Genomic DNA, 52,493 nt, shown 5'->3' with positions numbered 1-52,493 from the left:
GCTGCAAGCGGCGGACTTGGGAATTCCGCCGGAGCACGACCCGGCGCACCCGCGCTGCACGCACCCGCACCTACGCGAGCGGCTACCGGCGGCCCGCGCGCCTACGCCGCCGAACTGCGCTCGACGCTGGCGGCGGTGGGGTTGTAGGCGGTGACAGGGGCGCCGCAGGGGGATGTTGGGTTTCGCCGTTGGCTCTACCCAACCTATCGCTGGGAATAGGCTGCTTGGTAACCACCGCTAAGGAACCCTGGGACGGTTACTTTGGCGGTTATTAAGGTCGGTGCTTAAAACTGGTTTCAGAAGGGAAAGCAAGCGCTGCTTGGCTTCTCGGTGTATTTGCAAGAAGTCATGTTGGATGACGCTGCTTTCTAAGACGCTAAGCGTCTTTCTTTATAGGGTTTTTACGCCCGTTGCCCTCCGTCGGAATAGAGATTTAACGCCTTCCGTCTCTAGCCTGTACCCGAGTCTTAATCAACTCGGGGAGCCATCATGCTCGATCTCGTTTACTTGCTTTTGGCCGGTGGTTTCTTCGCCACGGGCTACTGGTTCATCGGCTTTGCTGACCGGCTCCGGGGAGGTGGTGCATGATCATCGAACTGATAGCCGGCGGCGTTATCGTTGTCGGTCTGGTGGCGTACCTCGTCTACGTCCTCTTCAATCCATCGACGTTTTAGGAGAGGGCAGCCATGTCGACTTCCGATTTTCTCCAAATCGCCCTCTTCATCGGCGTGCTGCTGGCACTTACGCCGTTTGTGGGTGGTTATATGGCGCGCGTCTACAGTGGCGAGCGCACCTTTCTCACACCTTTGATGAGTCCGCTGGAGCGGGGTATCTACCGCCTTTGCGGTGTTGATCCGCAAGCTCAGCAGCGCTGGACCGGCTACGCGGTGGCCATGCTGGCGTTTAACGCTTGCGGCTTCCTGTTGCTGTTTCTCATCCTGCGATTGCAGGGTTATCTGCCGTTCAATCCGGAGGGAATTCCCGGGATGTCGGCGGATCTTGCATTCAATACCGCGGTGAGTTTTACCACCAACACCAATTGGCAGGCCTATAGCGGCGAGTCAGGTTTGAGCTATCTGAGCCAGATGATGGGGCTCACCACCCAGAACTTTGTCTCCGCGGCGACCGGCATGGCAGTGCTGGTGGCGCTGATCCGCGGGCTGGTGCGGCGCGACGGTACTGTCGGCAGCTTTCCGGTCGATTTGGTGCGCACGCTGCTGTACATCCTGTTGCCGCTCTCGCTGCTGGCGGCGATCGTGCTGGTTGCCGAGGGCGTACCGCAAAACCTTTCGGCTTATGTGCCCGCCACCACAGTGGAGGGTGCGCAGCAGACGATCGCTCAGGGGCCGGCCGCTTCGCAGATCGCGATCAAGCAGCTGGGCACCAACGGCGGCGGCTTCTTTGGCGTCAACTCAGCACATCCGTTGGAGAACCCGACGCCAATCTCGAACTTTCTGGAGATGGTCTTCATCCTCCTGATTCCGATGGCGCTCGTGTACACCTTCGGCAAGATGGTTAAGGACCGCCGTCAGGGATTGGCTATCTTCGCCGCGATGGGTGTGCTGTATCTGGCCGGTCTGTTCACTGTGTACTTCGCAGAACAGAACGTGCACCCGGAGCTTGCCGCCGCCGGTATCGAGACCAGCGCCGGCAACATGGAGGGCAAGGAGACCCGCTTCGGGGTGGTCAACTCTGTTTTGTGGGCGCAGTCGACCACGGCGGCTTCCAACGGCTCGGTCAACAGCATGCACGACAGCTTCACGCCGCTTGGCGGCATGATTCCAATGTTCAACATGATGTTGGGTGAGGTGGTGTTCGGCGGTGTCGGTGCGGGCCTCTACGGCATGTTGATCTTCGTGGTGCTGACGGTGTTTATCGCTGGCTTGATGGTCGGGCGTACGCCGGAGTATCTGGGCAAGAAGATTGAGGCCAAGGAAGTGACACTGGCGTTGATTGCCATCTTCACGCTGCCGCTCGGCATCGTGGCCTTCAGTGCGGTCGGTTCGGTGCTGCCCGTCGCTGCGGCGTCGATTCAGGAGGTCGGCCCGCATGGCCTGTCAGAGATTCTCTACGCCTACAGTTCGGCCACCGGTAACAACGGTTCGGCTTTCGCCGGCTTCGGCGCCGACACGCCTTACCACAACACCATGCTTGGTATCGCCATGCTGGTCGGACGGTTCTTTATGATCCTGCCGGTGCTCGCGATTGCCGGCAGCTTGGCTGCCAAGCAGCCGGTCGCCGCTTCTGCCGGCACTTTCCCGACTCACGGCCCGCTGTTCGTCACCCTACTGGTCGCCGTCGTGTTGATTGTCGGCGGTTTGACCTTTTTCCCGGCGCTTGCATTGGGGCCCATTGCCGAACACTTGGCGATGATCCAAGGCATGCAGTTCTGAGGGTATGAGCATGAGTAAGCATCGAACTGAAGACACTCGGCTGCTCGACAAGCAGCTACTGCAACAGGCGTTGGTCATGAGCGTGAAAAAGCTCGATCCGCGCGTGATGTTCCGTAACCCGATTATGTTTGTGGTCGAAGTTACCGCCGTCTTTGCGACCGTCCTCTTTCTCGCCGGACTCGGTAGAGAGGGAAGTGCGGTGGCGGGACAGATCTGCCTGTGGCTATGGTTCACCGTGTTGTTTGCCAACTTCGCCGAGTCGCTGGCGGAGGGGCGAGGTAAGGCGCGGGCTGACAGTCTGCGGCAGACCAAGTCCAGCACGCAGGCGAAGAAGCTGTCGCGGCTCGGCGCGCGCGGCTACGAGCTCGTGCCGAGCGAGACGCTGCGCAAGGGAGACCTCGTGTTGGTGGAAGCCGGCGATACGATTCCGGCGGACGGCGAGGTGGTCGACGGTATCGCCTCGGTGAATGAAGCCGCCATCACTGGCGAGTCGGCGCCGGTGATCCGAGAGAGTGGTGGTGACCGCTCCGGGGTGACCGGCGGCACCGTGGTGGTTTCGGATGCAATTCGGGTGCGGGTCACCGCTAACCCCGGCGATAGTTTCCTCGACCGTATGATCGGCCTGGTCGAAGGCGCGAGTCGGCAGAAGACGCCGAATGAGATTGCGCTCACCATCCTACTGGTCGGGTTGACCATCATCTTTCTGGTCGTAGTCGCCGCGCTGCCGCTGTACGCGGCCTACTCCGGTGCCGTCCTTCCGACGGTCTTTCTGGTAGCACTCCTTATCACGCTGATTCCGACCACTATCGGCGGGCTGCTGTCGGCGATTGGTATTGCCGGTATGGATCGACTGGTGAAGGCGAACGTGGTCGCCAAGTCGGGCCGCGCGGTGGAGGCGGCCGGGGATGTCGATACCTTGCTGCTCGATAAGACCGGCACCATCACCTACGGCAATCGCATGGCCCACGCCTTCGTTCCGGTGGGTGGGGCGAGCGAACAGGAGTTAGCCGAGGCAGCGTTGCTGTCTTCGCTGAGCGATGACACGCCGGAAGGCAAGTCGATCGTCACCCTGGCGCGCAAGCGCTACAAGCTGAGTATCAACGAGGGGGCGATCGCTGAGTTTGTGCCTTTCAGTGCTCAGACGCGGATGAGCGGGGTCGACTTGGAGAACGGTGTCGAGATCCGCAAGGGTGCGGTCGACTCGATGCTGCGTTATGCAGGAGGCCGAGAGGCCGCAGTGAGCGGTGGGGAAAGCTTGATGGTTGCCCCGGTCGAGCTTAAGCCGGTGGTGGAGCGTATCAGCAAATCCGGTGGTACGCCGCTTGTGGTCGCCCGTGATGGCCATCTGCTCGGCGTGGTGCATCTTAAGGATATCGTCAAGCCCCATATCCGCGAGCGCTTTGAGCAACTGCGGGCGATGGGTATTCGCACGGTGATGGTTACCGGCGACAACCCGCAAACCGCCGCCGCCATCGCCGCTGAGGCGGGGGTGGATGACTTCCTCGCCGAGGCGACGCCCGAGCGCAAACTAGAGCTGATTCGTGAGGAGCAGGCTAAGGGTCGGCTCGTCGCCATGTGCGGCGACGGCTCCAACGATGCTCCGGCACTCGCACAGGCGGACGTCGGCGTGTGCATGAATGACGGCACGGCGGCGGCGAAGGAGGCGGGCAATCTGATCGACCTCGACTCGGACCCAACCAAGTTGATCGAGGTTGTGATGATCGGTAAGCAGCTGCTCATCAGCCGCGGTGCACTGACTACCTTTTCAATCGCCAACGATGTGGCTAAGTACTTCGCTATCATTCCGGCGCTGTTCATGGCGGCTTACCCGCAGCTTGCGGCGCTGAACGTGATGAACCTGACCTCGCCCGAGAGTGCGATTCTTGCGGCGGTGATCTTCAACGCGCTGATCATCATTGCCCTGGTGCCGCTGGCGCTGCGCGGTGTGAAGTATCGGGCGGCGAGTGCTGGTGCGCTTCTGCGTAACAACTTGCTGGTCTACGGTCTGGGCGGTCTGATCCTCCCGTTCGTCGGTATCAAGCTGATCGATCTTGTTATTACCGGCCTTGGGCTGGTTTAGGAGCGCATCATGATTCAGCAACAAATCTTCAGCGCCCTGCGGTTGATCGTCGTCGCTACCTTGTTGTTCGGGTTGGCGTATCCACTGGGGTTTACCCTCTTCGCGCAGACGATGTTTCCGCACCAGGCCGGTGGCAGCCTGATTGAACGCGACGGCCAGGTGGTCGGTTCTCGTCTGGTGGGGCAGGTGTTCACCCAGGTCGAATACTTCCACCCGCGGCCGTCGCTCGCGGGCGATGGCTATGATGCCGCCGATTCCGACGCTTCTAATCTCGGCCAGACGAGTGCCGAGTTGTTGCAGTTAATGAGTATTCGTGCGGAGGCTTTCCGGGCGAGCAGCGGCGATGGACCGGTGCCCATAGAGCTGGTAACCGCCTCTGGCAGCGGCCTTGATCCGCATATCTCGCCAGCTGCGGCCGCGCGACAGGTAGCGCGAGTAGCGGCGGCACGTGGCCTAGCGGAGCATGAGGTCGAGGCCTTAGTGATACGGTTCACTGAGGGGCGAACTTTCGGCATACTCGGCGAGCCCCGCGTCAACGTGTTGGAACTCAACCTTGCATTGGATTCGCTGGCTGCCGATGAGTCCTGAGAGAGGCAAGTGATTTTTCAGCGTTTCCCTAGACCGAGCACGGTTAACGCCGCGCTCGGTTTTCCCGTTTTTGAGGTTTGCGATGAACGACGACGGCAAACGCCCTTCGCCCGACGCCTTGTTGGCAGAAGCTAGCCGCGACGAACGCGGCAGGTTGAAGATCTTCCTCGGCGCGGCGCCCGGAGTAGGCAAAACCTACGCCATGCTGAACGCGGCGCGCCAGCGCTTGGCCGAAGGCGTGGATGTCGTCGCCGGTGTGGTCGAGACGCACGGTCGCTTGGAAACGCAGGCGCTAACGCGCGACTTACCGTTTGTGCCGCCGCGCAGGGCGAGTTACCGCGGGCGACAGTTCGACGAACTTGATCTGGATGGGGTGCTTACGCGGCGCCCTGCGCTGGTGCTGGTCGACGAGCTAGCGCATACCAATATCCCCGGCAGTCGTCATCAGAAGCGCTGGCAGGACGTCGAGGAGATTCTTGCGGCCGGTATTGATGTCTACAGTACGCTCAACGTGCAGCACTTGGAGAGCCTGAACGACATCGTCGAGCGCATTTCCTACGTCAAGGTCCGTGAGACGGTACCTGACGCTGTGCTTGAGCGTGCCGATGATCTAGAGCTGATCGACCTGCCGCCCGAGGAGCTAATCCAGCGGCTCAACCAAGGCAAGGTCTATGTGCCCGAGCATGCGCAGCGCGCCATTCAGCATTTCTTTAGCCGGGGCAACTTGATGGCGTTGCGGGAGCTGGCCATGCGTGCGGCCGCCGAGCGGGTCGGTGCCGATATCCTGAGCTACATGCAGGCGCGTGCCATTGAGGGGCCTTGGCCGACTCGCGATCGGATTCTTGTTTGCGTCAGTCACGCGGCCGGCACCGAACGGTTGGTGCGTCTGGCCAAACGTCTGGCGGACCAGCGACAGGTACCTTGGATCGCCGTGCACGTCGATTCTGCCCGCGAGGCACTCGACGAAGAAGCGAAGGGAAGGGTGCATGAGGCGCTGGCGCTGGCCGAAGAACTCGGCAGCGCAACGGCGAGCGTGAGCGGCTACGATGTCGCTGCCGAGATTCTAGCCTATGCACGGAGTCACAATGTCTCGCAGATCGTGGTCGGTCGTGGCGGTGCCGGAATAGGGTGGCGGCGCTGGCTGCGAACCTCGCTCGGATCGCGCTTGCTACGGCAAGGAGAGGACTTCATCGTCACAGTCGCCGGCCGTGCTGAGCCGGAAGCCGTTTCCAGACCCAGAACGGCCGAGCGCAACGCCCTGTTCTCGCTGCGGCCTTATGTCGAGGCGACCGGCGTGGTAGCCTTGGGTGCCGGTGTGGCTTACCTGATGAGTCTGTTCCTCGAGACTCCGCACCTGACGATGGCCTTTCTGGCCGCAGTGTTGGTGGTAGCTTTGCGCCAGGGCTTAGGGGCAGCTTTGTACGCGAGCTTTGTCGGGTTCTTAGCCTTCAACTTTTTCTTTACCGACCCGCGGGGTACGCTCGATGTCTATCATCGAGAGGATGTCGTTACCCTGGTGTTTTTCCTGTTGGTTGCGGTTATCAGCGGTAACGTCGCGGTGCGGGTACGTACCCAGGTCGAATCCATTCGCGCCAGTGCTCGCCTCAATGCCTTGCTGTCCGACTTCAGCCGGCGTATCGCCCGCGCGGTGGGTTTGGACGATTTGGTCTGGTCGGTGTGTGAGTATGTCAGCGAGAGTTTGAACTGTCGTGCAGCCGTGCTACTGACGGACGAGCACGGCGCGGTGCACCTGGCTGCTGGCGATGCCGGCCGCGAAGGCCTACTCGACATGGACCGTGCCGCCGCGGAATGGGCCATCGAGCACAACGAGCCTTCAGGGCATGGTACCGGAACTCTGCCGGCGTGCCGATGGTATTTCATCCCGCTACGCGCTTCCGGCAAACCCAGCGGTGTGCTGGGCGTGCGCCGTGAAGAGCGCCGTTTTGCGCTTAGCGTCGAGCAACGGCGGCTGCTTTTTTCGATGCGCGACCAGGCGAGTGTGGCGTTGGAGCGTATGCGCCTGGCAGAAGAGATTGAGCGGGCGCAATTGGTGTCGGAAACGGAAAAGCTGCGGCAGGCACTGCTTTCTTCGGTATCGCACGATCTGCGCACTCCGCTGGTGTCGATCATGGGATCGACCAGCACCTTGCTCGAGATGCAGAACAGCTTGCCAGTTGATCAGCAGCGAGAGCTTCTTACGACGGTCCTGGAGGAAGCGGAACGTTTGAACCGCTTTGTCCAGAATTTACTCGATATGACCCGACTGGGCTACGGCGCTATTGTGCCTAACATGCAGTGGTCTGACCTTCGCGATAGCGTTGCCGATGCGATGCGCCGCCTGCGTAGGGAGCTTACCGACCACGCTGTCGAACTCGACTTTCCGCAAGCTTTCCCCTGGCAGTTTTTCGATCCGTTGTTAGTGGAGCAGGTTATGGTCAATCTGCTAGACAACGCTGCCAAATACTCGCCGGCCGGCGCACCGATTACCGTGCGCGCTCGGTTGATCGGCGACGACGTCAGGATCCAGGTGATCGACCGCGGTCCGGGTATTCCGCGCGGCGAGCGGGAGACGGTGTTCAGTATGTTCCACCGGGTTCGACAAGGCGATCGGCGGACGTCCGGCGCGGGACTAGGACTCGCCATCTGCCGGGGCTTTATCGAAGCCATGGGTGGGCAGATCGTGGTCAAGTCCGGAGAAAATGGCATGGGTACCATGATCGAGTTCACCCTGCCGGCGACGCGGCAGCCGCAGTTGCCTCAGGAGGATGCATGAACGACTACGCTGCCACTATCCTTATTATCGACGACGAGCCGCAAATCAGACGCTTTCTCAAGATAGGCCTTGGCGGTCAGGGATACGCCGTGCTTGAGGCGGGGTCCGGCAAGGAGGGGTTGGCCTTATGCGCGGCAAAGACTCCGGACCTTGTGATTCTCGATCTGGGACTGCCCGATATGGATGGCCAACAGGTGCTGGAAGAGCTGCGGGTCTGGAGCCAGGTGCCGGTAATCGTTCTGTCGGTACGCTCGTCGGAAGCGGAGAAAATCGCCTCACTCGATCGCGGAGCCGACGACTACGTCACTAAACCTTTCGGAGCCGGGGAGCTCAATGCGCGTATCCGAGCGGCCTTGAGGCATCGGCCGCAGGGTGAACCGCCATTACAGCAGTTCGAGATGCGGGGGTTAAGTATCGATTTACCCAAGCGGCGCGTGGTGCTCGACGGCGAAGCCATTAAGCTTTCTAAGAAAGAGTTTGATCTGTTAGTCCTGCTGGCGCGGTATGCCGGACGTGTGCTTACCCATCGGCAGATCTTGCGCGAGATTTGGGGTGCCCACCATGAGGAGGACACGCAGTATTTGCGGGTTTACATCGGTCAATTGCGCCAAAAACTGGGCGATGATCCGACCGTTCCTCGGTTCATCCTCAACGAGCCAGGCGTGGGGTATCGGTTTCTCGATGAGGACGAAGACGCCTAACCTGGTTCTTATAAGTTCCTTACGGAATTCGCTCCATTTACGAATCGCTTCCTTATCGTGTTTGCGACGAAACTGCGGCGAAGCACTGCCGGTGCTTTACTGCAGCAACAGCACGAGGAAGTCGATCATGAAATATAGCTGGATCATAGCTGCCGCGGGACTGATGCCGCTGACCGCAGTTTCGCAGCCTTTCTCTACTAACATTGGCTACACTACCGACTATATTTATCGCGGGATCAGTCAAACGTCGGAGGAGCCGGCCGTTCAAGGCGGGTTCGACTTCAAGCACGGTACCGGGTGGTATCTTGGGACCTGGGCCTCAAGCCTGAACTTTCAGGACGACAGTGGCGCGCACGTCGAATTCGATGTGTATGGCGGCTACCGTATCGCTGCCGGAGGTGCCGGCTACGATTTTGGGATTCTTTACTACAGTTATCCGGGCGCTGCCAGCAGTCTCGATTACGATTTCATCGAGGCCTACGCACATACTAGCTACGGCTGGCAGTACGTCGATTGGACTGCGGGACTGCATATCTCGCCCGATTTTTTCGGCGGAGTCGGCCCTGGTGTATATGGTTTTTTAAGCGCTGTATTGCCGCTGGGTGAGCGCATGAATCTAGCCGCCGATATTGGTAGGCAACTGTTGGATGATGCCCTCGACTACACACATTGGAGTTTAGGTGCCGGCCTAGACGTACAGGGGTTCTCGCTCGATCTTACCTACCACAATACGGATTTGGCGGGAGAACCTTTGGCCGATGCGCGCCTGGTTATGACCGCGCGACGTTCCTTCTAACAGCTTACTAGGGAATTGTTCAGTACCTTGGGCAGGGATGCCCAACATGGGTGCGCAACCGGAATAAGGGTTTAAACCGACAGCGCTCGGGGTTTCGTATTCACAATCACGAATAGAATTTTTATACGCTCGAATTGGATACTAAGCGGTCCGCAATAGAACGGTCCGCCACACATGACTCATTGCTGCCTTCTCACACCTATATCTATCTACTATTCGTGGAGTGAGCTGTGTTAAGGCCGATCCTGCGAATCCTGGGCATCTTGCTCGCGTTTTTCAGCGTAACGATGATTCCTCCGCTGATTGTTTCCGTGCTTGTCGGGGACGGGGCACATATGCCCTTTTTGTTTCCGGCTTGCTCATCCTGGCTACCGGATTGCTGCTTTGGTTCCCACGCCGGCGCTCTACGGAAGAGCTGCGCACCCGCGATGGTTTTCTGATAGTCACACTATTTTGGCTGATGATCTCGGCAGCCGGAAGCCTTCCGCTGATGTTCGGTACGGACCCGTATATATCCTTTACCGATGCGATGTTCGAAAGTATGTCCGGGCTAACCACGACCGGGGCTTCCATTCTCGACGATATTGATGGATTACCGCTCTCGATTCGTTATTACCGCCAGCAGCTGAATTGGCTTGGGGGATGGGAATCGTCGTGCTGGCGGTCGCGATCCTGCCTACCCTGGGCGTGGGAGGCATGCAGCTTTATCGGGCCGAGATGCCGGGTCCGACCAAAGAAGCTCGCCTTACGCCCCGTATCGGTGAGACGGCAAAGGCGCTTTGGTACATCTACGTGGGGCTTACTCTGGCTTGTGCCATTGCCTACTGGGTTGCCGGGTTATCGGTGTTTGATGCAATTGCCCATAGTTTCTCCACCATATCTACGGGCGGGTTCTCGCCCTACGGAGACAGCCTGGGCCATTTTGACAATCCCGCAGCCGAGATGGTCGGTGCCTTGTTCATGTACTTGGCAGCGGTAAATTTCTCGTTGCACTTTTTTGCATGGCGTCGGCGTAGTGCGACTCACTATTTTTCGGACCCTGAGTTTCGCTTCTACGCTTTCCTATTGGCGGGGGCCATCATGGTCGTTGTCGTGGGCCTGGTGCTGACCTCGACGCTGCCGACGCTTCAAGCCATTCGCTACGCTATTTTCCAAGTAGTCACCTTCTCCACGAACACGGGGCTTGCGACCACAGATTACTACAATTGGCCGGGCGGCTTCCTGGTGATGCTGCTGTACTTGAGTATCATCGGCGGCTGCGCCGGCTCGACCGCTGGCGGTATAAAGACGCTTCGGGCGGTGCTACTCATAAAGCAGGGCGGGCGAGAGGTGCTTCGCCTAATTCACCCGCAGGGCGTTATTCCGCTCAGATTTGGCAGCCAAGTTGTTAGTAACAACGTTTCGACTGCCATCTGGGGGTTTTTTGCCGTATACATGGCGGTGTTTGCTCTTTCGATGCTCGCTTTGATGGCGGTCGGGCTGGATCAGGTAACGGCTTTTTCGGCGGTGATTGCCACCATTAACAACCTTGGCATCGGCATCGCCGGCGTTGCCCCCGGCTTCGGACACCTCACCGATACCGCAAAATGGGTGTTGATCGCATTGATGCTTATGGGGCGGGTGGAGATCTTTACAGTGCTTATCCTGTTTATGCCGGCGTTCTGGCGTCATTGAGCAGTGCATGTCCGCCTTAGCTCGGACGGCTAGCTACGCGCCTTGTAGCTGGCCGTCCCGCGTAGCGAGAAGGATTCTAGGCGTCGAAGCCGAACCACTTATCCAGTTGGGCGTGCGCTTCCTCGATGCCCGTTCGCTTGAGCGACGAGAACAGTTGCGCACTGACATGAGGATAGTCGTTGCGAAGCGTGCTGCGGACTTTTTGCAACGTTGCCATGCCGGGGCCGCGTTTGAGCTTGTCTGCCTTGGTCAGCAGGATGTGCAAGGGCAACTCCAAGTCGCGGCACCAGTCGAGCATGTGCCAGTCGAACTCGGTGAGCGGATGGCGCACGTCCATGATCAGCATGACGCCGCGCAGTTGTTCGCGCTCGCTAAGGTATTCGGGTAACGCGGCCTGCCACTGCCGTTTGATGGCTTCCGGGACTTTGGCATAACCGTAGCCGGGCAGATCGACCAGGGCATGCGTATCGTCAATCGGGAAGACGTTGATCTGCTGTGTCCGCCCCGGCGTCTTACTGGTGCGGGCCAGCGCCTTTTGATTGCAGATGGTGTTGAGTGCGCTCGATTTGCCGGCATTAGAGCGCCCGGCGAAAGCAACCTCTATGCCTAGATCGTCGGGCAGCACGTTAATGTGGGGGGCGCTTAACAGGAAGTGGGCACGATGATAAATCGGGTTCATGACGTAGTTTGCTCGGCTGTTACTTGCCATCCGTTGCGGCGACGTGCGGCTCGAAAATAAAATCAACCCGGTCTAGTTTAGTCATTCGCGAGTGGTGGAGCGAGCACTATTAGCCTGTGAACCGGTTCCCCTTCCGGCACATGCATTGGGCTGCTAAATTGACCGCTTGAACGCCTACTGGTATAAATGCGCAGCTGATTTTCCTGCCTTGTTCGGTGCTTGTAAGGGGCCGCGAGGCGTTTGGTTGGAGGTAGGGGGATCACCGTTTTCCTTACGCCTGACGCTCGTACAGCCGCCTGGGAGTAGTCTCTAACATGAAGAATTGGTTTATCGCGCTCTTCACCGCCGCCGCTATCGGCACCGTTGCCACCGCTTCGGCTCAGCAAGGGGATGTTTCTGCCGGGCAGCAGTTGTCTTCCACTTGCGTGGCGTGTCACGGCGCCGACGGCAACAGCGTGAATCCGGAGTGGCCGAAGATTGCCGGCTTGGATGAGCAGTACATCTTTACGCAGCTTCAGCATTTCCAGACCGGCGAGCGGGAAGATCCGTTAATGAGTCCGGTCGTCGCCGATCTGAGCGAAGAGGATATGTGGAATCTGGCGGCTTACTATGCCGGCCAGGCTATGACTGTCGAGGAAACCGACGAGCAGTTAGCCGAACTGGGCGAGCAGATCTACCGCGGCGGTTTGGCGGATAAAGGCGTTGCAGCGTGCATGGCTTGCCATGGTCCGACCGGCTCGGGTATCCCTTCGGCCGGTTTTCCGCGCATCGGCGGCCAGCATGCGGCGTATGTCGCTAGCGCGTTGCAAGCTTATCGCAGCGGCGAGCGGGCAACGGACCGGAATCGCATGATGCGCGATACGGCCGAGCGCTTGTCGGATGAGGAAATCCGCGCGGTGGCCTCCTACGTGGCCGGCCTTTACCGCGTCGAGCGCGACTAAGAGGTTGCGCTTCTCGGGTGTGATCGTAGAGCGTCGATAAGCGTGCAGCGCGGCGCTCTACGCATACCCACTGATTGTTTTGTAGTTCTCCCGGGGTTGGTGTTCTTCTGCCCCAAGTTTCGGCCTCAAGGCCTGCGTGGCACTCATGTCCAGCGAATCCAAGCGCGTATCTAAATCCCGTAAATCGAAATCTACCGGCGCCATACTGCTGGAGTTTCTCGGCTCCATGAATTTGGCCATCACTTTGTTGGTGGCGGTGGCTATTGCGTCGATCATTGGTACGGTTGTGCAGCAGGGGCAGCCGTACAACGATTATTTGCTCAAGTTCGGCCCGTTCTGGTTCGAGGTTTTCGAGAGGCTCAGCCTTTACGATGTGTACTCGGCAGGGTGGTTTTTAGTCATCCTGACTTTTTTGGTCATCTCTACCTCGGTGTGTTTGTACCGCCACACGCCCGTGATGTGGAAGGAAATGACGCGCTTTCGCGAGCAAACTCGGGAAGCTTCGCTGCGCGTGCTGCGGCATAAGGGCGAATGGTCCGCAGCCGACGCCAAAGTCGCGGAAGCGATTGTGCAGTCGGCATTAAGCGGCAACGGTTATCGGTTCCGCCGTAAGGGCGACGATAAAACCGTCGTTTACGGGGCGATGAAAGGTCGCTGGAACCGCGGCGGGTATATTTTTACGCATTTGGCGATTGTGGTTATCTGCGTCGGCGGCTTAATCGACGGTAACTTGCCGCTGCAATGGCGTGCGATGACCGGTAGTTTGGAAGTTGAAACGCGAGCGGTGCGCGTTTCGCAGATTCCGCCGCAAAGTTGGTTGCCCGATACTAATCCTTCCTTCCGGGGTTCGGTCACGATTCCCGAAGGTAAGCGGGCCGGTGTGGTGTTCCTGCCCTTGCGCGAGGGGGTCGTTGTTCAGCAGCTGCCCTTTGTTATAGAGGTTGAACAGTTCCGGGTCGAGCATTACGAGACAGGGCAGCCGAAGTCGTTTGAAAGCGATTTGGTGATCCACGACCCGGAGCTTGACGAGCCGCTGCGGCAAACGATTGCGGTTAACCATCCGTTGATTCACCAAGGGTTTGCGATTTACCAATCGAGCTTCGGCGATGGCGGTTCGGAGCTGCAATTGCGGGCGTGGCCTTTGCGAGGCGGTCCGGATGAAAAGCCGCAGGAGTTCGAAGGCGAGGTTTTCCAGTCGCAGTCGTTGGAGATTGCCGGCGAGACGCGGACGCTGGAACTCGAGGACTTCGAGGTTTTCAATGTGCGTCCCGATGTTGTCGAGAGCGGCCGTCGGTTTCGAAACGTCGGCCCCAGCGTCATCTACCGTTTGCGCCTACCAACCGGCGAAGCCTTGCAGTACGAGAACTTCATGCTGCCCATTCAGCAGGATGACCGGTGGTATTTCTTAAGTGGCGTGCGCAGCGCAATCGCCGAAGAGTTTCAGTATCTACATATTCCGGCTGATCCTAACTACCGGCTCGATCGTTTCATGAATTTCCTGGAGGCGCTGCGCGACCCGCAAACGGTGGAGCAGGCGGCGCTGCGGACCAGCGAGGAATTGTTGCAGAGCTTGGCGGTTGCCGATCCGGAGTTGGCCCCGGCCGTGGCTCATACCGCCACCGATATGGTGCGGCGCCTGTTGGAGGGCGGCTTCGGCGCGGTTGAGCAGCATGTGACGGAACGTTTGCAGGCCGATGCGGTCGAACCTGCGAGGCGCGAGGTGATGCAGGAGTTCTCGCGGACTGTCTTGCAGCGTACCTTGGCCCGTATTTATCAGGATGTCGTGACCGAAGAAGCGGGCGAGGTAAGCCCGATTAGTCTCGACGAATGGGATCAGCAGTTCTACGTCGATGCGCTGGCCGCCATTTCGGCGTTGCCCGAGTACGGTGCGCCGATGTTTTTGGAAGTAACCGGCTTTAACCATATCCAGGCGACCGGCTTGCAAATCACCAGGGCGCCTGGACAAAATGTGGTTTACTTTGGCAGCGCCTTGTTGATGATTGGGGTGTTCCTGATGTTTTATGTGCCGTATCGCCGGGTGTGGACCTTGGTGAAACGGAACGACGACGGTAGCGCCCAGGTTCTGCTCGCCGGCACGGCGAAGCGCGATCCGCTTGGTTTTGAGAAGGACTTTGCCCGGCTTAAACTGGAGCTGACGCAACGGCTTGCAAAAGGTTCCGAAACAGCAAATAACACGGCAGGTACCCGTAATGGCGACACCTAACGATGTGCTTAACGCCGATTACGAGCGGCAGGGTTTTCTAAGCAGCTTAAAACCTTTCGATTGGGTTTGGATGGTGGCCTGCGTGGTGGGCTACCTCGGCGTGCTATCCGTTTACGGCCCGGCGATGGACCGCTACGAGCACGCTATCTTAGTCGGAACGGTAATTTCCCTCATGTGGCTCGGTTGGTACTGGAAGCCGATTCGGGTTTATGGGTTGGCGGTGGCTGCGTCGACGACGTTAGCGCTGTTCATTTATCCCGATATGGCGGCGGGTGAGGAGCGTTTCCTGCTCAAGTACTTGCTCTCCAGTCAGTCGGCGACGATGTGGATGTGTGCCTTGTTCATCGGGGCGACGGTGGCTTATTTTGCCGCGTTGCTCTCTCGTAGCGCTTTCGTCGGTAAAACCGCGGCCGGAATGACATGGTGTGCGGCCGCTTTCGGTTTGATCGGACTTTTAGTTCGCTGGCACGAATCGTACCTGTTATGGCCGGGTCACGGTTATATCCCGGTTGCCAATCTGTACGAAGTGTTTATCCAGTTCGCCGTTGTGACGGCCTTGCTCTATCTTTACTACGAAGAGCGGTATCGGACGCGGGCGCTCGGCGGTTTCGTTATGTTGGTGATTTCCTCGGCGGTGATATTCCTGCTGTGGTATCACTTCGACCGCCAGGCTCACGAAATCGAGCCGCTTATCCCTGCCTTACAGAGCTGGTGGATGAAGCTGCATGTGCCGACCAACTTCGTCGCCTACGGGGCGTTTGCTGTCGCTGCAATGGTTGCGGTTGCCTATTTGTTTAAGTTGAATAATCCGGAAGGTAATATCCTCGGGCGTTTGCCGAGTTTCGAGCAGATGGACGATGTGATGTATAAAACCATCGCGCTCGGTTTTGCCTTCTTTACGTTGGCGACGATCCTCGGAGCCTTATGGGCGGCGGAAGCCTGGGGTGGCTACTGGTCGTGGGATCCGAAAGAGACGTGGGCGCTAATCGTGTGGCTGAATTACGCGGCTTGGTTGCATTTGCGCTTTACGAAGGGTTGGCGCGGCGCGCCGATGGCCTGGTGGGCCATTATCGGGTTGTTCGTTACCTTATTCGCGTTCCTGGGCGTTAATTTGTTCTTGTCCGGGCTGCATTCGTACGGCGCGCTGTAAGGGTGCCAGGGAAGGGCGCGCTCCGATTGGCGCGGTTTCGGATACGATAGTATGGAGGCCCGCGGGGCGGAGGATTGATCATGAAACGCTTGATTCTCGGTTTGGCAATAGGCGTGTCGATGTTGTTCGGCGCGACGGCGGTGGCGGAAGCGCGCTTTGAAGCGGGCCGCGACTACGAGGTGTTGCCTACGCCGGTAGAGACGGCGAACGACGATAGTGTCGAGGTGCGTGAGTTCTTCGCTTATAGCTGCCCGCATTGCTTTACCTTCGCCGGGCCGATGCACGATTGGGCGGAGAACCAAGCGCCGGAAGAAGTGGAATTCATTCGGACACCGGTGGTTTTCAGCGATTCTTGGCGTCCTTTGGCACAGGCGTATCATACGGCCGAAGCGCTCGATATGGTTGAACAGACGCATATCGCCCTGTTCTCGGCAGTGCATAACGAGCGCAGGCGTTTTCGCAACGCAAACGATCTGGCCCCTTTCTTCGAAGATCACGGTGTCGACCGGGAAACCTTTTTCAATACCTTTAACTCCTTTGTTGTCGATATGAATGTTCGGCGCTCGGAGCAGGTCATTCGCGATTTTCGTATTACCAGCACGCCGAGCGTGGCCGTCGCCGGCAAGTATATCGTTAACCCCAGTATGGTCGGCAGCCATGAGCGGATGTTGGAAGTGATCGACTATCTGGTGCGGAAGGAAATTGCCGAAGGGGCGTGAGGGGTGTTAAAGCGCTCTCGGTAGCTGTTGCCGGACAGCTTGCTAGAGATCGGCGGGGCTCGCCCACACAACATTAGCGTGTTAGATTTAAAATGATCGGCTATGCGGATGAGCCGCTTAAGGCTCATCGGCATAGCAGCCGCTGTCGCTCATAGGGCCCGTGCGGTAAGACGAGCGTCGGGTTTTCCTACGTAGTAGTCACCGGCTTCTACGGTTAGATTGACCTCATGTGACCGTTCAGGAGGGGCCGTAAAGCACGATGTCGACGTTTCCGCGTGCCGGAGCCGGCTCCGTCGTCCAGGGCGACGAGGCGGCCGATAAACATCCAGCGGCTGGCGGCGAGGCTCCTAGGCTCTCGTCGCTACGCTTGATGAGCTATAACATCCAAACCGGTATTGAGACCCGGTATTTCGGGCACTATCTGACGCGTGGTTGGCGCCACGTGCTACCGCACCCTACCCGCCTGAGTAATCTCGACCGTATTTCGCAGTTGATTTCCGGTTTCGATGTTGTCGGTTTGCAAGAAGTCGATGCCGGCAGTTTTCGTAGCGGCTATATCAACCAAGTGGAATATTTGGCGACGCACGCTCAATTTCCGTGTTGGTATTCGCAGACGAATCGAAATCTAGGGAAGGTTGCTCAGCACAGCAACGGTATCCTGAGCCGGTTCAGGCCGTTCGCGGTTAATGAGTATAAACTGCCAGGTATGATCCCAGGGCGTGGGGCGCTGGCGATGCGTTTTGGCGCCCCCGAGGCCAGTTTGGATGTGGTGATTGTCCATTTGGCCCTGGGACAACGCACGCGTATGCGGCAGCTCGATTTCGTGGCGGAGTTGTTACAGGATTTTCAGCATCCGGTTGTGATGGGGGATTTTAACTGCCGGTCGATGAGCCTAGAGATCGATCGCTTATGTACTCGCGGCGATCTCTGCGAGCCTTTGCATCACTTGCATACGTTCCCCAGTTGGCGGCCGCAACATAATATCGATCATATTCTCGTGGCGCCGACGCTTAAAGTAGAGAAGGCGGAGGTGCTCGACCATCCGCTCTCGGATCATCTGCCTATCGTGATGCAGGTCGGCCTGCTGAGAACTTGAAGTTATTGCCTTGGCCGCACATGGCGCTGGAGCCGCCGTTTCCTTAACGGTCTGCCACGCCCTTTGCCCATAGTTTCCGGAAATCCTTGGCAGGCAGCGGCTTGCTGAATATATAGCCTTGAATCAAGTCGCAGCCTGCCTCTTGCAGGAACTGAAGCTGTTGCTCGGTTTCTACGCCCTCGGCAACCACTTTTAGCTGTAGCTGTTTTGCTAAGGCTAGAATAGCGATCACGATCGCTTTGTCGTCGCTGTCGGTGAAAATGTCCTGAATAAACGAGCGGTCGATTTTGAGGACGTTAACCGGCATATGTTTGATTTTCGCCAATGACGAATAGCCGGTGCCGAAGTCGTCGACAGCGATGCCGACGCCAAGCTCCCGTAAGTGTTGCAGTAGCGGCAAGCCGGCGGCTTCGCGTTCCATCAACGCGCTCTCGGTGATTTCCAACTCAATCTGGGTGGCTTGCAGGCCTTGAGCGGCAATGACGCGGTCCAGAGCGTTGGCGAGCCGATGGTCGAGTAGCTGTAGACCCGATACGTTGATCGAAATCCGGGGGAGGGTGCCAAGCGGATTGTGCCAATGCCTTAGCTCGGCGCAAGCGGTGTCGAGCACCCATTCGCCGAGTGGTGCAATAAGGCCGCTTTCTTCGGCGATCGGGATAAACTGGTCGGGGCCGATGGTGCCTAGCTCGGTGTCGAACCAGCGTAGTAGGGCTTCCGCTCCGATGATGCGGCCGCTTTGGCAATCGACCAGCGGTTGATAATGCAGGGTAAATTCGCCGTGATCGACCGCGCGTCGTAACCGGCCCCTGAGTAAGTTGTGGCGAGCGGCGGTTTCTTTGAGTTTCCGAGTATAGCGGCGAAGACTGCCGCGCCCGGCTTGCTTAGCCTCATGCAAGGCCATCTCGCCAAACCGAATGAGACTATCGACGTCTTCGGCGTCGTCGGGATAGCGTGCAATGCCGGTACAACAGCTAACCCGCAGTTCCTGTTCGTTGATGATAACGGGTTTTACCAACTCTTCTTGAATCCGTCGCGCGAGCGGCATGAATTCTTCGGTTCCGGCTTCGATCGGCAACGTTAGTAAGAATTCGTCGCCGCCCCAGCGGCCGAGGGTGTGCCGGTCGCCGAGGAAGCGCTTGAGTCGATCGCTCAGCGTTCTTAGCAATTGATCGCCGACGTCGTGACCGAGCAGGTCGTTGACTGCACTGGAATCGTCCAGATCAAGCAGCACTAATACAAAGGGAGCGCCTGACTGGTCGATGTCGGCTTTTAGCTGACGCCGTAACTGGGTCCGATTCGGTAAGCCCGTCAGGTCGTCGTAAAAGGCCAGTTGTCTGATCTTTTCTTCCGATTGTTTACGCTGCAATGCGCTGGCAAACAGCTCGCCGGCATTTTTAAGAAAATGCACTTCGCCATCGGTCCACTCGCGGCTGCTCGCATTGGCATCGAAGCCGATGAATCCGTCTAAACTGCCGGAGAATACGATGGGCACGATCACAATCGCGTTCGCATCCCGATCTAAAAAGGTTTGGCGCTCGCTCTCGGCTTCTGCCGGTAGCTGTTCGACCGCGCTGATGCGAATAATCTCCTGCGCCTGTAAGCGGCTCATCAACCAGGGGAAGTTCTCGTTCGGGATCGGCTTACGGTACCCCAGACGCGAGCGGATGGTGTCTTTACGCCAGCCGTGTGTGTTGAGCATATGACTACCGTTTTCGCTAAGACGATAGATATACGCGCGGTCCACCGCAAAGTAACGGCCCATTTCCCCTAATGCCTGGTCGATCACGGCGTCGATATGGCGCGGCTCGACATTAATGAACTGGCTCGATAAACGGCTTATCAAGCGCTCCATGTCGTAGCGTGCTGCCAGTGCGAGGTCGGCGGCTCGGTGGGCGCTGATATCGCGCGCGAACCAAAGGACCGTTTGCCGGTTTGGCAAGGGGTAAACCGTGCAGGAGAAATATCGTTTTCCCGAGGCCAGAGGCATGCTGTAGTCGAATTGGATCTGGCGCTTCTCGTGTAGCGCTTCTCGAATTCGCTCCAGGCAGCAGTCGGCAATGCTTTTGGGTAGAACTTCGTGAACCGTCCGGCCGGTCAGTGCTTCGTCCGGACAGTACAATAGCTTTCGGCTGCTCTCAGCGACCTTTAAATAGCGCCCGTCGGCATCAAACAGCAATACCACGTCACTGCTCGCTTTGAGTAGTGCACGCAGCTCGTCTTCGGAAAATTGCGCGGCGAGTGAATCGAGGGTGCTGAGAGTTGCGGTTTCGTCCACGCGCGGGTGACGCGAGTCGATCATGCGTAACTAATCTCCGTCGGTTCCCGCGTTAGAGTTTGCACCGTGTTCATATCGCTGAAAGGCTGCGGGCGGTTTGCTAACAGGCTGTTGAACGTCTGACCCAGGTCGGCTCTATTGCAGCGCCGTCGATAATCTACTGTCGTTAATGCGTTCTTCCGCAGCCTGCAGTTCAAAGATGGCGCGCCCGGCAGGATTCGAACCTGCGACCTTCGGCTTCGGAGGCCGACACTCTATCCAACTGAGCTACGGGCGCTCTGTTCTGAGAGCGCTAAGGATAGCGCGTCTGGGGGTTCTAAATAAAGTGCTCTGGCAAAATATTCGTCACTTCTTACACAATCGGCCTCCCGACTCGCTCTGACGCAGGGCGATGATCGCGTCGGTTCGACCGCATTAGTCCGTTGTTAGTTCATCGGAGCGCGGGTAGCGAATCTTTTAGCGTTTGCCGAAGAAACTCCAAAAACACCCGTACTTTTAGCGGTAGAAAACGTCGCGAGGGAAGGGCTGCGAAGAAATCCAGCGTCTGTAGCTTCCACTGCGGCAGGATGCGGATCAGGCGGCCGGCTTGGAGATCGGCGCCAACGATGTATTCCGGCAGCGGCGCGATACCTGCATCCCGCATCGCCAGTCGATATAGCAGCTCCGCGTTGTTGCTGGTGATTTGCCCTTGTCTGAGCGGCCGTACGTCCCAGCTGCCGTCCGGTCCGGTGAGCTGCCATGGACCGCGTGCGACCTCGTGCGAGACGTCGATCAGGGGGTAGTCCGCCAGTTCAGGGGGGCGTTTCGGGCTGCCATAGCGTTCGACGAAAGCCGGTGTCGCACAGAGTACCACCTCGCAGGAAAAGAGCTTGCGTGCGGTAATACCGCTGTCGAACCCTTCTCGGGCGCCAAGGACGACAATATCGTAAATGCCTTCCACAACCTCGGGTGCTTGCTCCGAAAGCGTCAGATCGACGCTGACTTGCGGATATTGTGCAGCGAAGGCAGGCAGATACGGCGATAAGCAATGCAAGCCGAAAGATACCGGGGTATGGACGCGGACTCGGCCGGCCGGTGCGTGGGCATCGGCACCGAGTGTCGCTTCCGTATCGTCGATTTCCTCCAGAATAGCGCGGCAGCGCCCCAAATAGCGCTGGCCTGCTTCGGTAGGCGAGATTTTGCGGGTACTGCGATTAAACAGCCGTACGCCGACGTGGTTTTCCAGCTCCGCAACGGCGCGACTCGCTTGCGCCGTAGATATGCCGATTTCCTCGGCGGTTTTGGTGAAACTGCCGAGTTCGGCTACCCGGGTAAAGATGTGCATGCAGCGTAATTTATCCATACCGCTATTGTTGCATATTCCGCAAGGCAGGTTTCTGTCTGAGTTCTTAATTGCGCAATCATAAAAGGTTACGCTCATCTCTGTACTAAAGAGACACCAGGGGGTCGATGGCTATCTCCCGGAGTCAATCCGCCACATCGCGGTATAGAGAGTGGATCGAATGAAGCGAAGCAAAACAGTCGCATTTGGCGTTATCGGCGGCCTTTTCGTGGGTCTTATTGGGTTTGGTTTGATTGCCGCCCAAAAGCCTGGCCCGGAATGGTTGCATGGTGAGGTCGAGGTGCGAGAAGTGCGGGTAGCGGCAAAAGTAACGGGTCGCGTGGCTTCGATGCCGGTTCGGGAAGGCGATTGGATTGAGGCGGGCGATCTGCTGTTCGAACTCGACGGGCCCGAGATTCGTGCCCGCTACGAGCAGGCATTGGCCGCGCAGGAAGCGGCAGAGGCTATGCGCGATCAGGCCGAGGCCGGTGCCCGTAGCGAAGAAGTCGAGATGGCGCGTCTGGAGTGGAAGCGGGCGCAGGCGCAAGCGGAGTTGGCCGACACGAGTTACCAGCGCATTCAAGCTATGGCGGATGATGGCTTGGTACCCAGGCAGCAGCGGGATGAAGCTTATGCCCAATGGGTGGGCGCGCGCGAACAGGCGAATGCGGCTCATGCCCGGTACCAAATGACGCGTGCCGGTGCCCGTCAGGAGGAGCGTCGGGCTAGCGAAGCACAGGCCCGTCAAGCAGCCGCTGCCCGAGCCGAGGCGGAAGCGATCAAAGAGGAAACCCGGTCGGTTGCACCGCGCAGCGGCGAGGTGGCGACGATCGCGGTGGAGCAAGGCGAGCTCGCCGCTGCGGGTTTTCCGGTACTGACTTTGGCCGATCCTACCGATACGTGGGTTGTCTTCAATGTGCGCGAGGATCGTCTGCGCGGCTTGCAGCCGGGGGTGGAGTTCGACGCTTTTGTGCCTGCTTTGGAGGCGTCTTATACCTTCAAGGTGACGCGACTTTCGGCCTTGCCCGATTTCGCGACCTGGAAGGCTGCACGCGGCACCCCGGGTTACGATTTGCGTACCTTCCAGTTGGAAGCGCGGCCGGTTGAGCAGGTCGACGGTTTGCGGGCGGGTATGACTGTTATTTATCGGGCGGAGTAAACCTCGTGCAGCAACCGGGATTCTTTGCCGTTGTCGCCCGTGAGTGGCGCCATCTATTGCGAGATCGCAGCGACGCTTTCTTCGTGTTCGGTTTGCCGTTGCTCTTGGGGTTATTACTAGTGTGGACTTTTGCGTCCGCAACGCCCCGGGGGCTGCCGGTATTGGTGCTCGATCAGGATGGCAGCCACGAGTCGCGACAACTAACGCGTCTTATCGATGCGGCGCCGGGCGTGTCGGTGGCGCAAAGGACGCCGATAGCAGGCCAGGCTTGGGAGGCACTTGAGACGCGCCAGGTCTATGGTGTGGTGCATATTCCTAGAGGGTTTACCGATGAGTTGGTTGCCGGGCGTCGGCCGACGGTGCAGTTTCAGCATAACGCGCAGTACGCGACGCATTCCGCGCAGCTACGTCGCGATGTGCAAATGGCCGTGGCGACCTTCTCGACGGCGGTGGAACTGACGGCCGAACAACGACAGGGCCGGCCTAATCCTTATGCCCTGGACGCTGCGCAACCTATTCCGGTGGCTAGCGAGACCTTGTTCAACGAGAGTCTCGACTATCAGCGCTTCTTAGCGGCTGCATTATGGCCCGCCGTACTCCAAATGGTGCTGATGATCACGGCCGTTGCCGCTGTCGGCCGCGAGTTACGCGACGGCACGGCGCAGCGATGGTTGGACGTGGCCGGTGGCGGCGTGACGACCGCAGTGGTGGCTAAGCTACTCCCTTACGCGGTGTTCTACTTTGTTTTGTCCGTCGGCATGCTGCTTTGGCTAAGCCTTGGGCGCTCGATTCCTGTCGCTGGCAGCGTGTGGGTGTTGGTCGTCGGCTTGGCATTGCTGGTGGCTGCGGGCCTGAGCCTCGGTTTATTGGCCGTAGCGTTGGTCCGTAACTACCGGATGGCGTTAAGCGTGACGGCTTTCTACACGGCACCGGCATTCGCTTTTGCCGGTCATGCCTTTCCGCTCGCCTCTATGCCCGTAGGGGCTCAGGTGTGGGCGGCGCTTTTACCATTGACATACTGGTTGCCCTTGCAAAACCAGCAATGGCTAGCCGGCGCGCCTGCGAGTTATGCGCTTGGCCTGCTCGGGGCGCTGGCGCTCTATGTACTGATTCCACTCGTTTTAGGCCTGCTGTTGCTACGGCGACGGGGGTTTTCGCCAGAGGCCTGGGGGGCGCGATGACGGTTCGTGACGGTTTTGTGCAAACGTGGTCCGAGGTGCTGGGCGATAAGGGTGCGTTTTTGTTGCTCTTCATCGCGGTGTTGCTTTATTCCTTCTTCTATCCTTTGCCGTACAAGCACGAAACGGTCGAGCAAGTGGCTTTTCTGGCGGTGGATCTCGATCGCAGTCCCGCTTCGCGCGATCTTATTCGACGGGTGAATGCTGCGCCGCAACTGGAGCTGCAGGGCGTGGTGGACGACATAAGAGTGGCGCAAGCAGCCATATGGCGAGAAGAGGTCGTGGGGGTGTTGGTTATTCCGGACGGGTTTAACCGTCGCCTTGCTGCCGGCGAGCAGAGCCCGGTACAGGTATCGGGGCATGGCGGGTATCTGCTTACCAACAGTGCACTGCTGACGGAAACGACGGCCGCCGCGCAAGCGATGGGGGCAGAGTTGAAAGTGTTTCGGCGCCAACTAGAAGGTTTGCCGCCTCAACAGGCTATCGCAAGCCCCCTGGCGTTGGAGGTCATGCCGCTTTACAACCCTCGCGAAGGCTACGGTAGCTATGTGGTGCCGGCGGTTCTTGTGATGCTATTACAGCAGACCTTGCTGGTTGGTATGGCGTTGATTGTGGGCACCTGGCGGGAAGAACAGCGAGGTCCGCACGGCCGCCGTGCCTATTTCGGGGTATTTCTTGCGTTTGCCCTGATTGCCTTCTTGAATGCCTTGTATTGTTTCGGTTTTGTGTTGTGGTACCAGGATTATCCTCGCGCTGGAGGGCTGTTCTCGCTGTTAGGCTTCTCGGCTATATTTGCATTGGCTTGTGCCGCTTTTGGCCTAGCCTTGTCCTTACTGTGGCGGCGGCGTGAGCAAGGCTTACAGTTGCTGTTGCCAACGGCGATCCCGCTGTTTTTCCTGTCCGGCTATCCATGGCCGGCGGAGGCTCTACCTCCGGCGCTCGATGTGCTTCGTTGGCTCGCGCCTAGCACAAGCGGTATTCAAGGCTTCATTGGCTTGAATCAAATGGGCGTAGCTTTCGGTGCGGTTATTCGCGAATCTCTCTTGTTGATAGGTATTACCCTTGTTAGCCTCGCCATTGTTTGGCGGTTTTGTCCTCGTACGCCTTCACGGTTAGATTTGCCGGTGCAGCGGCCAGGGCAAGGTGCTAGTCCGCCGGCGTAGTGGCTCTATGGCAAGGGCAGGACGTATGGCTGTCATGCCTGCTTACCGGCGAGCCGTGCCCCCGTTGTCCGACTTTAAGGACGGCAGAGGGGGCAGTTTTTCCTGTCGAGGCTGAAACGGCAAGAAAAACCGCGGTCATTTTCGCATCCGGAGCAGTCTGTAGTTTTCGCTCAATTGCTTTACGGCTATACTCTGGCCTCTCCGCCCGAAGAGGGTGTTGCCGGCCCTGCGTGGTCGCGCGCCGGCCTAATCCGCACATATTGATGGGGGCACACGGTGAGTCAGGATCAGGACAGAACATTTATCGTTACCTTTGTCGGCGTTATCGCCGTACTGGTGGTCGTTACGATTATTTTGATCGCCTTGGCGGTTATGACCCGGGGGCCGGGCCATATTGCCGAAGAGCGGGAAACCATCGAGTATCAGCGTGCAGAACGAAACCTGCAGCCGCCGGGTGCCGTTCGGTTGACCGGTGAGCCGATGCCCGAGCTTGCTGTGGCAGAACCGGAACCGGCAGCCGCCGACCTGACGCCGCAGGATATCAACCAAAACTACTGCATGTCCTGTCACGCCACCGGCGTCATGAATGCGCCGGTTACCGGCACCGAGGGCGATTGGACGGCGCGTTTGGGCGAGCGTGGTTTCGACGGTTTGGTGCAGAATGCGATCGACGGTATTGGCGCTATGCCCCCGCGTGGCGGTAACCCGCGTTTGAGCGACGACGAGATTCGCGAAACCGTCCGTTATATGCTGGAAGAGAGCGGCATTAGCGTTAACTAAAGCTGCCTCCGACTGTTATTGAAGAACCGGGCTCCTCCGTGAGGGGGAGCCCGTTTTTTTCTCACGCGTTGATCGGCCCATACTCCCTTAAATAGAGTGGTATCGGGATCTGTATACGGTTGGATGTATAACTAGATCCAGTAGCGTAAGGGGCTACCCTGACTGTGTCATCTCGCGTTCGACGATTGTTGCCGGTAACCGATTGGTTGTTGAACTACCGCCGGGCTTATTTGGCCGATGACGTGACGGCGGGGCTGATCACGGCAATTCTGTTGATACCGCAAGGTATGGCTTATGCCATGTTGGCGGGGTTGCCGCCGGAGGTCGGGCTTTATGCAAGTATATTGCCTCCGATTGTTTATGCGTTGCTCGGTACGAGTCGACCGCTATCGGTCGGTCCGGTATCGGTGGCAGCCTTGTTGGTTGCGAATGCTTTAAGCAACGTCGGTTTTACCCCCGGCGATCCGCAGTATCTTAACGATGCCTTATTACTTGCGGCCATGACGGGCGGTATTTTGCTGCTCATGGCGGTTCTTAAGCTCGGCGTGTTGGTTAATTTTCTTGGGCATCCGGTGCTGTCCGGTTTTACCAGCGGTGCAGCAGTGCTGATTATCATCAGCCAGTTGCCCCAGCTTACGGGCATTCCTCTGCCCGAGTCGGTTTCTAGCATAGAGGCCTTGGCCTTCTTTATGCTCGAACTTGGGCAGGCTCATGCGCCGACACTTGTCTTCGGGGTGCTCAGCGTTGCGGTGCTATTAACGCTGAAAACGCCTATCGGCTTCACTTTACGACGCCTCGGGGCGAGTGCGGGGGCCGCCGAACTTGCTAGTCGTACGGTGCCGTTAATAACGTTAACAATAGCGACCTTTAGCGCATGGGCTTTCGAGTTACCTGCCTTAGGGTTGGCGGTGGTTGGGCATATCCCGGCGGGCATGCCCAACCTGGGGCTAGGTTTTCTCGATGCGGAACGCGCTATCGATTTGCTGCCGGCAGCGATACTGATTGCTTTAATCGGGTATGTAGAAAGTGTTTCGGTTGCGAAAGTACTCGCTTATCGGCGGCGTCAACGGATTCGGAACAATCAAGAGTTGATAGCACTTGGCGGCGCCAACATCGCTGCTGCTGTCAGCGGCGGGATGCCGGTAGCGGGCGGATTCAGCCGTTCGATGGTCAACTACGCCGCCGGTGCGCGAACGCAGCTGGCGACTCTGGTTGCGGTTGTCGTGGTCGCGCTTGCCGCCATGTTCTTTACCCCGTTGTTTTACTATCTGCCCCAGACCGTACTGGCCGCTATTATTGTCGTTGCGGTGATGCCCCTGATCGATTGGCGCGGCCTGAAACGTACTTGGCGTTACGATAAAGCCGATGCCGCTGCGTTTCTGGCGACATTTTTTGGTGTGTTGGTCGTCGATATCGAAACGGGATTGATTCTGGGCGTAATGGTTGCGGTAGGTACTTTCCTTTGGCGCAGTAGTCGTCCGCATGTGGCCGAAGTTGGGCGGCTACCGGGCACGGAGCAGTTCCGTAACGTCTGCCGCCACGAGACGCAAACCTGGCCTAATCTGTTGCTGCTTCGGGTAGATCGGAGCCTGTTCTTTGCAAATATAAGCCATGTAGAGGATCTGGTGGCAGAAACGGCTGCCGAGCGGCCTGAACTGCAACATTTGGTATTGATCTGTAGTGCCGTCAACGCCATTGACCATAGCGCTGTGGAAAGCCTGGAACAGCTTGTCGAGAGTCTGCGCGAAGCCGGTGTGACGTTGCACTTGGCAGAGGTGAAAGGCCCTGTGTTGGATCGATTGCAGCGTAGCCACTTACTTGCACGTTTAAGGCCTGGGCGAGTCTTTCTGAGCGCCGAAGACGCCGTGAATACCCTCGATAGGGCTGCCGACGATAGTTCCTAACGGGCTGCTAGCAGCGAGGTCGACGCAGAGCGGTTTGCGGTTTCCCAGATCAGGAGCAAAAAATTGCCCGCGTCCTTGCGGGCAAAGAAAGGGGGAGACATAAAGCGAGGTTTTTCGTAATGCTCGTTTAGAAGTTCATGGACCAAGACACGGAAACGCGAGGGTCGTAGTCGTCGATATCGGTAGCATCCACGGCAAAGGTGAAATCGCCTTTGGCAAGGCTTAATTGGCCATGGGTATAATCGTCGCCTTCGTCGAACATGTAGTGGCCGACCAAGGCGCCGAGGCTGAAGCCGTCGAAGAGGTCGAAGGAAACGCCGCCATAGACGTAAACGTCTTCGTTATCCGGATCGAAGGCGATGCCGGCTTCGGCGATGTCGTAGCTGAAGCTGGCGTACACTTCGTAGAATTCGGCAGCGCTGTCGGTGGGGTAGCCGTAGTAGATGAAGCCGAGGTCATAGCCGAAGCCGCCCGCTTCGCCGGCAAAGCCTACATAGCCGTCCAATTCGTAGCTACCGCCGCCGCCGAGGCTGGAGGTCCAGGTGCCGACATACAGCCCGCTGGCATGCTCGTAATCCAACCCCCCAAAGACGGCGGCATCGTCGTTCGACTCGCTAACGCCGCGGAATAAGTAGTTGCTGGTAACGCCGATATTTGCGCTCAGTTCGGCCATGGCCGGTCCGCTGAACGCAGCGGTGCCCAGCAATGCGGCGGCGAGTAGCGACGGTCTAAATGCACGATTCATGTTATTGCTCCTACTGGACAGTTATCGTTCGATGTCCGCTATAGCATCAGTCGTGCCAGAACATTATTTAGTTGAAAGATCATGAAGATGTGGCGGTCTTAGCGGCGCTCTCGATGATGCGACGCACCATTAGGCACGGTGTCGCGCGACGTTTGCACCGCAGAGGTGCATCGTCGGCGATACCGTTCTTTGTAAGAGGGGCTGCCACTCGTTACCAACAGCGGCTTACCTCTCTCCTTAAGCGTTTTGTTTGCTGCCAGCGCTCCGGCGCGGACCTGCTTGGGGGCTAATAGGAGCGAGATTCCATGGCCGATGTCGGACTCATCGGGAGTCGACGGTAGCTGATCGCTTCGCTTAAGTGGTGTGCTCGGATAGGCTCGGAAGCGGCTAGATCGGCAATTGTACGAGCGACGCGTAGAATCCGGTGATATGCCCGAGCCGATAGCCGCAGTCGCTCGACGGCGGTGTCCAATAGCGTTTGTTCGGCCTCCCCTAAGCGGCACCATTCGTCAAGTGCTTTGCCTTGCAGGTGGCTGTTGCAGGCGCCGCCGCGGGCAAGTTGTCGTCCTCGCGCTGCAACGACCCGCTCACGTACCTGGGGGCTAAGCTCTTCGCTGCTTGCTTCTCGCAGTTGTTGGGGCGGGATGCGCGGCACTTCTACCAGCAGGTCGATACGATCCAGCAACGGCCCGGAGAGGCGGCCGCGATAACGCGCTATTTGTTCGGGCGTACAGCGGCACTCGCCGCCCGGGTCGCCGTAATAGCCGCAGGGGCAGGGGTTCATGGCCGCGAGCAATTGAAACTTGGCCGGGTATTCGATGCGCCCGGCAGCGCGCGATAGCGCTACCTGGCCGGTTTCCATAGGTTCGCGCAAGGCTTCGAGTGCTTGTCGAGAGAATTCGGGGAATTCGTCGAGAAACAGCACACCCTGGTGAGCCAAGGAAACCTCTCCTGGCCGAGGGCGACTACCGCCGCCTATGAGTGCTACGTGCGAAGCGCTATGGTGTGGGCTGCGAAAAGGCCGCTGCCCCCATTGCTTGGCGGAAAAGCCTATTTCGCTTACCGAGGCCACAGCCGCACTTTGCAGGGACTCGCTTTCCGTCATCGGTGGCAGAATACTGGGTAATCGGCTGGCAAGCATGCTTTTCCCGGTGCCGGGCGGTCCAACGAACAGGAGGTTGTGGCCGCCGGCGGCGGCAATCTCCAGTGCTCTTTTGGCGCCGCTTTGGCCTCGTACTTCACTGAGGCAGGGCGCTGTTGCGGGAGACTCGATAGCGTCCGGCGGCGAGGCTGGCGACAGGTGTTGTGTCCCAACGAGGTGGGCGCAAACCGCAAGCAAGTGCTCTGCCGGCAGACTGCCTCCCGGATACACTAACGCGGCTTCGGCCGCACAGCTCGGGGCAGTGATCAGTTGGCGTCCGCAGTGGCGGGTTTGAATCGCAATGGGTAGCGTGCCGCGAACTGGACGCAAGGCGCCGCTTAACGCCAGTTCGCCGACGAACTCGTAGGTATCCAAATCAGCTTTCAATTGACCGCTAGCGACGAGAATGCCCAGGGCGATGGGCAGGTCAAAACCGCCACCCTCTTTGGGAAGGTCGGCGGGGGCTAGATTGACGGTGATGCGGCGGGTGGGAAATTCGAAACCGCTATTGATTATCGCGCTTTTTACCCGATCCTTGCTCTCTCGACTGCCGCTTCCGGCAGTCCGACGATCGACAAGGCTGGCAGACCGTTAGCCAAATGGACTTCAATGGCAACTTCGGGCGCGTCGATACCCAGCGCGGCTCGGCTATGCACCAAAGCGAGCGTCATGTAATGCCTCTCCGTGGCGTGGACGATGGCGTCCTTTTTTACAGCATGATGATGTGTCTTTATTCGGCCGGTTTTTCCGCCGACTCCTTGCTCGTTGTGCCTTCTAACGCGGCGACGCGGGCTTCCAGCGTTTCTAATTGCGCCCGCGTGCGCGCCAGTACCTTGGCTTGGGCATCGAATTCTTCCCGAGTTACTAAGTCCATCCGCGACAGCATGTTTTGTAGTGCCGAGCGCATGTTTTTCTCTACTTCCTGCTGAAAATCGCGCAGGCCCGAAGGTAGGTTCTGCGCCAGTTTCCGAGCCATTTCATCGAGTTGTTTGGGGTCCAGCATTGCTTAAGTCCTTTACTTAAGTGGAGCTGCGCACTGTTCTGGTGCGAAGCCATATAAGGTTTTGTCCATATTGGTGCGGACGGTTTTTGTTTAGATGCATCCCTTTTAGCTAAGTCCTTGTAATTGAGAAAGAAACGTTAACTGGCACGGGAAATGCTCTTGCCTATGCCGAACACTCGGAGCGTGGCCCGTTGGCATCCGTATCCACGTACTCGAGCGAGTTCCGAGAAAAACCGCAGCCATGAGCAGCCGCAACGGCCGCTTCAGCGTATGGAGAAGAGAAGGATGAAGCTATTAACCGCGATCATCAAGCCATTCAAGCTGGATGATGTGCGCGAAGCGCTTTCCGAGATTGGGGTGCAGGGCATCACGGTAACGGAAGTTAAGGGCTTCGGGCGTCAGAAAGGGCATACCGAGCTTTACCGAGGAGCCGAGTATGTCGTTGATTTCCTGCCAAAATGAAAGTTGAGATTGCGTTGGACGATGCTCTGGTAGAGCGCGCGTGCGAGGCCATAAGGACGGCGGCCAATACAGGGAAAATCGGCGACGGCAAGATTTTCGTCTTCGATCTGCAAGAGGCCATCCGTATCCGTACCGGCGAATCCGGTAACGATGCGCTGTAGTCGTCTTTAGATGCCTTACTGGAGATAACTCCCAATGAATGAGATAACCGAAGTTGCAAGCCAAACGGCTCAAATCGCCTACAGCTTGAATACGTTCTATTTGCTGGTCTCGGGCGCGCTCGTGATGTGGATGGCGGCCGGCTTCACCATGCTGGAGTCGGGCTTGGTCCGATCCAAGAATACGGTTGAGATTCTCACCAAGAACATCGGGCTGTATTCCATCGCCTGTCTGATGTACATGCTGGTCGGTTATCAGATTATGTATGGCGGCTCGGACAGCTCCGTGATCCCTGGGCTAGGCTTTTTGATCGGTAGCGAAAATACGGTTGAAGAAATCGTCGCCGGCGGCGACGATGCGGCGGACTTTGCGAATCTGTCCGACTTCTTCTTTCAGGTGGTATTCGTCGCAACCGCGATGTCGATTGTCTCCGGTGCTGTTGCCGAGCGTATGAAACTGTGGGCGTTCTTTGGGTTCGCGGTTGTGATGACCGGGTTCATTTATCCCATCCAGGGCTACTGGAGCTGGGGCGAGGGTTTCCTCGACCAACTGGGTTATCTCGACTTCGCCGGTTCCGGTATCGTGCATCTGGCAGGCGCGGCTGCGGCTTTGGCGGCGGTACTGGTGCTTGGACCGCGGAAAGGTAAGTACGGCCCGAACGGTGAGATTCGACCGATTCCGGGTGCTAATCTCCCCTTGGCAACGCTGGGTACCTTCATCCTCTGGATGGGTTGGTTCGGCTTTAACGGCGGCTCGGAGCTGAAGGTCTCCGACGTCGAGTCCGCCAACGCGGTTGCGTTGGTGTTTGCCAACACGAACCTGGCGGCTGCCGGCGGTGTGGTTGCGGCGCTGCTGGCTTCGCGCGCACTGTTCGGAAAGGCGGATCTCACCATGGTGCTCAACGGCGCGTTGGCCGGTCTGGTGGCTATTACTGCGGCGCCGGATACCCCGAGTCCGTTGTTGGCTTCGGTCATCGGCGCGATCGGCGGCGTTCTAGTGGTCTGCTCGATCATCGCGCTGGATAAGCTCAAAATCGACGATCCGGTCGGTGCGATCTCGGTCCACGGTGTGGTCGGTATCTGGGGCGTACTGGCCGTATTGTTGTCCAACGACCAGGCGACCGTGTTCGCTCAGTTGGCCGGTATCGTTGCCATCTTCGGCTTCGTATTCCTGACCAGCCTTGTCGTATGGCTTGCCCTTAAGGCCCTGGTCGGTATCCGGGCGTCGGAAGAAGACGAGTCCAACGGCCTCGATCTGGCTGAGTGCGGTATGGAAGCTTATCCGGAGTTCCAGAGCAAATCTGCTTAAGATAGCGATAGAACACTGCTTGGTAACGGGCGCTGCGGCGCCCGTTTTCTATTCTGGGCGACCATTTGTGTCCTCGTCTGCCATAATCGCGCTTTTCTGGCATCTTGTCGGGCGACGATGGCTACCGAAGTTCTTCGTTTGAATCAGTTCGATTGCGGCATTCTCAAACCGCTAGATCTCGTTATTCACGAGCGGGAGTGCGTGTGCTTAAGCGGTGCGTCCGGCTCCGGCAAGAGCCGCTTGTTGCGGGCGATTGCGGATCTGGACCCGCATGGCGGCGAGGCGGTGTTACGCGGACACGCTCAGTCGGCGATTCCCGCACCTCAGTGGCGCCGCCGAGTAGCGCTATTACCTGCCGAGAGCCAGTGGTGGGCGGAAACCGTGGGCGAGCATTTGCCTAAGGCTCCGGCCGCTGCCGATTTACGTGCATTGGACCTTCCTGCGGAGGCAACGAGTTGGAACGTTGCTCGTTTGTCCTCGGGCGAAAAACAGCGTTTGGCACTGCTACGAGTGGTCAGCCTGTCCCCGGAAGTCCTATTGCTCGATGAGCCGACGGCCAATCTGGATAGCGACAATGCGGCTCGGGTTGAGCGGTGGTTGCTGCGCTTGGTGCGTGAACAGCGGCTCGCGGCGCTCTGGGTAAGCCATGACCCTGCCCAGATCGAGCGGGTTGCCGACGCGCGGTTGCGGATTCGTGAGGGGGAAGCGCAATGGAGCTGATCTCTCTTAGTATTGGATCCTTGAGCTTGGCCGCCGGGCTGGTGGTGCTCTTGGCGCTAAGCACGTATTGGGCCGGCTTGGCAGTCGAGCGTTCATTGCTGATAGCGGCGGTGCGCGCAGCTGTGCAGTTGGCGCTGATCGGCTTAGTGCTAGAGGCCTTGTTCGCGGTACGGACCTTGCCGTGGATCGTGCTGATGGCGTCGTTTATGTTGCTGGTGGCCGGGCGCGAGGTTATCGCACGCCAGCAACGACGCTTAGCGGGCTGGTGGGGGTTCGCGATCGGGACGCTCGCGATGTTTATTTCCTCGTTTACCGTAACGGTGTTGGCGTTGACGGTGATGATTCAGGCCGAGCCTTGGTATCAACCGCAATATGCCATTCCGCTGCTCGGGATGTTATTGGGAAATACCATGAACGGCGTTGCGCTCGGGCTTGATCGGTTGACGGAAGGCGCTTATCAGCAGCGCCAGCTTATCGAAGCTCGCTTAATGCTAGGTGCCGGTTGGCAGGAAGCGATAGGCGATATCATGCGCAATAGCATGCGTTCGGCGATGATTCCGATGATTAACGGCATGGCGGCCGCGGCGTGGTGAGCCTGCCTGGCATGATGACCGGGCAGATTCTCGCTGGTAGTCCACCGATGGAGGCGGTGAAGTACCAGATCCTGGTTTTTTCCTCATTACCGTCGGGACCGGTTTCGGTAGCCTGGCAGCGGTTCGTTTGGGGGCTCGGCGTTTGTTCGATCATCGACATCGCTTGCGGCTGGAGCGTCTGCGATAGGCGGGCGCGTTATCGCGGAATTTGTGGGGTAATCGGTAGCCGTTACGTGCTTCTCCTTCTTAGACTGCCGAGTGTCGAGTTTTAAAGCCGGAGAAGACGTGAAGACACATGCGCGCAGTTACCGAAGCTGGTTCATTGCGCTTCTGCTGGCAACGTTGGCCGGTTGCGGGGGGAATGGCCCTGAGTCCGACGCCTTTGGCGCTTCCAATGCCGAGCCGCGCTATAGCATTAGCGGCTCGATAAGCGTAGCTGCCGATACAGCGGTCGATAGCGACGTCAATAATCCGGCCGCACCCAACCTTCCCAACGATCATGCCGAACAAGCCCAGTCGCTTGCGGGTGTCTCGCTAATCGGCGGCTTTGCGACGGCCGAGCCAACGGCTCGCGACGGCGATTATTTCGCTGCCATGGCCGATCCGCGCGATGTCTATCGTCTTCCCTTGGTGGCCGGCCAAACGGTGTGGCTGGAAGTGGCGGCGCGAAGCGCCGGAGCCGACGAGGTCGACTTCGGGCTTTATTTATACGCGGTGGGAGAGCATGAAGCGCCGTTGGCCGCGTCTCGTAGCCTTGCTGCGGTAGAGAGTTTACGGGTTCCCTCGGGACTCGATACCGGTGAATACGATGTGGTGGTTAAGGCTCATGCCGGAGCCAGCAATTACATTCTTGAATTGGGGCCTGCCGAGCAAGCGCTGCCGAATAGCCTAGCGGTTAGCGACGAGGCGTTCGTTCCCGGCGATCTCATCGTGGTATTCAACGACGAGTCCGAGCCCGCTGTTAGCCGGCAAGCGCGCGCGCCGGGGGAGCGTGCCGCTGAGTTAGGGTTGCTCCATCGGCGGGGCGCGCGCGGTCAGGCACAGTTGCTTGGTCTAGGGCACGGCTTGCAGCGTCAAGCGGCTCTACAGCAGTTGGGTGTCGACTTGCCGCCGAGCATGACGCGAGCGCTGAACCGGCTTGACGAGCAAGCGCGTGCACGAGAGGAAACGAAACTTGCCGTACAGGCTTTACGCCAGCGAGACGATGTCCGCTATGCCGATCTTAATTATCTTCGACGCCCGGCGTTTGCGCCGAACGATCCCTTCTTCGAGCGACAATGGCATTATCGACAAATCGATTTGCCGGGGGCGTGGTCGGTAACGACTGGGGATTCTGCGGTGGTTGTGGCGGTGGTCGATACGGGGGTTTACCTCGCTCACCCCGATCTCAGCCCTAATTTACTCGATTCCGGGTATAACTTCGTACGAGAAGAAGGCATCGGCCCTAATCCGGACGATCCCGGTGGGGCGGGGCGGCGGGGGAGTTTCCACGGTACACACGTCGCCGGTACGGTGGCTGCGGCATCGGATAATGGGGAGGGCGTTGCAGGTGTTGCGTGGCGTGCCGGTTTGCTGCCGATTCGAGTTTGCGGCGAGCAGGGTTGCAGCAGTTACGATCTGATGCAGGGCGTGCGTTATGCGGCGGGTCTGAGCAACGATTCCGGCACGGTGCCGCCGCAGCCGGCGGATATTATCAATATCAGCTTAGGCGGTTCGGGTTTTAGCGGCGCCGAACAAGCCTTGTACGACAAAGTACGCAGCCAAGGTATTTTTGTCGTCGCCTCGGCCGGCAACGGAAATACCAGCGCGCCCACCTATCCGGCTGCGTATTCCAGTGTGCTGTCGGTGGGTGCTGTCGATGCCCGTAAACAGCGGGCGCCGTATTCGAATTACGGTACGTACGTCGACTTGGTTGCGCCGGGCGGCAATATGAGGCGGGACGATACCGGCAGCGGCGAGCCGGATGGGGTGTTGAGTACGGTGGCGGTACAGCACAACGGGGAGCGTACAGCAGGCTATGGCTTCGCGCAGGGAACGTCGATGGCAGCCCCCCACGTTGCGGGGGTGATCGCGCTGATGAAGGCTGTCTACCCCGATTTGACGCCGGGCGAGTTCGAACACTGGTTGCAAGCGGGGCGCGTGACCGAGGATCTTGGAATGCCGGGTTGGGATAACGAATTTGGCTGGGGGCTGATTAATGCGCGGCAAGCGGTATTGCACGCCCAGTCGGCCGCCGGCGGTCAGCCGTTGCCGGCATCGTTGAGCGTTGCCCCGCGTATACTCGATTTCGGTGTGGCGAATAGCTTGCAGTATTTGGCATTAACGCTGAATGACGAAGAAGATCGCATCACGGAAGTCGTTGCCGAGGCGGATTGGCTGCACGTTGAACCGGCGGCGGTCGATCAACACGGGAGCGGTCGTTACCGTGTCACTGTCTTGCGTGAGAATCTTGCTCCTGGCAGTTATTATGGAGCGATCCGGATCGTTACCTCCGCTGAAGAGCAAGTCGATATTCCAGTGCTTATGCAACGCGTTGCTAGCCGCGGCGAAGCGGGTATCTTTTATGTAGTGCTGGTCGATGCCGACAGCGGGCGGGTTGTGGATTCGGTACAGGCGGAGTATCGGGACGGTGCTTATCGCTATAGTTTCGAAGGCGTACCGGCCGGGCGTTACCAGGTGTACGCGGGCACCGATAACGACAACGACCGCTATATTTGCGGCTTAGGTGAGGCCTGTGGGGCCTATCCCTCTCTTAGCAAACCGGAAACCGTTCCGGTTGATGGCAACCGGGATGGTCTCGATTTTGCGGCTACGTATCGCCGGCCGTCGCAGCACTCGCTGAATGCCGCCGATGTCGAGCCGATAGGTATAGGGCGAAGGAAAACGGATTAATCGATATGAAGAAATTGGTTGCAGGTTTATCGCTTGGGCTATTAGCGGCGTGTGGCGGTACGGTTGAGGAAGAGCGCCAAGACGAGCGCTTGTCGGTCAGCCAATTATATTTAGGTAGTCTCTGCGGCGGCGAGCAGCACGATCCGCGTGTGCGTTACTTGGATCGGGAAGAAGCTTGGCAGCAAGTCGTAGAGGCGGCGGGGAAACACGAGGTCGGGGGCGAGGCAGCCGAGCCGCCGCAGATTGACTTTAACGATACGGCGGTGCTTTGGGTTGAAATGGGCGAGAAGCGCACCGGCGGTTATTGGGTGGAGCTGGGCGCGGACACTATGACTGTGGTCGACGGCGTTGCCGAAGTACGCGTGAACTGGCACACCCCTGAACCCGATGCGATGTTAACGCAAGCCATTACCAGCCCTTGTCTGGCGGTTGCCGTGCCGCAGGGCGACTACGAGACGGTCCGGGTCGTTGATTTAGAGGGGCAGATAAGAGCGGAAGTGGACCTCTGAGCATCGCTCGGTACCGGCAAAGCCGTGGCGGGCTTTGCCGGTTGTATAAGCTTTTGCGCGGTGGCTTGTTTATTGGTCGCTAAACAGCTCTTTGCAGAACTCGGGTGCCGCCAGGGCGCCTTGATGGATGCCGGCGTTGTAGTAGTGGGTACGGAACGGTTTGGCTTCCGCATCGGCGCGGCGAAATTGCGTAATATCGCCGCTTTTGCCGGCCATGGTGGCCGACCACCAACCCGACGGATAGCTGCAAACCGGAAATTGCATCGTCACTACTTGGGTAAAGCCCGCGCCCCGCATTACGCCGTGCAGCTCCTTGAGGATGCTGTCGCGGTGCAGGATGGGGGATTCGCTTTGCTGTACCAATAGCCCGTCGTCTCCCAAGATCCGGTGCACATCGCGCATGAACGCTTCGCCGAATAAACCTTCCGCCGGGCCGACCGGGTCGGTGCTGTCGACAATGACCACATCGACGGAGCCGTCGGCGGCATCTTTTACATACTGCACGCCGTCGTCGAACAGTAGCGTCGCTCGTGGGTCGTCGTTGGATTCGCACAGTTCCGGAAAGAATTGTTGGGCGGCACGCGTTACGCCTTCGTCGATGTCCACTTGCACGGCTTGTTCGACGCCAGGGTGCTTGAGCACTTCCCGCAACATGCCGCAGTCGCCGCCGCCGATGATAAGCACCCGCTTCGGGTTAGGATGCGTGAACAAGGCCGGGTGGCTCATCATTTCGTGATAGGTGAAGTTATCCCGACTGGTGAGCATCACGCAGCCGTCGATCACCAGCAACTTGCCCCAATGAGTGCTTTGATACACTTCTATGTGCTGAAACGGGGTTTGCTCTTCGTGCAGCTTCTCGGTTACCTGGAGGGAAAAGGCTACCCCTTCGTCGGTATAAGCCTCACTCCACCAACGGTTGTCCAGCGTCATCGCGATACTCCTGATTAACGTCCGCCCCGGCGTTATCGAGGCGGGAGGTTATTGTGGCATGCCGCATACCCGTCATGCATGGCAAAAGCATTACACTCCCCGGACCGCTATCACTTACACTGTGCAGCGTTTCGATGGAGGCGGATTGTCGCCTTTCTGGCTGCGGATATAAAGCGGGTGCAGGTGTAAATAACGACTATGACCGACTGGGACGAGCAACAGGCGCGCGAGACCTACAACATCGCTCATTGGAGCGGTGGTTATTTCGATATCAACGCCGCAGGTCGGGTTGTCGCGCGCCCCGACCGGGACAGTAAACGTCCGGCGATCGACCTCTACGCATTGGCCGCATCGGCGCGCGAGCAGGGTTTGGCGCTGCCTTTACTGGTGCGCTTTGTCGATATCCTCTACGACCGAGTCGACGCCCTGTGTAATGCGTTCGCCAAAGCGATGCGGAGCAACGACTACGAGGGTCGTTACACGGCGGTTTACCCCATTAAGGTGAATCAGCAACGGCGTGTGGTGGAGGCCATTTTACAGCGCGGTAACGGTCGGGTCGGTCTGGAGGCCGGCTCTAAACCGGAGCTGATGGCGGTGCTTGGCCGTGCCCCGGCGGGGGGACGGTCATTTGCAACGGCTATAAGGATCGCGAGTATATCCGCCTGGCATTACGCGGACTGCAATTGGGCTTGAAAGTCCACATCGTGGTGGAGAAACTTTCCGAAATCGATTTGGTTCTGCGCGAGGCGGCGCAGTTGCAGGTCCAACCGTTGCTGGGCCTGCGCGTAAGGCTGGCCTCTATCGGCGCGGGCAAGTGGCAGAACACCGGGGGCGAGAAGTCGAAATTCGGTTTGTCCGCCTCGCAGGCGTTGACGGTGGTCGATCGGCTGCGCTCGGCGGGTATGCTGGATAGCCTTCAGTTACTCCATTTCCACTTAGGTTCGCAAATCCCGCATATCCGCGACATTCAGCGGGGGATGCGCGAGGCGGCGCGTTACTATGCCGAGCTACGGGCGCTTGGCGTCCCTATTCGTACGGTGGATGTCGGTGGCGGGCTGGGGGTCGATTACGAAGGCACCCGTTCGCGCAGTTTCTGTTCGATGAACTACAGCGTTGACGAGTATGCGCAGAACGTTGTGCGCGCTTTAGCGGAGATTTGCGCCGAACATGAGCTGCCCCAGCCCGATATCATTTCCGAATCGGGGCGGGCGTTGACCGCTCACCACGCGGTACTGATCACGAATGTGATCGATGTCGATCGCGTGCCGGGGGGCGACGGCTTGCATGCGCCGGAGGAAGAGGCGCCGTTAATTTTGCACGATCTTTGGCGGAACTACCGCGAGGCTAAGAACCGCTCGGCCTTAGAGGTCTATCATGACGCCTATCATTGGTTGACCGACGCCCAGGAGATGTACACCCACGGTGTGCTAAGTCTGCAACAACGGGCGCAAGCGGAACGCATTTACCAAGCCACCTGCCACGCTCTACAGCCAAGGCTCGATCCGAGGCGGCGGGCGCATCGCGAGTTGATCGACGAGCTGAGCGAGAAGTTGGCGGATAAGTTGTTTTGTAATTTCTCGCTGTTTCAGTCGATGCCCGATGTGTGGGCCTTGGACCAGATTTTTCCGGTCCTGCCTTTGCAGCGGCTCGACGAGCCGCCCAACCGGCGTAACGTGCTACAGGATCTGACCTGCGATTCCGACGGTACGATCTCGGCGTATGTGGATCGCGAAGGGGTGGAAGCGACGTTGCCGCTGCCGGCTTATCGCGATGGAGAGACGTATCTGCTGGGTATGTTCATGGTCGGTGCTTACCAGGAAATTCTTGGCGATTTGCATAATCTGTTCGGCGACACCGATTCGGTAAACGTCGAGTTGCGCCCCGACGGCTATGTGCTTACTGACCCTGTACAAGGCGATAACGTTGCTTCGGTGCTGCGTTACGTGCAGTTTGACGCCGATGAGCTTAGGGCGCGTTACCGTGCTCGCGTGGGCGCATCGACGCTCGATGAGCAGCACCGGGCCGCCTGCTTGGACGAACTGGAGGCAGGGCTGACGGGCTACACGTACTTAGAAGATTGAGGTGATCATGCAGGTAGGAGTGATCGGTTTAGGAGCCATGGGCGGTGGCATGGCGGCGAATCTGGCACAGGCGGGATTGCTGCGGGCCGTTTGGAACCGCAGCCGCGACAAAGCAGAGGCGTTGGCCGCCGAGTACTCGATGACGGTAGCCGCAGACCCTGCCGAACTCGCGGCGGTTTGTGAGGTTGTCATTACCTGCGTCTCGAGAGATGCCGACGTGGAAGCGGTGATCGAGGCGATGCAGCCTCAGCTTGCGGTCGGTAAGACAATAATTGATACCTCAACCGTCAGCGTGCAAACGGCGCAGGGGTTGGCCGCCCGGTTGGCCGAAATCGGGGTCGATTTTATCGACGCGCCCGTCTCCGGCGGTGCCGAAGGCGCCCGCAGCGGGCAGCTGGTGGTCATGGCCGGCGGTGAAGAGGCGGTGCTGGCGCGCGTGCGACCTGCTTTGGCGGCGATCAGTAAGTCGGTGACGCTTATGGGGCCGGTCGGTAGTGGACAAGCCGCGAAAGCGGTTAACCAGATTATGGCGGCGGGAATCAATCAGGCCGTAACGGAAGCCTTGGCGTTTGGCGAAGCTTCGGGTCTGGATATGGATAAAGTTATTGACGTTATCGGAGGGGGGCTGCCGGCAACTGGTTTCTCAACCACCGCGGACCGACGATGGTGCGCGACCGTTACCAGCCAGGGTTTAAATTGGCCCTGCATCACAAGGATCTGGGTATTTGCCGACAGATGCTCGACGAGCATGGAGTGGCCTTGCCAGTGGTGGAAATGACCCTGCACCACTACGAAAAGCTGATGCAGCAGGGGTATGGGGAAGAGGATATTTCTTCGCTTTATCGCCTAAAGCGCGAATTGTTCCGGAAAGGCAACAAGAAGAGCTTGTGATATTGGATGGAGCCTATCGAGGCCTTGCCCGCCCCCTAACCGCTAACCCACACATCTAAGCGTAGACGTGTAAGAGGGTGTAGCGCCGCTCGTACCGAGCTGTTCGCGCATAGAAAAGCTGAGGTACCAACAAGCGCCCGCCAAAGCGTGACGAATCGGCTTTTACCCGGCGGTGGGGGAAGTCATCTGATTGATATTATGTTATTTTATAAGAAATGGTGAATTTTTGTCACGTTTCCCGCCGCACGCTATGTTGCCGCGTGGGATGTGCGCAAAACCGACAAGAACAAGAATTGCCGCTTTACATGGGTCGTGACTTGCTTCTCAGCTTCGCAAGAGGCGCAGGAACGCAGCCTATTCGGAAGAGGTCTACTGATAGTAGTTGCCACATAGTAGAGCGGGCGTAGTGGTAGGGAAGCCCTTTCTGAACGAAATGAATATCTCACTGGTCCCTCGCAGCGATATGCAACAGCGGCTGCGCTTGCGTCGCTTCTTCATGGCAAGCGCTACCTATTTGGTAACGGCGTTGTTGTTTGTTGCCGCTGCTGTGCAAGGACTCATTTCCGTTGGCGCCGTTTGTATCATGGTTGGCGCGATCATTCTCGTCAACCTGTTTTTCTACGGTGTGATTCGCTCGGGCTTTAATCTTCGTTTTCGCGATCCGAGTCTGACGATGCCGCAGATTGCCGCCGCCAATCTGTTGTTGATTCTGATGGTCTATTACGCTGGCGAGGCACGGGGCATTTTCCTGTTGCTCTATATCACCAGTTTCGTTTTTGGCGTCTTTCGGTTGCAGACCAGACATTTTCTGGCGCTTAGCATTTTCTCCCTGACCAGCTATGCCCTTGTCGTCCTCCTGCTCGCATACCGGCAGCCGGAAGTAGTCGATTTAAGTTTGGAGTTTATGCGTTGGATCGCGCTGGTGGCGGCCCTGACGTGGTTTTCGTTCCTTGGTGGCTATATCTCGCGCCTACGCCACCGGCTTAAGACGAGCAACAAGAAACTGCAAGAGGCGATGGCCACCATCGCCGATATGGCCGTTCGCGACGAACTGACAGGCTTGTTTAATCGTCGTTATCTCATGAACGCGATCAAGCACGAAAAAGACCGTGCCGATCGCTTCGGTAAGCCGTTTAGTGTAGCGGTCTTAGATATCGATTGGTTCAAGCAAATTAACGACCGTTTCGGTCACTTGGCGGGCGATAAAGTCCTCCGCCGGTTCGCCCAGGTGGCGGAAAGTCATCTGCGCGCGGTCGATGTGTTCGGCCGTTATGGCGGCGAAGAGTTTATGGTCATCATGCCGGGTACCACGCTTGAGCAGGCTCGCGTGTGCGCCGAGCGAATTCGTCATGCCGTTGAACAAGAAGACTATGCTGCCGTCCTAGGCGATTTAAGCTTAACCGTCTCGGTGGGATTGGCCGAGTATCGCCTATCGGAGGATATTGCCCCCTTATTAGAACGTGCCGACAGCGCTCTCTACCGTGCAAAGCACAGCGGGCGTAATCGGGTAGAGTGTTTTGCTGCGGCTTGACCGGTTCGTTCAAGACATTCTTCCTAAACCTCCCTATTTTGTTAGCTAGCGAAACGACGACAAGCTGATCTGGGATATTGTCTAGCTGCCTGCGCGAGCGGAGCTGGGCAGGCAGCTATTAGGAGGAGGCCGGCAATGCAGAAAGATTACGACTACGTCATTGTCGGAGGCGGTTCGGCCGGTTGTGTGTTGGCGAATCGACTGTCGGCCGATCCGGCGGTGCAGGTACTCGTCTTGGAAGCCGGTCCGCGCGACTGGAATCCGCTGATTCGAACTCCCGCCGGCATTATTGGATTGATGCGCAGCAAACGGTTTAACTGGGCTTATTGGACCGAGCCTGAGCCGTGTTTAAACCAGCGCCGCTTATTCTGGCCCCGCGGCAAAACCCTGGGCGGAAGCAGCGCCATTAACGCGATGTGCTACACCCGCGGCCACGCAAGCGACTACGACGCCTGGGAGGCTGCCGGTTGCCCTGGGTGGAATTATGCCAGCCTACTACCTTATTTCCTTGCCACCGAAGCCTTCCACGCCGGCGGCAGCAGGTATCACGGCGGCGGCGGGGAGTTGGCTGTCTCGGAACTGTTGAGCCGGAACCCCTATTCGGAGGCCTTCATAGCCGCTGGCGCCGAACTGGGTCTTCCGCGTAACGACGATTTTAACGGCCCTTCCGAGGAAGGCGTCGGTTTTTACCATGTGATGCAGCGGCATGGCGTGCGCTGCAGTAATGCCCACGCGTTCTTACATCCGGTTAGCAAACGCCCCAACCTGCACGTGCTTACCGGCGCCCTTGCAATGCAGCTGGAGTTGCAAGGGGATCGGGTCACCGGCGTTCGAATCAAGCGTGGGCGGCGAATGATTTGCTACGGCCGTAGTGAGGTCGTGTTGGCCGCTGGGGCAGTGAATACGCCGCAATTGCTGCTGTTGTCCGGTATCGGGCCAGAGCAGGAGTTGCGTCAGGCTGGAGTTCCGGTACGGCATGTACTGCCGGGAGTCGGTCGAAATCTGCAGGATCACCTCGATATCAGCGTGATCTGGAGATCGCGCGATCGGCGCGGTATGTCCTTGCACCCGAGCGCGTTGCCGCGTAACGCTAAAACGCTCTGCAGTGGCTAGTACAGCAGCGTGGCGAGTTATGTTCGAATGTTGCCGAAGCCGGTGGTTTTATCCGGAGCATTCCCAGCGAACCGATTCCGGATTTGCAGTTACATTTTATTCCTGCTATCGAAGAAGACCATGGTTTGCGGCTTGGGCGAACTATTCGCTATTACGGTTATACCGTACGAACCTGTTTTCTGCGCCCCCAAAGTCGCGGTCAAATCGGGATACGTAGCGCAAACCCCGAGCAGCCGCCCCGAATCGAGCCCCGATATTTGACGGCTAGCGGCGACGAAGAGCGCATGATTCTCGCCGTGGAGCGTACGCGGGAACTCTTAGCGCAACCTTCAATGCGGGCCATCGGCAAAATGGAGCTCACCCCGGGACAGAACGTGCGCACTCGGCAGCAGATTAGGGACTACATTCGCAGTCATGCGGAGACGATTTATCATCCGGTCGGTACCTGTCGTATGGGCATCGACTCGGAAGCGGTGGTAGATCCAGAGTGTCGTGTGCACGGGTTACGTGGGCTGCGGATTGTCGATGCGTCTATCTTCCCCTTACTAATGGGAAGCAATACCAACGCCCCGACAACGGCGATTGCCGCCCGTGCCGCCGACTGTATCCTCGGACGGTTGAAAACGGTTAGCCCGGGCCGCAGTGCCGCCTAGCCCCCGCAAACCCACATGAGAGCGTTGATATGAGCGACTTGAACCTCCAGTTGGCGGAGCCCCTAGCGGGCGACGATCACATGCAAGTAGCCTTCGACCGCTTGCATGATGCGGCGGAAAGACAGCCATACCCGAGCCTAGACTGGCGCTGTACGCGGTTGAGAGCGCTTCAGCAGGTACTAGTGGCATACCGGGAGCGGTTGGCCGATGCGGTTGCCGCCGACTACGGTAGCCGCTCGCGCGACGAGACCTATATCGCCGATATTCTGCCAGTGGTTAATGCGATAAAAGACACCGTCAAACATCTGCCGCGTTGGGTAAAACCGAGTCGGCGGCCAGTGCAGCGGATGTTCCGACCGGCGGCGGCCAAGGTGGTGTATCAGCCGCTGGGGGTCGTCGGTATTATTGTGCCTTGGAATTACCCTATCCAGCTTGCTTTATCGCCGTTAGTAGGGGCGCTTGCGGCGGGCAACCGCGCCCTGTTAAAGCTTTCGGAGCACACGCCACGTACCAACGGTGTTCTAGAGCAGTTACTGCGGGAAGTATTCTCGGACGACGAAGTCGCGGTGATTCATGGCGGCGTGCCGGTTGCGGAGGCGTTTACCCGCTTACCCTTCGATCATCTGGTATTTACCGGCTCCACGTCGGTCGGTCGAAAAGTCATGGCAGCGGCAGCGGAAAATCTTACTCCGGTCACGCTGGAGCTAGGGGGGAAGTCGCCCGCTATCGTTGACCACGATGCGCCGATGGGCAGCACCGCTGAGCATATTATCTTTGGTAAAACGTTAAACGCCGGCCAAACCTGCATTGCCCCCGACTACGTATTATGCCGAGAGGAGCGTGTCGATGAACTATTGGCCGCGATGCGCAAAGCGGCTAAACGTATGTACCGCCGTATCGACAAGAATCCGGATTACACGGCCATCATCAACGATCGCCATTACCGCCGGTTGCGGAGCATGCTCGATGAGGCAAGGGAGCGAGGAGCAGAGCTGATCGCGTTGCACCCAGATGAGGAGGGGTTAGTTCCGCAACGGAAACTGCCGCTGCATCTCGTGCTCGACTCCCCTAACGATACCCGTGTAATGCAGGAGGAGATCTTTGGGCCGATCTTGCCGATCGTACCTGTCAGCGATCTCGACGCGGCTTTGCGGGAGGTCCGTAAACGTCCGCGCCCGCTTGCCTTGTACTATTTCGGTCTTGATAACCAAGTTCAAGAGCGAGTCTTGCAGGAAAGTCACGCAGGCGGCGTGTGTATCAACAATACCTTGTTTCATATTGCGCAAGATAGTTTACCTTTCGGCGGCATCGGCGATTCCGGTATGGGGCATTATCATGGGCGAGAAGGGTTCATGAGCTTATCCAAACAAAAGGGCGTATATATTCAACGTCGCCCGAACCCTAGTCGCTTAGTCTATCCGCCTTATGGCCGTTTAATTCATAAGCTTCTGTATCGTTTCTTCTTGCGTTAGCGAAGGCATGAGTCGACAGCGGCAAGCGGCGGTGGGCGATGCGCTTTATATCGGCCATGGGTGGGTTGCGTATGTAGGTAAGGTGCCGGTTATCGATATCCACAGGCATCCGGCTATTGCCTATTGTGTCGGCCTGGAGACAGCCTTTCGTGCCTATGATGTGGAAGAAAGCATAGAGACGGAAGCCCGGACATTTTATGTGCCTGCCGACGCACGCAGCCCACGTATGGACGCCCGCGGCCGGCCCATGGGCTTCTTTTTCGTCAGCGCCGATAGCCCCATTTATTATCGTTTAAAGCAGCAGATGGGCTCGGAAAAGGCAATCGCCGACAATTCCGCGCTAAGTCATGCCGTGGTCGAATTCCTGCGCCAACTGTATTGGGAGCGGCCTTGGTGTACGCTTGCGGAGCGACGGGTGGAGGCTATGTTCGGTGTCGGAGTGCGAGAAGCGTTACCGGTCGACCCGCGGGTGGCGCGTGCACTGGCGATACTCTCGCGGCGTCCGGAGGTCGTCGACAGTGCGGCGCGGCTTGCAGAGCACCTAGGCCTGTCGGAAACGCGCTTTGTTCATTTGTTCAGTGAAGAAACCGGGTTGCCGTTCCGGCGCTTTCGATTGTGGGCCCGGCTGCTGCGAGGCGGGCCCCACCTGCGCTCCATTTCCTCTTTGACCCATTTGGCTGTCGGTGTCGGTTTCGCTGATTTGGCGCACCTAAGTCGTTCGTTTCGAACCTTGTTTGGCCTTCGTACAACAGCCGTGATTCGCTTGAACAGCGGCTTGACGGTTCGTTTACTGAAGGAGCAGGAAGACAGGAAGCGACGAGGCCGCTAATAATAGCGGCCTCGTTACATTCAATGGTGGGCCCGGTAGGACTCGAACCTACGACCAAGGGATTATGAGTCCCCTGCTCTAACCAACTGAGCTACAGGCCCAAGAGAAGACGAAGTATACCCGTCTTAGGTCTCGTCTAGGAAGCTTCTTAGCGAATCCGAACGAGTCGGGTGACGCAGCTTCCGCAGCGCCTTGGCTTCGATCTGGCGAATACGCTCACGGGTTACGTCGAACTGCTTGCCGACTTCTTCCAATGTGTGGTCGGTATTCATATCAATACCGAAGCGCATCCGCAAGACTTTTGCTTCGCGCGGCGTTAAACCGGAGAGCACTTCGCGTACGGATTCCTTCAACCCTTCGCGCGTCGCCGAGTCGATCGGCGACATGACGTTGGCGTCCTCGATGAAATCGCCCAGATGCGAATCTTCGTCGTCGCCGATCGGGGTTTCCATGGAAATCGGCTCTTTGGCGATCTTCAACACCTTACGGACTTTGTCCTCCGGCATTTCCATCCGCTCGGCCAGCTCTTCCGGCGTTGCTTCCCGTCCCATCTCTTGCAGCATCTGCCGCGAAACGCGGTTGAGCTTGTTGATCGTCTCGATCATATGGACCGGAATACGAATAGTCCGGGCTTGGTCGGCAATGGAGCGGGTGATCGCCTGCCGAATCCACCACGTTGCATAGGTGGAGAACTTATAGCCGCGGCGATACTCGAACTTGTCCACGGCCTTCATCAGGCCAATGTTGCCTTCTTGAATTAGGTCGAGGAACTGTAGCCCGCGATTGGTGTATTTCTTCGCGATGGAAATCACCAGCCGCAGGTTCGCTTCCACCATTTCTTTCTTGGCGCGCCGTGCTTTGGCCTCGCCGATCGACATCCGGCGGTTGATGTCTTTGATCTCGCTAATCCGCAGACCGGCATTATCTTCCAAATCGGCGAGCTGCTGTTGACCGCGTTTGATCTCTTCCGCATAAGCTGCGACACCGGCCGAGTAGCTCTCTCCGCTATCGACCATTTCCTTCAGCCAGCTACCGTCGCTCTCGCGGCCGGGGAAGCTCTGTAGGAAGACTTTGCGCGGCATCTGCGCCTTGCGTACGCAAATCCGCATAATGTCGCGCTCGCGACCGCGGATATGCTCGATCGTTTTGCGCAGGTTCTCGACCATGAGATCGATAACGCGGGGCGAGAACTTGAAGGTCAGGAACAAGCTCCCAATCTCTTCTCGTAGCTCTTTCGCCCGCTGACTGCGACTGCCTTCTTCGACCAAGGTCGCCAACATCTCGTTGTGCACTTCGCGCAGCCGGCCGAACAGCTCTGCGGCAACCTCCGGGTCTGGACCGTTATCGACGACCGTACCGGTGTCGTCGTCATCGTCATCGTCGGTGTCGGCATCGTCCGCTTCGACTTTGACGGCGTCGTCATCGAGTGCGTCTTCCGTTTCGACGGCTTCTGGGGCAGCTTCTTCGCCCCCGGCGTCGCGGAACCCGCTGACGATGTCGTTAAGGCGAACTTCGCCTTCCTCGACCTGATCGTACATTTCCAACAGTACGCGGGCGGATTCGGGATAACTGGAGACGGCCGTAATGACCTGATCAAGGCCGTCTTCGATCCGTTTGGCGAGTTCGATTTCGCCTTCGCGGGTCAGCAGCTCAACCGTACCCATTTCGCGCATGTACATGCGGACCGGATCGGTTGTGCGGCCGAACTCGGCATCAACCGCAGCTAAGGCCGCGGCAGCTTCTTCCGCTTCGTCGTCGTCGGCGGCGACGGCCGCATCGCTCAAAAGCAAAGAATCGGCGTCGGGGGCGACTTCATGGACCGTGATGCCCATGTCGTTGATCATGCCGATGATATCTTCGATCTGCTCCGGATCGACGATATCGTCTGGCAGGTGGTCGTTAACCTCCGCGTAGGTAAGAAAACCTTGTTCTTTACCTTTTGCGATGAGCTGCTTGATCTGCGACTGCTGGTCTTGGGTCATAGCAGATGGGTACCTGGGCTACTGCCTGTTAGAGGTCCGGACGCGAAGAAACCCTACATTATAGCGGGGATCTTCCTCCTTTCCAGTGTTTACTCAGTTGGCGGGTCTGTTGCCCGAGCCTTAGTTTCTTTCCATTCACGCAATAATTGCTGCCACTCCTGCAGCTCGGATTCGGTCAACTGCCCTTGTTGCATCCGTTTATCCAAGTATTGCAGGCGTTTCGGCGCTATCAATCCTTCTATCCGTCGAAGCGCGTCCGTGAACTCCCTCTCCAGACCGTCGTCGGGAACCATGTGTTCCCATGTCGCCAATTTCCAAAGCGCCGATTCGTGACGGCTGTCGCGAAACCGTTCGAGTAGGGCGCCGGTGGATAACTGAGGCTCGGCGTTTAGCAACTCAAGCATTTGGCCGAGTAACTCGATTCCTGGGTTATCCTGTTCGCGGTAGCCCTCCGTCTCGGTCGCTAAACGCGCCAGCTGCGGTTGTTGCAGCAGCATGGCGATAGCTACCCTGGCCGGCGTTCGTTCAAGCCGTGGACCACGCGGCTTTTGTCCTTTCGCTTGTCGGGGCGCAGCGTTACGCGCGCCGCTAATACCGCTTCCAAACGCTCCGTTTGTAAGCCGGTAATTTCGCTGAGCCGTTGGAACATCATGTCCCGGAGCAGGCCCGGCGGTAATTTTTTCAAGTGTGGCGCTGCGCGCTCGGCGAGCCGAGCGCGGCCGTCCATACTGCCAAGATCTACTTCGCGGCTAAGGTTGTCGAAGAAAAACTCCGATAGTTGTGCCGCCTTGGCCATTCGGTGTCGGAAGTTCTCCGCACCTTCTTTGCGGACTAACGAGTCCGGGTCTTCCCCGTCGGGAAGAAATAAAAAACGCGCTTGCCGACCACTGCGCATTGCGGGCAAGGCGTTTTCCAGCGCTCGCCAAGCCGCTTGTCGGCCAGCGCGGTCGCCGTCGAAGCAGAAGACGACGTCTTTGGTTACTTGAAACAGCCGGTCGACTTGAGTTGTCGACGTGGCGGTTCCGAGCGTAGCGACTGCCTCGCTGATCCCATATTGAGCCAGCGCGACCACGTCCATATAACCTTCTACAACGACAATAGCGTCCGGGTGCCGCTGTTTCTTGAGACATTCGTAAAGGCCATAGAGTTCGCGGCCCTTATGAAAAACGGGGGTTTCCGGCGAATTTAGGTACTTTGGTTGCCCTTCGCCAAGGACGCGACCACCGAACCCGATAACGCGCCCACGGCGGTCGCGAATCGGGAAGATAATGCGTTCGCGGAAACGGTCGTAAAGCCCCCCGTTATCGCGCTCATTGGCCAGTCCGGCTATGACCAGCTTAGGCGAGCGCCCCAGCGCCCGAGCCAGATTGTCCCAACCGGGCGGCGCGAAGCCGAGCCCGTACTGTGCCGCGATGTCGCCACTTAAGCCTCGCCGTTTCAGGTAGGCTACAGCCGTTTCCCGTTCAGGGTGCTCTCGTAGCCAGCGCTGGTAATGCTGCGAGGCTTTGCCGAGCAGTTTGTATAATTCGCCATACTGCTCTTCGCGCTCATCGCGTGCTTCTTCCGGTAGCGCCATGCCAGCCCGTTGGGCTAGCGTTTCTACCGCATCCCGAAACCCCAGCCGATCGTGCTCCATGAGAAAGCGGATGGCTGTGCCATGGGCGCCGCAGCCAAAGCAGTGATAAAACTGTTTGCTGGGGCTGACCGTGAAGGATGGGGTTTTCTCGCTGTGGAACGGGCAAAGGGCTTGTAAGTTGCTCCCGACCCGTTTGAGTTCCAGACGCTCCCCGATAACCTCGACGATATCGACGCGAGTAAGCAGTTCTCCGATAAAGTGATCGGGTATTTTGGCGGCCATGGCTTTCCACCCAAGAACGGCAGACGCAACAAAGCGCAATGCCTGCGCCGTCCGTACGGGGTGCGAGCCGTTAGCCTTATCCAACAGCGGAGCTACTGCAACAAGATAGCGTCGCAAGGCTAAACCGCACGATCGCCGACCTGTTGCCGCCTACTTGTGTGCCCTTGCACCACTAAGCTCGTCAGGCCGTCGATAGCAAACTCTGGAGAGAATAGCTATCGACGGCCTGCCTAGCAGTACCAGCTTAGCATAATCAGCTTTCGAGGCGCGCTTTAATCTGCCCGCTGACTGCACCCATGTCGGCGCGGCCCTGCAATTGTGGCTTTACCGCACCCATTACCTTGCCCATGTCGCGAATACTGGAGGCTCCGGTATCCGCGATGGCTTTGTCGATAATCGTATCGATTTCGGCCTCGGTCAGAGGTTGGGGGAGGAACTCGGAAATAACGTCGATCTCCGAGCGCTCCTGTGCGGCCAGTTCGTCTCGTCCAGCTTGCTCGTATTGGGCAATGGACTCGCGTCGCTGTTTAACCATCTTGCTGAGCACGGCGATGACATCGTCGTCGGAGAGTTCGACTCGCTCGTCGACTTCTCGTTGTTTGATGTCGGCGGTGATCAACCTAAGCACGGCTAAGCGCGGCTTGTCGCCGGCCCGCATGGCGGCTTTTACAGCCTCATTGATCCTTGCCTTAAGCTCACTCATTGGCTAGGCGCCGAAGGTGCTCAGTACAGACGGGTGCGGCGAGCTTGCTCGCGAGCAAGACGCTTCATGTGACGCTTGACCGCGGCGGCGGCTTTGCGCTTACGCACCTGAGTCGGCTTTTCGTAGTATTCACGACGGCGAACCTCGGAGAGGACGCCAGCTTTTTCGCAGGAACGTTTGAAGCGACGTAGTGCTACTTCGAACGGCTCGTTTTCCCGGACCTTAACAACGGGCATGTACGATTACACCTTCCTAAAAAGTTGAATTCGGTTGCGGAAGCGGATTTCCGAACTTGGGCGCGGTATTATAGGCGCCTGCGACAGCAATTGCAAAATATTGGGAGTTACACATGAGAGTTCTGGGGATCGAGACCTCCTGCGACGAGACCGGCGTCGCTGTTTATGACAGCGAATGCGGCTTGATGGGGCATGTGGTCTATAGCCAAATCGCGACGCACGCGAAGTACGGTGGTGTGGTCCCTGAACTCGCCTCGCGCGATCATGTGCGTAAGCTGGTGCCGATCATCGAAGAGACGCTCAGCGAAGCCGGCGTGGAGAAAAGCAGTCTCGACGGTATTGCCTACACCAGTGGGCCGGGGTTGGTAGGGGCGCTACTGGTGGGGGCCTCGGTAGGGCGGAGTCTTGCGTGGGCGTTAAACATCCCGGCGGTGGGTGTCCATCACTTAGAAGCGCATTTGCTGGCGCCGATGCTGGAGACGGAGGTGCCGGACTTTCCGTTTTTGGCGCTCTTAGTATCCGGTGGGCATACGATGCTAATTCAAGTGGCGGGGGTTGGGCGCTATCGGGTGCTTGGCGAGAGCCTGGACGATGCCGCCGGCGAAGCCTTCGATAAGACGGCAAAGCTGTTGGGGCTGCCTTACCCTGGCGGGCCTGAGCTGGAGAAGTTAGCGCAACAAGGTGACCCGGCGCGGTTTCGCTTCCCGCGTCCGATGACTGATCGCCCAGGGTTGGATTTTAGTTTCAGCGGGTTGAAGACCTTTACGTTAAATACGGTGAAGAAACATGAAGGCGATCCGACGGCGCGGGCCGACATTGCGCGTGCTTTTCAGGATGCAGTCGTCGATACGCTGGTTATCAAATGCCGCCGAGCGCTAACGCAAAGCGGTATTAAGCGTCTGGTGATAGCGGGAGGTGTAGGGGCTAATGCCTATTTGCGCGAACAGATGCGGGAATTAGCTGAGCGGCAAGGCGCGCGCGTGTTTTATCCGCGCCCTTCGTTGTGCACCGATAACGGGGCAATGATCGCCTATGCCGGCTATTGCCGTCTGGCCGCGGGTGCTGCCGAGCCGCTTGGATTCGGTGTT

The 52,493-nt window shown here is 58.3% G+C and carries 38 protein-coding genes, 2 tRNA genes and 6 pseudogenes (1 of these 46 cut by a window edge); 32 read left to right on the top strand and 14 right to left on the bottom strand.

From position 1 onward, the window contains the following. The first annotated feature begins 584 nt into the window (after positions 1–584). The 8 genes and pseudogenes from kdpF (at position 585) to CAI21_RS08275 (ending at position 11,005) form a co-directional block, all read left to right on the top strand. Positions 585–674, top strand: a complete 90-nt coding sequence (kdpF, locus tag CAI21_RS08310; RefSeq protein WP_116301851.1) for a K(+)-transporting ATPase subunit F — start codon at positions 585–587, stop codon at positions 672–674. Between the two features lie 12 nt (positions 675–686). Next, on the top strand, positions 687–2,393 hold the full coding sequence (gene kdpA / locus CAI21_RS08305) for a potassium-transporting ATPase subunit KdpA (protein WP_116301850.1): 1,707 nt from the start codon (positions 687–689) through the stop codon (positions 2,391–2,393). Between the two features lie 10 nt (positions 2,394–2,403). Further along, on the top strand, positions 2,404–4,473 hold the full coding sequence (gene kdpB, locus CAI21_RS08300; RefSeq protein ID WP_116301862.1) for a potassium-transporting ATPase subunit KdpB: 2,070 nt from the start codon (positions 2,404–2,406) through the stop codon (positions 4,471–4,473). A gap of 9 nt (positions 4,474–4,482) precedes the next feature. Then, positions 4,483–5,061: a potassium-transporting ATPase subunit KdpC gene (gene kdpC / locus CAI21_RS08295; protein ID WP_116301849.1), complete on the top strand. Its 579-nt coding sequence runs from the start codon at positions 4,483–4,485 to the stop codon at positions 5,059–5,061. An 82-nt stretch (positions 5,062–5,143) separates the two neighbouring features. Continuing rightward, complete coding sequence (locus CAI21_RS08290; protein ID WP_116301848.1) at positions 5,144–7,834, top strand: sensor histidine kinase; 2,691 nt, start codon at positions 5,144–5,146, stop codon at positions 7,832–7,834. Beyond that, on the top strand, positions 7,831–8,535 hold the full coding sequence (locus CAI21_RS08285) for a response regulator (RefSeq protein ID WP_116301847.1): 705 nt from the start codon (positions 7,831–7,833) through the stop codon (positions 8,533–8,535). The genes CAI21_RS08290 and CAI21_RS08285 overlap by 4 nt, the downstream gene beginning before the upstream one ends. Positions 8,536–8,662: 127 nt before the next feature. Further along, on the top strand, positions 8,663–9,331 hold the full coding sequence (locus CAI21_RS08280) for a TorF family putative porin (RefSeq protein ID WP_181919321.1): 669 nt from the start codon (positions 8,663–8,665) through the stop codon (positions 9,329–9,331). A 223-nt stretch (positions 9,332–9,554) separates the two neighbouring features. Then, positions 9,555–11,005, top strand: a pseudogene (locus CAI21_RS08275) (TrkH family potassium uptake protein). A gap of 76 nt (positions 11,006–11,081) precedes the next feature. On the opposite strand, the gene yihA reads toward CAI21_RS08275, so the two are convergent. Then, positions 11,082–11,684, bottom strand: coding sequence for a ribosome biogenesis GTP-binding protein YihA/YsxC (gene yihA, locus CAI21_RS08270; protein WP_220347796.1), 603 nt, complete (start codon positions 11,682–11,684; stop codon positions 11,082–11,084). A 314-nt stretch (positions 11,685–11,998) separates the two neighbouring features. On the opposite strand from yihA, the gene CAI21_RS08265 reads away from it, so the two are divergent. The 5 genes from CAI21_RS08265 to CAI21_RS08245 all read left to right on the top strand — a co-directional run bounded on the left by CAI21_RS08265 (position 11,999) and on the right by CAI21_RS08245 (position 17,814). After that, the gene (locus tag CAI21_RS08265; protein ID WP_116301844.1) at positions 11,999–12,625 is read left to right on the top strand and encodes a c-type cytochrome; all 627 of its coding nucleotides are present in this window, start codon (positions 11,999–12,001) and stop codon (positions 12,623–12,625) included. Between the two features lie 145 nt (positions 12,626–12,770). Beyond that, positions 12,771–14,849 (top strand): cytochrome c biogenesis protein ResB, encoded by a 2,079-nt coding sequence (locus CAI21_RS08260; RefSeq protein WP_220347795.1) that lies wholly within the window; start codon positions 12,771–12,773, stop codon positions 14,847–14,849. Further along, positions 14,836–15,999, top strand: coding sequence for a c-type cytochrome biogenesis protein CcsB (gene ccsB, locus CAI21_RS08255; protein ID WP_116301843.1), 1,164 nt, complete (start codon positions 14,836–14,838; stop codon positions 15,997–15,999). The genes CAI21_RS08260 and ccsB overlap by 14 nt, the downstream gene beginning before the upstream one ends. 80 nt (positions 16,000–16,079) lie before the next feature. Next, positions 16,080–16,718 (top strand): thiol:disulfide interchange protein DsbA/DsbL, encoded by a 639-nt coding sequence (locus tag CAI21_RS08250; protein WP_116301842.1) that lies wholly within the window; start codon positions 16,080–16,082, stop codon positions 16,716–16,718. Positions 16,719–16,977: 259 nt separating this feature from the next. After that, a complete protein-coding gene (locus CAI21_RS08245) occupies positions 16,978–17,814 on the top strand; it encodes an endonuclease/exonuclease/phosphatase family protein (protein WP_258868915.1) in 837 nt (278 codons plus the stop codon). Between the two features lie 43 nt (positions 17,815–17,857). On the opposite strand, the gene CAI21_RS08240 is transcribed toward CAI21_RS08245, so the two are convergent. The 3 genes from CAI21_RS08240 to CAI21_RS08230 all read right to left on the bottom strand — a co-directional run bounded on the left by CAI21_RS08240 (position 17,858) and on the right by CAI21_RS08230 (position 21,431). Further along, positions 17,858–20,113 (bottom strand): sensor domain-containing protein, encoded by a 2,256-nt coding sequence (locus CAI21_RS08240; RefSeq protein WP_116301841.1) that lies wholly within the window; start codon positions 20,111–20,113, stop codon positions 17,858–17,860. A gap of 176 nt (positions 20,114–20,289) precedes the next feature. After that, positions 20,290–20,366: transfer RNA gene (locus tag CAI21_RS08235), tRNA-Arg, on the bottom strand. Positions 20,367–20,519: 153 nt separating this feature from the next. Beyond that, entirely contained in the window at positions 20,520–21,431 is a 912-nt protein-coding gene (locus CAI21_RS08230) for a LysR family transcriptional regulator (RefSeq protein ID WP_181919320.1), read from the bottom strand. 160 nt (positions 21,432–21,591) lie between these two features. Between CAI21_RS08230 and CAI21_RS08225 the strand changes: the two genes are divergently transcribed. The 5 genes from CAI21_RS08225 (at position 21,592) to CAI21_RS08205 (ending at position 27,594) form a co-directional block, all read left to right on the top strand. After that, positions 21,592–22,569, top strand: coding sequence for an HlyD family secretion protein (locus CAI21_RS08225; RefSeq protein ID WP_116301839.1), 978 nt, complete (start codon positions 21,592–21,594; stop codon positions 22,567–22,569). Between the two features lie 5 nt (positions 22,570–22,574). Continuing rightward, entirely contained in the window at positions 22,575–23,750 is a 1,176-nt protein-coding gene (locus CAI21_RS08220; protein WP_116301838.1) for an ABC transporter permease, read from the top strand. After that, positions 23,747–24,910 (top strand): ABC transporter permease, encoded by a 1,164-nt coding sequence (locus tag CAI21_RS08215; RefSeq protein WP_181919319.1) that lies wholly within the window; start codon positions 23,747–23,749, stop codon positions 24,908–24,910. The genes CAI21_RS08220 and CAI21_RS08215 overlap by 4 nt, the downstream gene beginning before the upstream one ends. Before the next feature lie 276 nt (positions 24,911–25,186). After that, positions 25,187–25,690, top strand: coding sequence for a c-type cytochrome (locus CAI21_RS08210; RefSeq protein ID WP_116301836.1), 504 nt, complete (start codon positions 25,187–25,189; stop codon positions 25,688–25,690). A gap of 164 nt (positions 25,691–25,854) precedes the next feature. Further along, positions 25,855–27,594, top strand: a complete 1,740-nt coding sequence (locus tag CAI21_RS08205; protein ID WP_258868049.1) for a SulP family inorganic anion transporter — start codon at positions 25,855–25,857, stop codon at positions 27,592–27,594. Between the two features lie 127 nt (positions 27,595–27,721). On the opposite strand, the gene CAI21_RS08200 is transcribed toward CAI21_RS08205, so the two are convergent. The 3 genes and pseudogenes from CAI21_RS08200 to ubiK all read right to left on the bottom strand — a co-directional run bounded on the left by CAI21_RS08200 (position 27,722) and on the right by ubiK (position 30,483). Further along, positions 27,722–28,339, bottom strand: a complete 618-nt coding sequence (locus CAI21_RS08200; protein WP_116301834.1) for a TorF family putative porin — start codon at positions 28,337–28,339, stop codon at positions 27,722–27,724. A gap of 286 nt (positions 28,340–28,625) precedes the next feature. After that, positions 28,626–30,151, bottom strand: a pseudogene (locus CAI21_RS08195) (YifB family Mg chelatase-like AAA ATPase). A 59-nt stretch (positions 30,152–30,210) separates the two neighbouring features. Next, the gene (gene ubiK / locus CAI21_RS08190) at positions 30,211–30,483 is read right to left on the bottom strand and encodes a ubiquinone biosynthesis accessory factor UbiK (protein WP_116301833.1); all 273 of its coding nucleotides are present in this window, start codon (positions 30,481–30,483) and stop codon (positions 30,211–30,213) included. A gap of 285 nt (positions 30,484–30,768) precedes the next feature. On the opposite strand from ubiK, the pseudogene CAI21_RS08185 reads away from it, so the two are divergent. From CAI21_RS08185 to CAI21_RS08160, 6 genes and pseudogenes are all read left to right on the top strand, one after another. Next, positions 30,769–31,106: pseudogene (locus CAI21_RS08185) on the top strand (P-II family nitrogen regulator). Between the two features lie 34 nt (positions 31,107–31,140). Continuing rightward, positions 31,141–32,412, top strand: coding sequence for an ammonium transporter (locus CAI21_RS08180; RefSeq protein ID WP_116301832.1), 1,272 nt, complete (start codon positions 31,141–31,143; stop codon positions 32,410–32,412). A 117-nt stretch (positions 32,413–32,529) separates the two neighbouring features. Continuing rightward, on the top strand, positions 32,530–33,132 hold the full coding sequence (locus CAI21_RS08175; RefSeq protein ID WP_116301831.1) for an ABC transporter ATP-binding protein: 603 nt from the start codon (positions 32,530–32,532) through the stop codon (positions 33,130–33,132). Next, positions 33,123–33,912, top strand: a pseudogene (locus tag CAI21_RS08170) (ABC transporter permease). Before CAI21_RS08175 ends, CAI21_RS08170 begins: the two are co-directional and overlap by 10 nt. Before the next feature lie 98 nt (positions 33,913–34,010). Continuing rightward, positions 34,011–36,617: a S8 family serine peptidase gene (locus CAI21_RS08165; RefSeq protein WP_116301830.1), complete on the top strand. Its 2,607-nt coding sequence runs from the start codon at positions 34,011–34,013 to the stop codon at positions 36,615–36,617. Positions 36,618–36,622: 5 nt separating this feature from the next. Further along, the gene (locus tag CAI21_RS08160) at positions 36,623–37,126 is read left to right on the top strand and encodes a protease complex subunit PrcB family protein (RefSeq protein ID WP_116301829.1); all 504 of its coding nucleotides are present in this window, start codon (positions 36,623–36,625) and stop codon (positions 37,124–37,126) included. 69 nt (positions 37,127–37,195) lie between these two features. On the opposite strand, the gene speE is transcribed toward CAI21_RS08160, so the two are convergent. Next, positions 37,196–38,056, bottom strand: coding sequence for a polyamine aminopropyltransferase (speE, locus tag CAI21_RS08155; RefSeq protein ID WP_116301828.1), 861 nt, complete (start codon positions 38,054–38,056; stop codon positions 37,196–37,198). Between the two features lie 198 nt (positions 38,057–38,254). Between speE and speA the strand changes: the two are divergent. The 7 genes and pseudogenes from speA to CAI21_RS08125 all read left to right on the top strand — a co-directional run bounded on the left by speA (position 38,255) and on the right by CAI21_RS08125 (position 46,626). Continuing rightward, positions 38,255–40,137: pseudogene (speA, locus tag CAI21_RS08150) on the top strand (biosynthetic arginine decarboxylase). 7 nt (positions 40,138–40,144) lie between these two features. Continuing rightward, positions 40,145–41,028: pseudogene (locus CAI21_RS25875) on the top strand (NAD(P)-dependent oxidoreductase). A 433-nt stretch (positions 41,029–41,461) separates the two neighbouring features. After that, on the top strand, positions 41,462–42,559 hold the full coding sequence (locus CAI21_RS08140) for a GGDEF domain-containing protein (RefSeq protein WP_116301827.1): 1,098 nt from the start codon (positions 41,462–41,464) through the stop codon (positions 42,557–42,559). 135 nt (positions 42,560–42,694) lie between these two features. After that, on the top strand, positions 42,695–43,672 hold the full coding sequence (locus tag CAI21_RS23710) for a GMC family oxidoreductase (protein WP_220347794.1): 978 nt from the start codon (positions 42,695–42,697) through the stop codon (positions 43,670–43,672). 83 nt (positions 43,673–43,755) lie between these two features. Next, positions 43,756–44,325 carry a GMC family oxidoreductase gene (locus CAI21_RS23705; RefSeq protein ID WP_220347793.1) on the top strand — a complete coding sequence of 190 codons (570 nt, stop codon included), beginning with the start codon at positions 43,756–43,758 and terminating at the stop codon, positions 44,323–44,325. 29 nt (positions 44,326–44,354) lie between these two features. Then, entirely contained in the window at positions 44,355–45,797 is a 1,443-nt protein-coding gene (locus tag CAI21_RS08130) for a coniferyl aldehyde dehydrogenase (protein ID WP_116301826.1), read from the top strand. A 7-nt stretch (positions 45,798–45,804) separates the two neighbouring features. Further along, complete coding sequence (locus CAI21_RS08125; protein WP_116301825.1) at positions 45,805–46,626, top strand: AraC family transcriptional regulator; 822 nt, start codon at positions 45,805–45,807, stop codon at positions 46,624–46,626. Positions 46,627–46,650: 24 nt separating this feature from the next. Here the strand turns inward: CAI21_RS08125 and CAI21_RS08120 are convergent. The 6 genes from CAI21_RS08120 to rpsU all read right to left on the bottom strand — a co-directional run bounded on the left by CAI21_RS08120 (position 46,651) and on the right by rpsU (position 51,405). Next, positions 46,651–46,727, bottom strand: a tRNA-Ile gene (locus CAI21_RS08120). 24 nt (positions 46,728–46,751) lie between these two features. Continuing rightward, a complete protein-coding gene (gene rpoD, locus CAI21_RS08115) occupies positions 46,752–48,608 on the bottom strand; it encodes an RNA polymerase sigma factor RpoD (RefSeq protein ID WP_116301824.1) in 1,857 nt (618 codons plus the stop codon). Between the two features lie 89 nt (positions 48,609–48,697). Then, entirely contained in the window at positions 48,698–49,105 is a 408-nt protein-coding gene (locus tag CAI21_RS24745; RefSeq protein WP_116301823.1) for a hypothetical protein, read from the bottom strand. Between the two features lie 8 nt (positions 49,106–49,113). Beyond that, entirely contained in the window at positions 49,114–50,550 is a 1,437-nt protein-coding gene (gene dnaG / locus CAI21_RS08105) for a DNA primase (RefSeq protein ID WP_258868914.1), read from the bottom strand. Between the two features lie 169 nt (positions 50,551–50,719). Beyond that, positions 50,720–51,169 (bottom strand): GatB/YqeY domain-containing protein, encoded by a 450-nt coding sequence (locus tag CAI21_RS08100; RefSeq protein WP_116301822.1) that lies wholly within the window; start codon positions 51,167–51,169, stop codon positions 50,720–50,722. A 20-nt stretch (positions 51,170–51,189) separates the two neighbouring features. After that, positions 51,190–51,405: a 30S ribosomal protein S21 gene (gene rpsU / locus CAI21_RS08095; RefSeq protein ID WP_116301821.1), complete on the bottom strand. Its 216-nt coding sequence runs from the start codon at positions 51,403–51,405 to the stop codon at positions 51,190–51,192. A gap of 113 nt (positions 51,406–51,518) precedes the next feature. On the opposite strand from rpsU, the gene tsaD reads away from it, so the two are divergent. Continuing rightward, a protein-coding gene (gene tsaD / locus CAI21_RS08090; RefSeq protein WP_116301820.1) for a tRNA (adenosine(37)-N6)-threonylcarbamoyltransferase complex transferase subunit TsaD crosses the window boundary here: on the top strand, positions 51,519–52,493 show its 5' portion. 39 nt of this gene lie beyond the right edge of the window; only the first 975 of its 1,014 coding nucleotides appear in the window; the start codon lies at positions 51,519–51,521; its stop codon lies beyond the right edge, outside the window.

Source organism: Alkalilimnicola ehrlichii, assembly GCF_003399765.1.
Lineage (GTDB): Bacteria > Pseudomonadota > Gammaproteobacteria > Nitrococcales > AK92 > AK92.
This window is presented reverse-complemented; position numbering and strand designations above follow the sequence as displayed.

Excerpts from the sequence above, each read along its gene's own strand:
- kdpF (WP_116301851.1), top strand. The coding sequence starts at position 585 with ATGATCATCGAACTGATAGCCGGCGGCGTTATCGTTGTCGGTCTGGTG.
- kdpA (WP_116301850.1), top strand. The coding sequence starts at position 687 with ATGTCGACTTCCGATTTTCTCCAAATCGCCCTCTTCATCGGCGTGCTG.
- kdpB (WP_116301862.1), top strand. The coding sequence starts at position 2,404 with ATGAGTAAGCATCGAACTGAAGACACTCGGCTGCTCGACAAGCAGCTA.
- kdpC (WP_116301849.1), top strand. The coding sequence starts at position 4,483 with ATGATTCAGCAACAAATCTTCAGCGCCCTGCGGTTGATCGTCGTCGCT.
- CAI21_RS08290 (WP_116301848.1), top strand. The coding sequence starts at position 5,144 with ATGAACGACGACGGCAAACGCCCTTCGCCCGACGCCTTGTTGGCAGAA.
- CAI21_RS08285 (WP_116301847.1), top strand. The coding sequence starts at position 7,831 with ATGAACGACTACGCTGCCACTATCCTTATTATCGACGACGAGCCGCAA.
- CAI21_RS08280 (WP_181919321.1), top strand. The coding sequence starts at position 8,663 with ATGAAATATAGCTGGATCATAGCTGCCGCGGGACTGATGCCGCTGACC.
- yihA (WP_220347796.1), bottom strand. The coding sequence starts at position 11,684 with ATGAACCCGATTTATCATCGTGCCCACTTCCTGTTAAGCGCCCCCCAC.
- CAI21_RS08265 (WP_116301844.1), top strand. The coding sequence starts at position 11,999 with ATGAAGAATTGGTTTATCGCGCTCTTCACCGCCGCCGCTATCGGCACC.
- CAI21_RS08260 (WP_220347795.1), top strand. The coding sequence starts at position 12,771 with ATGTCCAGCGAATCCAAGCGCGTATCTAAATCCCGTAAATCGAAATCT.
- ccsB (WP_116301843.1), top strand. The coding sequence starts at position 14,836 with ATGGCGACACCTAACGATGTGCTTAACGCCGATTACGAGCGGCAGGGT.
- CAI21_RS08250 (WP_116301842.1), top strand. The coding sequence starts at position 16,080 with ATGAAACGCTTGATTCTCGGTTTGGCAATAGGCGTGTCGATGTTGTTC.
- CAI21_RS08245 (WP_258868915.1), top strand. The coding sequence starts at position 16,978 with ATGTCGACGTTTCCGCGTGCCGGAGCCGGCTCCGTCGTCCAGGGCGAC.
- CAI21_RS08240 (WP_116301841.1), bottom strand. The coding sequence starts at position 20,113 with ATGATCGACTCGCGTCACCCGCGCGTGGACGAAACCGCAACTCTCAGC.
- CAI21_RS08230 (WP_181919320.1), bottom strand. The coding sequence starts at position 21,431 with ATGGATAAATTACGCTGCATGCACATCTTTACCCGGGTAGCCGAACTC.
- CAI21_RS08225 (WP_116301839.1), top strand. The coding sequence starts at position 21,592 with ATGAAGCGAAGCAAAACAGTCGCATTTGGCGTTATCGGCGGCCTTTTC.
- CAI21_RS08215 (WP_181919319.1), top strand. The coding sequence starts at position 23,747 with ATGACGGTTCGTGACGGTTTTGTGCAAACGTGGTCCGAGGTGCTGGGC.
- CAI21_RS08200 (WP_116301834.1), bottom strand. The coding sequence starts at position 28,339 with ATGAATCGTGCATTTAGACCGTCGCTACTCGCCGCCGCATTGCTGGGC.
- ubiK (WP_116301833.1), bottom strand. The coding sequence starts at position 30,483 with ATGCTGGACCCCAAACAACTCGATGAAATGGCTCGGAAACTGGCGCAG.
- CAI21_RS08180 (WP_116301832.1), top strand. The coding sequence starts at position 31,141 with ATGAATGAGATAACCGAAGTTGCAAGCCAAACGGCTCAAATCGCCTAC.
- CAI21_RS08175 (WP_116301831.1), top strand. The coding sequence starts at position 32,530 with ATGGCTACCGAAGTTCTTCGTTTGAATCAGTTCGATTGCGGCATTCTC.
- CAI21_RS08160 (WP_116301829.1), top strand. The coding sequence starts at position 36,623 with ATGAAGAAATTGGTTGCAGGTTTATCGCTTGGGCTATTAGCGGCGTGT.
- speE (WP_116301828.1), bottom strand. The coding sequence starts at position 38,056 with ATGACGCTGGACAACCGTTGGTGGAGTGAGGCTTATACCGACGAAGGG.
- CAI21_RS08140 (WP_116301827.1), top strand. The coding sequence starts at position 41,462 with ATGAATATCTCACTGGTCCCTCGCAGCGATATGCAACAGCGGCTGCGC.
- CAI21_RS23710 (WP_220347794.1), top strand. The coding sequence starts at position 42,695 with ATGCAGAAAGATTACGACTACGTCATTGTCGGAGGCGGTTCGGCCGGT.
- CAI21_RS08130 (WP_116301826.1), top strand. The coding sequence starts at position 44,355 with ATGAGCGACTTGAACCTCCAGTTGGCGGAGCCCCTAGCGGGCGACGAT.
- CAI21_RS08125 (WP_116301825.1), top strand. The coding sequence starts at position 45,805 with ATGAGTCGACAGCGGCAAGCGGCGGTGGGCGATGCGCTTTATATCGGC.
- rpoD (WP_116301824.1), bottom strand. The coding sequence starts at position 48,608 with ATGACCCAAGACCAGCAGTCGCAGATCAAGCAGCTCATCGCAAAAGGT.
- CAI21_RS24745 (WP_116301823.1), bottom strand. The coding sequence starts at position 49,105 with ATGCTGCTGCAACAACCGCAGCTGGCGCGTTTAGCGACCGAGACGGAG.
- CAI21_RS08100 (WP_116301822.1), bottom strand. The coding sequence starts at position 51,169 with ATGAGTGAGCTTAAGGCAAGGATCAATGAGGCTGTAAAAGCCGCCATG.
- rpsU (WP_116301821.1), bottom strand. The coding sequence starts at position 51,405 with ATGCCCGTTGTTAAGGTCCGGGAAAACGAGCCGTTCGAAGTAGCACTA.